The sequence below is a fragment of the Dehalococcoidia bacterium genome, from assembly GCA_028711995.1.
GTDB lineage: Bacteria > Chloroflexota > Dehalococcoidia > SZUA-161 > SpSt-899 > JAQTRE01.
In genome coordinates this window covers 1-56842 of sequence record JAQTRE010000004.1, presented here as the reverse complement: position 1 = coordinate 56842, position 56842 = coordinate 1, and the positions used below count along the sequence as shown (strand labels likewise).

The 56842-nt window shown below is 53.2% G+C and carries 60 protein-coding genes, 1 tRNA gene and 1 riboswitch (1 of these 62 cut by a window edge); of the genes, 30 read left to right on the top strand and 31 right to left on the bottom strand.

Going from position 1 to position 56842, the window contains the following annotated elements:
• A protein-coding gene (locus PHV74_01695) for a hypothetical protein (protein ID MDD5093083.1) crosses the window boundary here: on the bottom strand, window positions 1–1179 show its beginning. The gene continues 1551 nt to the left of window position 1, outside the view; the window shows 1179 of its 2730 coding nt (coding positions 1–1179); the start codon lies at window positions 1177–1179; its stop codon lies off the left edge, out of view.
• A gap of 34 nt (window positions 1180–1213) precedes the next feature.
• The gene (locus PHV74_01690) at window positions 1214–1396 is read right to left on the bottom strand and encodes a helix-turn-helix domain-containing protein (protein MDD5093082.1); all 183 of its coding nucleotides are present in this window, start codon (window positions 1394–1396) and stop codon (window positions 1214–1216) included.
• A gap of 152 nt (window positions 1397–1548) precedes the next feature.
• On the opposite strand from PHV74_01690, the gene PHV74_01685 reads away from it, so the two are divergent.
• The 3 genes from PHV74_01685 (at window position 1549) to PHV74_01675 (ending at window position 3569) form a co-directional block, all read left to right on the top strand.
• Complete coding sequence (locus tag PHV74_01685) at window positions 1549–2208, top strand: hypothetical protein (GenBank protein MDD5093081.1); 660 nt, start codon at window positions 1549–1551, stop codon at window positions 2206–2208.
• 36 nt (window positions 2209–2244) lie between these two features.
• Window positions 2245–3468, top strand: a complete 1224-nt coding sequence (locus tag PHV74_01680) for a tyrosine-type recombinase/integrase (protein ID MDD5093080.1) — start codon at window positions 2245–2247, stop codon at window positions 3466–3468.
• Window positions 3469–3473: 5 nt separating this feature from the next.
• Window positions 3474–3569, top strand: a tRNA-Sec gene (locus PHV74_01675).
• 276 nt (window positions 3570–3845) lie between these two features.
• Here PHV74_01675 and amrA read toward each other — a convergent pair.
• From amrA to PHV74_01615, 12 genes are all read right to left on the bottom strand, one after another.
• Entirely contained in the window at window positions 3846–4391 is a 546-nt protein-coding gene (amrA, locus tag PHV74_01670; protein MDD5093079.1) for an AmmeMemoRadiSam system protein A, read from the bottom strand.
• A gap of 3 nt (window positions 4392–4394) precedes the next feature.
• A complete protein-coding gene (locus PHV74_01665) occupies window positions 4395–5201 on the bottom strand; it encodes an MEMO1 family protein (GenBank protein MDD5093078.1) in 807 nt (268 codons plus the stop codon).
• Between the two features lie 11 nt (window positions 5202–5212).
• Window positions 5213–6229 (bottom strand): AmmeMemoRadiSam system radical SAM enzyme, encoded by a 1017-nt coding sequence (amrS, locus tag PHV74_01660; GenBank protein MDD5093077.1) that lies wholly within the window; start codon window positions 6227–6229, stop codon window positions 5213–5215.
• Between the two features lie 118 nt (window positions 6230–6347).
• Window positions 6348–7490, bottom strand: coding sequence for a GuaB3 family IMP dehydrogenase-related protein (locus tag PHV74_01655; GenBank protein MDD5093076.1), 1143 nt, complete (start codon window positions 7488–7490; stop codon window positions 6348–6350).
• Between the two features lie 63 nt (window positions 7491–7553).
• On the bottom strand, window positions 7554–8897 hold the full coding sequence (gene radA / locus PHV74_01650) for a DNA repair protein RadA (protein MDD5093075.1): 1344 nt from the start codon (window positions 8895–8897) through the stop codon (window positions 7554–7556).
• A gap of 166 nt (window positions 8898–9063) precedes the next feature.
• Complete coding sequence (locus tag PHV74_01645; GenBank protein ID MDD5093074.1) at window positions 9064–11538, bottom strand: ATP-dependent Clp protease ATP-binding subunit; 2475 nt, start codon at window positions 11536–11538, stop codon at window positions 9064–9066.
• Window positions 11539–11861: 323 nt separating this feature from the next.
• Window positions 11862–12620 carry a prepilin peptidase gene (locus tag PHV74_01640; protein MDD5093073.1) on the bottom strand — a complete coding sequence of 253 codons (759 nt, stop codon included), beginning with the start codon at window positions 12618–12620 and terminating at the stop codon, window positions 11862–11864.
• Between the two features lie 522 nt (window positions 12621–13142).
• On the bottom strand, window positions 13143–13415 hold the full coding sequence (locus PHV74_01635) for a hypothetical protein (GenBank protein MDD5093072.1): 273 nt from the start codon (window positions 13413–13415) through the stop codon (window positions 13143–13145).
• Window positions 13412–13720, bottom strand: a complete 309-nt coding sequence (locus tag PHV74_01630; GenBank protein MDD5093071.1) for a BrnT family toxin — start codon at window positions 13718–13720, stop codon at window positions 13412–13414. Before PHV74_01630 ends, PHV74_01635 begins: the two co-directional genes overlap by 4 nt.
• A 327-nt stretch (window positions 13721–14047) precedes the next feature.
• Window positions 14048–14245, bottom strand: coding sequence for a hypothetical protein (locus PHV74_01625; GenBank protein ID MDD5093070.1), 198 nt, complete (start codon window positions 14243–14245; stop codon window positions 14048–14050).
• Between the two features lie 127 nt (window positions 14246–14372).
• Window positions 14373–14660, bottom strand: coding sequence for a HigA family addiction module antitoxin (locus PHV74_01620; GenBank protein MDD5093069.1), 288 nt, complete (start codon window positions 14658–14660; stop codon window positions 14373–14375).
• An 18-nt stretch (window positions 14661–14678) separates the two neighbouring features.
• On the bottom strand, window positions 14679–14969 hold the full coding sequence (locus PHV74_01615) for a type II toxin-antitoxin system RelE/ParE family toxin (GenBank protein ID MDD5093068.1): 291 nt from the start codon (window positions 14967–14969) through the stop codon (window positions 14679–14681).
• 525 nt (window positions 14970–15494) lie between these two features.
• Between PHV74_01615 and PHV74_01610 the strand changes: the two genes are divergently transcribed.
• The 4 genes from PHV74_01610 (at window position 15495) to PHV74_01595 (ending at window position 17678) form a co-directional block, all read left to right on the top strand.
• The gene (locus PHV74_01610; protein ID MDD5093067.1) at window positions 15495–15947 is read left to right on the top strand and encodes a type II secretion system protein; all 453 of its coding nucleotides are present in this window, start codon (window positions 15495–15497) and stop codon (window positions 15945–15947) included.
• A 489-nt stretch (window positions 15948–16436) separates the two neighbouring features.
• Window positions 16437–16634, top strand: coding sequence for a DUF2283 domain-containing protein (locus tag PHV74_01605; protein ID MDD5093066.1), 198 nt, complete (start codon window positions 16437–16439; stop codon window positions 16632–16634).
• 607 nt (window positions 16635–17241) lie between these two features.
• Window positions 17242–17457: a type II toxin-antitoxin system HicB family antitoxin gene (locus PHV74_01600; protein MDD5093065.1), complete on the top strand. Its 216-nt coding sequence runs from the start codon at window positions 17242–17244 to the stop codon at window positions 17455–17457.
• Window positions 17454–17678 (top strand): type II toxin-antitoxin system HicA family toxin, encoded by a 225-nt coding sequence (locus PHV74_01595; GenBank protein ID MDD5093064.1) that lies wholly within the window; start codon window positions 17454–17456, stop codon window positions 17676–17678. Before PHV74_01600 ends, PHV74_01595 begins: the two co-directional genes overlap by 4 nt.
• Window positions 17679–18206: 528 nt before the next feature.
• Here the strand turns inward: PHV74_01595 and PHV74_01590 are convergent.
• The 3 genes from PHV74_01590 to PHV74_01580 all read right to left on the bottom strand — a co-directional run bounded on the left by PHV74_01590 (window position 18207) and on the right by PHV74_01580 (window position 19052).
• Entirely contained in the window at window positions 18207–18401 is a 195-nt protein-coding gene (locus PHV74_01590; protein MDD5093063.1) for a hypothetical protein, read from the bottom strand.
• A 286-nt stretch (window positions 18402–18687) separates the two neighbouring features.
• Complete coding sequence (locus PHV74_01585; protein MDD5093062.1) at window positions 18688–18864, bottom strand: type II toxin-antitoxin system HicA family toxin; 177 nt, start codon at window positions 18862–18864, stop codon at window positions 18688–18690.
• Complete coding sequence (locus PHV74_01580; protein ID MDD5093061.1) at window positions 18861–19052, bottom strand: type II toxin-antitoxin system HicB family antitoxin; 192 nt, start codon at window positions 19050–19052, stop codon at window positions 18861–18863. Before PHV74_01580 ends, PHV74_01585 begins: the two co-directional genes overlap by 4 nt.
• A gap of 396 nt (window positions 19053–19448) precedes the next feature.
• On the opposite strand from PHV74_01580, the gene PHV74_01575 reads away from it, so the two are divergent.
• Together PHV74_01575 and PHV74_01570 are read left to right on the top strand one after the other, a co-directional pair.
• Window positions 19449–19703 carry a type II toxin-antitoxin system HicA family toxin gene (locus PHV74_01575; protein MDD5093060.1) on the top strand — a complete coding sequence of 85 codons (255 nt, stop codon included), beginning with the start codon at window positions 19449–19451 and terminating at the stop codon, window positions 19701–19703.
• Window positions 19703–20035, top strand: a complete 333-nt coding sequence (locus tag PHV74_01570) for a type II toxin-antitoxin system HicB family antitoxin (GenBank protein MDD5093059.1) — start codon at window positions 19703–19705, stop codon at window positions 20033–20035. The genes PHV74_01575 and PHV74_01570 overlap by 1 nt, the downstream gene beginning before the upstream one ends.
• Before the next feature lie 27 nt (window positions 20036–20062).
• Here the strand turns inward: PHV74_01570 and PHV74_01565 are convergent, their stop codons facing one another.
• Together PHV74_01565 and PHV74_01560 are read right to left on the bottom strand one after the other, a co-directional pair.
• A complete protein-coding gene (locus PHV74_01565) occupies window positions 20063–20857 on the bottom strand; it encodes an acyl-CoA dehydratase activase (GenBank protein ID MDD5093058.1) in 795 nt (264 codons plus the stop codon).
• Between the two features lie 132 nt (window positions 20858–20989).
• Window positions 20990–21835 (bottom strand): acyl-CoA dehydratase activase, encoded by an 846-nt coding sequence (locus PHV74_01560; GenBank protein MDD5093057.1) that lies wholly within the window; start codon window positions 21833–21835, stop codon window positions 20990–20992.
• Between the two features lie 284 nt (window positions 21836–22119).
• On the opposite strand from PHV74_01560, the gene PHV74_01555 reads away from it, so the two are divergent.
• From PHV74_01555 to PHV74_01540, 4 genes are read left to right on the top strand one after another with little or no spacing between them, the layout of a single operon-like run.
• Window positions 22120–23052, top strand: a complete 933-nt coding sequence (locus PHV74_01555) for a cobalamin biosynthesis protein (GenBank protein ID MDD5093056.1) — start codon at window positions 22120–22122, stop codon at window positions 23050–23052.
• Window positions 23036–24121, top strand: coding sequence for a histidinol-phosphate transaminase (locus PHV74_01550; protein MDD5093055.1), 1086 nt, complete (start codon window positions 23036–23038; stop codon window positions 24119–24121). The genes PHV74_01555 and PHV74_01550 overlap by 17 nt, the downstream gene beginning before the upstream one ends.
• Window positions 24118–24597, top strand: coding sequence for a hypothetical protein (locus PHV74_01545; GenBank protein ID MDD5093054.1), 480 nt, complete (start codon window positions 24118–24120; stop codon window positions 24595–24597). Before PHV74_01550 ends, PHV74_01545 begins: the two co-directional genes overlap by 4 nt.
• A 29-nt stretch (window positions 24598–24626) precedes the next feature.
• Window positions 24627–24848: a DUF167 domain-containing protein gene (locus tag PHV74_01540; protein MDD5093053.1), complete on the top strand. Its 222-nt coding sequence runs from the start codon at window positions 24627–24629 to the stop codon at window positions 24846–24848.
• A gap of 54 nt (window positions 24849–24902) precedes the next feature.
• Here the strand turns inward: PHV74_01540 and PHV74_01535 are convergent, their stop codons facing one another.
• Entirely contained in the window at window positions 24903–25556 is a 654-nt protein-coding gene (locus tag PHV74_01535) for a CBS domain-containing protein (protein ID MDD5093052.1), read from the bottom strand.
• Window positions 25557–25759: 203 nt separating this feature from the next.
• Window positions 25760–25950, top strand: a riboswitch (cobalamin riboswitch).
• 102 nt (window positions 25951–26052) lie between these two features.
• Here PHV74_01535 and cobT point away from each other — a divergent pair.
• The 11 genes from cobT (at window position 26053) to hemL (ending at window position 37279) form a co-directional block, all read left to right on the top strand.
• Entirely contained in the window at window positions 26053–27111 is a 1059-nt protein-coding gene (gene cobT, locus PHV74_01530; protein ID MDD5093051.1) for a nicotinate-nucleotide--dimethylbenzimidazole phosphoribosyltransferase, read from the top strand.
• 9 nt (window positions 27112–27120) lie between these two features.
• Complete coding sequence (gene cobS / locus PHV74_01525) at window positions 27121–27888, top strand: adenosylcobinamide-GDP ribazoletransferase (protein MDD5093050.1); 768 nt, start codon at window positions 27121–27123, stop codon at window positions 27886–27888.
• Window positions 27867–28487: an alpha-ribazole phosphatase gene (gene cobC, locus PHV74_01520; GenBank protein MDD5093049.1), complete on the top strand. Its 621-nt coding sequence runs from the start codon at window positions 27867–27869 to the stop codon at window positions 28485–28487. The genes cobS and cobC overlap by 22 nt, the downstream gene beginning before the upstream one ends.
• A 140-nt stretch (window positions 28488–28627) precedes the next feature.
• A complete protein-coding gene (locus PHV74_01515) occupies window positions 28628–29341 on the top strand; it encodes a hypothetical protein (GenBank protein ID MDD5093048.1) in 714 nt (237 codons plus the stop codon).
• A gap of 321 nt (window positions 29342–29662) precedes the next feature.
• Entirely contained in the window at window positions 29663–30526 is an 864-nt protein-coding gene (locus tag PHV74_01510) for a fibro-slime domain-containing protein (GenBank protein MDD5093047.1), read from the top strand.
• A gap of 326 nt (window positions 30527–30852) precedes the next feature.
• The gene (locus tag PHV74_01505) at window positions 30853–31635 is read left to right on the top strand and encodes an electron transfer flavoprotein subunit beta/FixA family protein (GenBank protein ID MDD5093046.1); all 783 of its coding nucleotides are present in this window, start codon (window positions 30853–30855) and stop codon (window positions 31633–31635) included.
• Between the two features lie 28 nt (window positions 31636–31663).
• Window positions 31664–32665: an electron transfer flavoprotein subunit alpha/FixB family protein gene (locus tag PHV74_01500; GenBank protein MDD5093045.1), complete on the top strand. Its 1002-nt coding sequence runs from the start codon at window positions 31664–31666 to the stop codon at window positions 32663–32665.
• Between the two features lie 402 nt (window positions 32666–33067).
• Window positions 33068–33697 (top strand): bifunctional precorrin-2 dehydrogenase/sirohydrochlorin ferrochelatase, encoded by a 630-nt coding sequence (locus PHV74_01495; protein ID MDD5093044.1) that lies wholly within the window; start codon window positions 33068–33070, stop codon window positions 33695–33697.
• A gap of 7 nt (window positions 33698–33704) precedes the next feature.
• On the top strand, window positions 33705–34994 hold the full coding sequence (gene hemA / locus PHV74_01490; GenBank protein ID MDD5093043.1) for a glutamyl-tRNA reductase: 1290 nt from the start codon (window positions 33705–33707) through the stop codon (window positions 34992–34994).
• Between the two features lie 2 nt (window positions 34995–34996).
• Window positions 34997–35905: a hydroxymethylbilane synthase gene (gene hemC, locus PHV74_01485; GenBank protein ID MDD5093042.1), complete on the top strand. Its 909-nt coding sequence runs from the start codon at window positions 34997–34999 to the stop codon at window positions 35903–35905.
• Between the two features lie 81 nt (window positions 35906–35986).
• Window positions 35987–37279 (top strand): glutamate-1-semialdehyde 2,1-aminomutase, encoded by a 1293-nt coding sequence (hemL, locus tag PHV74_01480; GenBank protein ID MDD5093041.1) that lies wholly within the window; start codon window positions 35987–35989, stop codon window positions 37277–37279.
• Window positions 37280–37302: 23 nt separating this feature from the next.
• Here hemL and PHV74_01475 read toward each other — a convergent pair whose 3' ends face one another.
• The 5 genes from PHV74_01475 to PHV74_01455 form a co-directional block, all read right to left on the bottom strand.
• Window positions 37303–37728 carry a hypothetical protein gene (locus PHV74_01475; protein MDD5093040.1) on the bottom strand — a complete coding sequence of 142 codons (426 nt, stop codon included), beginning with the start codon at window positions 37726–37728 and terminating at the stop codon, window positions 37303–37305.
• 347 nt (window positions 37729–38075) lie between these two features.
• Window positions 38076–39173 (bottom strand): ABC transporter permease, encoded by a 1098-nt coding sequence (locus PHV74_01470; GenBank protein ID MDD5093039.1) that lies wholly within the window; start codon window positions 39171–39173, stop codon window positions 38076–38078.
• Window positions 39170–40099, bottom strand: a complete 930-nt coding sequence (locus PHV74_01465) for an ABC transporter ATP-binding protein (GenBank protein MDD5093038.1) — start codon at window positions 40097–40099, stop codon at window positions 39170–39172. Before PHV74_01465 ends, PHV74_01470 begins: the two co-directional genes overlap by 4 nt.
• A gap of 234 nt (window positions 40100–40333) precedes the next feature.
• Window positions 40334–40930, bottom strand: coding sequence for a DUF4389 domain-containing protein (locus PHV74_01460; GenBank protein MDD5093037.1), 597 nt, complete (start codon window positions 40928–40930; stop codon window positions 40334–40336).
• A 131-nt stretch (window positions 40931–41061) separates the two neighbouring features.
• Window positions 41062–41541: a peptidylprolyl isomerase gene (locus PHV74_01455; protein MDD5093036.1), complete on the bottom strand. Its 480-nt coding sequence runs from the start codon at window positions 41539–41541 to the stop codon at window positions 41062–41064.
• Between the two features lie 195 nt (window positions 41542–41736).
• Here PHV74_01455 and PHV74_01450 point away from each other — a divergent pair, with 195 nt between their 5' ends.
• On the top strand, window positions 41737–42372 hold the full coding sequence (locus PHV74_01450; GenBank protein ID MDD5093035.1) for a class II aldolase/adducin family protein: 636 nt from the start codon (window positions 41737–41739) through the stop codon (window positions 42370–42372).
• 7 nt (window positions 42373–42379) lie between these two features.
• On the opposite strand, the gene cutA is transcribed toward PHV74_01450, so the two are convergent.
• Window positions 42380–42700 (bottom strand): divalent-cation tolerance protein CutA, encoded by a 321-nt coding sequence (gene cutA, locus PHV74_01445; GenBank protein ID MDD5093034.1) that lies wholly within the window; start codon window positions 42698–42700, stop codon window positions 42380–42382.
• Window positions 42701–42895: 195 nt separating this feature from the next.
• Here cutA and PHV74_01440 point away from each other — a divergent pair, with 195 nt between their 5' ends.
• Together PHV74_01440 and PHV74_01435 are read left to right on the top strand one after the other, a co-directional pair.
• A complete protein-coding gene (locus tag PHV74_01440) occupies window positions 42896–45358 on the top strand; it encodes an ABC transporter substrate-binding protein (protein ID MDD5093033.1) in 2463 nt (820 codons plus the stop codon).
• Between the two features lie 66 nt (window positions 45359–45424).
• On the top strand, window positions 45425–46669 hold the full coding sequence (locus PHV74_01435) for a peptidase MA family metallohydrolase (protein MDD5093032.1): 1245 nt from the start codon (window positions 45425–45427) through the stop codon (window positions 46667–46669).
• 76 nt (window positions 46670–46745) lie between these two features.
• Here the strand turns inward: PHV74_01435 and PHV74_01430 are convergent, their stop codons facing one another.
• The gene (locus tag PHV74_01430) at window positions 46746–47546 is read right to left on the bottom strand and encodes a tetratricopeptide repeat protein (GenBank protein ID MDD5093031.1); all 801 of its coding nucleotides are present in this window, start codon (window positions 47544–47546) and stop codon (window positions 46746–46748) included.
• 346 nt (window positions 47547–47892) lie between these two features.
• Here PHV74_01430 and PHV74_01425 point away from each other — a divergent pair, with 346 nt between their 5' ends.
• Window positions 47893–49452: an amidohydrolase gene (locus tag PHV74_01425; GenBank protein MDD5093030.1), complete on the top strand. Its 1560-nt coding sequence runs from the start codon at window positions 47893–47895 to the stop codon at window positions 49450–49452.
• Between the two features lie 4 nt (window positions 49453–49456).
• Here PHV74_01425 and PHV74_01420 read toward each other — a convergent pair whose 3' ends face one another.
• The 4 genes from PHV74_01420 to PHV74_01405 are packed head-to-tail and all read right to left on the bottom strand — an operon-like array spanning window position 49457 to window position 52784.
• Window positions 49457–49705 (bottom strand): YggT family protein, encoded by a 249-nt coding sequence (locus tag PHV74_01420; protein MDD5093029.1) that lies wholly within the window; start codon window positions 49703–49705, stop codon window positions 49457–49459.
• Window positions 49702–50511, bottom strand: coding sequence for a pyrroline-5-carboxylate reductase (gene proC, locus PHV74_01415; protein MDD5093028.1), 810 nt, complete (start codon window positions 50509–50511; stop codon window positions 49702–49704). Before proC ends, PHV74_01420 begins: the two co-directional genes overlap by 4 nt.
• Window positions 50512–50514: 3 nt before the next feature.
• Window positions 50515–51180, bottom strand: coding sequence for a YggS family pyridoxal phosphate-dependent enzyme (locus PHV74_01410; GenBank protein ID MDD5093027.1), 666 nt, complete (start codon window positions 51178–51180; stop codon window positions 50515–50517).
• Window positions 51181–51182: 2 nt separating this feature from the next.
• A complete protein-coding gene (locus PHV74_01405; GenBank protein MDD5093026.1) occupies window positions 51183–52784 on the bottom strand; it encodes a radical SAM protein in 1602 nt (533 codons plus the stop codon).
• Between the two features lie 408 nt (window positions 52785–53192).
• Here PHV74_01405 and ppdK point away from each other — a divergent pair, with 408 nt between their 5' ends.
• On the top strand, window positions 53193–55898 hold the full coding sequence (gene ppdK / locus PHV74_01400) for a pyruvate, phosphate dikinase (GenBank protein MDD5093025.1): 2706 nt from the start codon (window positions 53193–53195) through the stop codon (window positions 55896–55898).
• Between the two features lie 72 nt (window positions 55899–55970).
• On the top strand, window positions 55971–56842 hold an 872-nt coding region (locus PHV74_01395), incomplete at its 3' end, for a deoxyguanosinetriphosphate triphosphohydrolase (protein ID MDD5093024.1).

The window sequence follows — 56842 nt, the reverse complement described above, 5'->3', positions numbered from 1 at the left end:
CCACAGCTTCCTTGGCCAAGCCCCGGATTGTAGGTCTGCCTCGGATACACGACCCGCGGGCAGATTGGCACCGTCCATGGTGGCCGAGATAATATACTCTCGAACGGTGTTGAGTCCGTCATCACGCATGATTTCCTCTTCGATCTTAGGGTCAAAGGAACATAGCGGTTGCAAATACTCTCCACCATCTCTTGCCTTTCTTACGAGACAAAGCTCGCCCCCAGCAATTTCATATTCCCACGGATTTTTGGCCCGGGATGGTTGTGGTATATTCTTGATCTCCGACGTCTCTTTGGCGTTGGAAGAATGGTTACCTGGAGTGTAGATTTGGCGGCATCCCTCAACGGCCCTGGCAATAGTGAGTTGGCCGTAAGTCGCAGCCCCGCGCTTTTCATCCCACTTGGCCCGCATGAGCCCTGAACTTCTGAACAGCCTATCCATTTGTCCGGGGTCTTTTTGACACCAGAAGGCGAGGTGCGCGCACAAAGCCATATCTGCCGCAGAGTCATCGCCGCCATAGGCGGCGGTGTCGCCATCCATGAGTGCCTTGATCTTGGCCCCACTGGAGCTGGATAGCATTCGCCGAACAATTTCTTGGTCATCCATCGTGATGGTGACTGTGGCGGCGGCCGGAGTAACCTCCCCATGGCCGTTACTCCCCAAATGCTTGGCATGGAAAGCCGCCAGTTCCGGTTGACGGGGCTCAATTGTGACCGGTGTCCCTTCAAGATGTTCGCCGGTGATCACAAAGTAACGTCCTGAATCATAAGCCTCGATATTGCCCTTCCGGCGCGCACCTGGAGGTAACTTCCCTTGGACGATAATGTGAACGCCAGTGCTAGATTGGGAAAGTTCTGCATAGCTGTTGAAGTCTTGGATGATCCGTTCAACCCACGGTTCGATGATTCCGTCACTGACGCAATGGTCCAAATCAATGCCGGTGAAGCCACTGTTGGTGAACACGAATCCAACGCCGTTCAGTCTGTCCTGTTCGGCTCTCTCGTTGGCCCCAGCGAAGGTGCTCCAGGTAGCCGGATCGATGGTGCTGGCCGGCATACCCGTGTTCGGGTTGATGGGAACTTTACGGGGCTTTCCACCTACTTCAGGCGGGGGATCGAATCGCCATGCAACCCAGTTCGGAAGAGGCAAGAGTTCCCTGGGGAGTGTATCTACATACATTCACAACACCTCCTATCCAAGCTCTCCCCTCGGGTTACTGAACAGAACTTGCAGCCTCTGCAAGCATTTTTTCCAAGGCGATACGGTTGACAAAAATTTTCCTTCCGAAGCGAATGATGGGTAGTTTGCCTTCGGCTGCCAGCTCATAGATACGATTTCTGCCCACTGGGATATACTGCTGTCTCGTTTCCTCCAGAGTTAACAGAACTTTATCCATGTTATGAACCTCCCTCAGGTATTGCTAAGTCTTGACAGTTCCAGTCTAAAACAATAATATAGAATTCGTAAACGGCATTTAGATAATTATGATTGCATTACATAGTAATTTATATGGCAAGTAGATAAGTATGTATTAGGATAGGGGTTATCATGACACGGGTTCGCAATGAAGATATCGTCAAGAGGGCATTAGAGCTTCGTAAAACGAAGAAACGTTCGGACGTTCTTGAAATACTAGAGGAGGAATTCGGCGAGAATGCACCGCGTCATGAAAAAACACTCTATCTCTGGGAAAGAGGGGTGCGTGAAGGCACCATCACACTGAAACAAACCGCAGTCCAGCTAACCCACGAAGCCAAGGCCCCGGAACTGCCCAAAACCGGCGGGAAGCCTGGAACGGGATCTACTTGGACGGTGCAGAGTTTGATCAAAAAGGGGGTATCCCCAGAGATAGCGGGGTGGGTGCTGGCCTTTGTTGACATAACGGAGGCAAATGGCAATGCTACTCGTCAGAAGGTGGCTGCTGAGCTGATTGAGATTGCGAGCCGTTGCCCAGAGATTCCGTTCGAAAATGCCAAAGCCTTGGCTGAATTGCGTGTCGGTGGACATGAGCCTTATGTCAGTATGGCCGTGAGGTACGCGCCATGGCAAAGCGAACAGAACCAGAAGGCTTTTCTGTCGGCTTATAAACAGCTCCAGCCGGACGATAAGCTATTTGTTAGCTTTGCGGGGACCGTGATAGAAACATCTGAACCATGTGAAATGCGGGGACCGTTGCCGGTTCCAAAAAGAAAGAAGAAGACAAAGTAACACCAAAGGCCGCAAATTGGATATAATGGGAGTATCATGGCACGCGGACACCTGGTCAAACGCAGCAAAGGATCCTGGAGCCTGGTCATCAACCAGGGTAAGGATGAAACCGGGAAGCGCAAGCAGCAATGGCTCACGGTTCAAGGAACCCGCAAGCAAGCGGAGGCAAAACTCGCCGATGTTCTTCACGAGATGGACACCGGTGCCTATGTCTCGCCTTCAAAGCTGACAACGGGCCAGTTTCTGACGCAATGGATTCAAGACTATAGTGTGAATCTATCTCCCCAAGTGGCCGATCGCTACGCGGAGATCATCCGGCTGCACCTGGTGCCCGAATTTGGGAGAATTCCTCTGTCCGATTTGAAGCCGGCCCGTATCCAAAGCTATTACACTAAGGCCCTGAAGGTCGGGCGGGTTGATGGTAAGGGCGGACTAAGTGCTCAGACCGTGCTGCACTTCCATCACCTCTTGCATGTCGCCTTGGAAACGGCGGTTCGTCAAGGTCTTCTTGCCCGGAATCCGGCTTCAGCCTGCACACCGCCCCAGCCCAAGCATTGCGAAATGGTGACGGTCGAGCATGATCATGTGACCCGGTTCCTGCAGGCGGCCCAGAAATCGCCCTATTACGTGGTATTTTACCTCGACTTATTCACCGGAATGCGGCGATCCGAAATTCTGGCCTTGAAATGGTCTCGGGTTGACTTGGACCTGTGTCACCTATCGGTCGTCGAGAGCCTTCACCGGCTGCGCAACGGTGAATTTATCCTGCGGGAACCCAAGTCAAAGCGGGGCAAACGGCTGATCAGTCTCTCATCGTCTGTGGCGCTTCTGTTGCGCGAACATAAGGCAGCGCAAGAGAACATTCGCCGGGAGCTTGGATTGCCGCTCAGACCGAATGACTTGGTTTTCGCCCGGCCGGACGGAAGTTATATCAAGCCTTATACCATTACCCGCTGCTTCAAGACCATCGCCCGGAACATCGGCCAGCCCGAGTTGAGCTTGAAGAGCCTGCGCCACACACACGCGTCGTTGATGTTACGGGAAGGCGTCCATCCCAAGATTGTGAGTGAAAGGCTAGGTCACAGCACGATAAGCATCACGTTGGACAGGTACAGTCATGTGACCGAAGGCATTCAAGAGGCAGCGGCCTTGCGATTTGAAGAGAGCCTGAAAGACAGCATTGAACAGGTCTCGGTTAGCAAACGGTTAGCAAAATCCTTTCTGGGCCCAATGTGGCGTCGGGAAATTGCTCATGTTTGAATCTAGGGAGCGAATGGTGCCCGGTGGTGCTCGCGGTCTTCAAAACCGTTGGCGGGTATCTCGCGATGCTCGTGGTGGTTCGACTCCCCTCGCTCCCGCCACATCGACCTCTATCTATAAGGAGGCAATAATGGAGACGTCTCTGAGCATTGCCACTGCGGTTCTGGCTTTCCTCACCGCAGCCTGAGGTGTATCAATCCACCGTGGGTGGATCGATCGATCCGTGGTCAAATGGCATGGCACCTTCGCTTTTCTCACCGTTGCTGTGGCGATTGCAGCGGCTGTTGTCGATTGACTGGGGGCAATAGGGGCCTGACGATTTGTCGTGCCCTCTGGTGATTTCCCTGATGAGGGGGACAGGAGTTGATCAGGACTTACTAATCTTCATCTGGATATGGCTTGCCCTCTTCAAAACGGCGGACCTGAAAGCGGTAAATCCTGACCGGTTCAGTGGGCAGGATGCCTCCCTTGGCGCTGGCGATCTCAATCTGCTGGTCTACGCTGTCTACCCCTGGGAGGTCGGGGAGGAGTATTCCCCGCCTGCCTTGGTATTCCACCAGGACCCCATATTTCTTGGGATCGAGCTCATCCTTGTTTTTGACCAGCTCTGGTGCGGTGAGGATATCGACCTTGTAGGTCAGTTCGGGAAGTTCTTCAGGGGTTACCGGACTGAATCGGTAGTCTCCGGTGGCTGAGTTGATGGCGTTGTAGATGACCTCTTCGGCCACATTGCGTCGGGTGGGCTGGAAGGTGCCGATGCATCCGCGAAGCTGTCCGCTTTTGTGGATCGAGATAAATGTTCCCCCCTTTTCCTCCATCTCCGGTGTTAATGCTTTCGGCCGGGGTATCTCTCCATCGCGGACATACATCTCTACCGATTGCCTGGCCAGTTCCACCAGGGGATGCGACTTCTTCACGCTCATTATTCACCCCTTCATGAGTATCCCTGCGTAGCCTACCACGCTTTCATAGTCGCGGCTAACATCACCACTGGTCTGGTACCTGACAAGGGTTGCTTTCGTGGCTCCCAGTTCCTTGGCAGCGGCGATGAGGGCAATCGTCGGGGCATACCCACACATGGTTATATTGAGTTCCTGGATTCTCTTGAGCAGCTCATCCTCGTCCAAATCAAGGATGGCCTCAATGGCCCGGGCATCCTTTTTTTTGGCCGATGCCTGAGGCTCGTAATGGGTCATATCGCTGCTGGCCACGATCACCGCTCCCTTGCCGGAATCCTTGATCGCCTTCGCGATGCCTTTGCCGATATCCTTATAGATGGCCCCCTCGGCAAGGCCGAGCACGATCGGCACAATGTGAACGTCTCTCTTGAAATACTGCAGGAACGGCACCTGAACCTCAATGGAGTGCTCGTAGCGATGTGCCTCGATGTCCTCCTCAAGATAGCTGGAGTTCCTTAGTATCCGACAGCCCAGGTCTGAATCGATCTTCACCTTGCCCAGGGGAGTTTTCCAATGGCCCTCGGACATGATGCTGAAGGGTGCTCCCCTTCCGTAATGATTGGGCCCCATGATAACGAACGTGTCTGTGAATTGGATGCGCGAGAAGGTGGCTCCGGCTACGGGTCCGGAATAGATGTATCCGGCGTGAGGTGAAACCAGGCCGATGACTTCCTCTTTGGGCACATTGTTGTCGATCAAAGTCTCTATCTGAGCTTCGAGTTCAGAGGATGTGCCCGGATAGAACTTACCCGCTGCTATCGGATTCCTTTCCATCGCAACCTCCTCTATCTCCTGAAATTGAGATCCGCGCCGCAGAATTGGCAGGAAGAACCGTCGAGACCGGTGATCCTGGTGTGGTAACCCACTCGCTCCACCACCAGTTTACCGCAGGAGTAGCAGACGGTACTTTCGCCCTGGTGTCCCGGTATGTTGCCGACATAGACAAACCGAAGGCCTGCTTTCTTGCCGATCTCATAAGCGCGCTCGATGGTCGATACCGGCGTTGGGGGAAGATCCAGCATCTGGTATTGCGGATAGAAGCGCGTCACATGCCAGGGGGTGAGTTCTCCCAGTTCGGCTCTGATCCAATTTGCGATCCCTTCAAGCTGCTCATCGTCATCATTCAGCGTGGGGATAATGTTGGTGACCACTTCCACATGCATCTTCCATTTCTCTTGAGCACGCCGGGTTGTTTCCAGAATTTTGCGCCAGTTGACCACCTTGGCCAGCCCTTGGTAGAGAGCGTCGCTGAAGCCTTTGATATCCACCCTCCATGCATCAAGATAAGGCCCCATGGTGTCCAAAGCCTCTTCGGTGAAGAATCCATTGGTCACATAGGCGGTATAGAGGTTTTCCTTTTTGGCCAATTTTGCCGAATCCAGTGTATATTCCAGCCAGATGCAGGGCTCATTGTAAGTCCAGGCGATGCCTTTACATCCATATTGCCTGGTGAGCCGGATTGCTTCCTGGGGGGGGATATTCTGTGAATCGCGGTCTGCTTTATCCTGAGTCTGATGGGATATCTGCCAGTTCTGGCAGTGTTTACAGCGGAAATTACAGCCCCAGCTTCCCAGGGAAAAGACCTTGCTTGTGGGATGGAAGTGAAACAGCGGTTTCTTTTCTATCGGGTCGACGGCTACGGAGGAAACCTCACCATAGTTCAAGACCTCAAGAATGCCGTCGATATTGTGACGCATCCGGCAGAGGCCATATTGATCCGGCTGGATGAGACATCGCCACTGGCAAACGTGGCAACGGACTCTGGAGCCGGGCAGCTTCTCATAGAGGATTGCCTCGCGCATATGACCACCCCGTTGCATGAGGTGGCTAAAGTTTAGCACTCAGCGGGAGAGATGTCTATAACAGGAAAGGGCGACCATTACGGTCGCCCTTTGAATTCAGGCTCTTGAAATCGCCCTGTTATTGAGCTTGGAGTCTTTGGAGCTGCTTCCCCTCGGTCTTGATTGCCGGGGCGATAACGATCTCGGCCTTGTGCATCTCTTTGATGTTTTTGGCCCCGCAGACTCCCATACAAGTACGAAGCGCACCGATCAGGTTCTGGGTTCCGTTGGTAACGGTGGCTGGCCCAAACAAGGTCTTTTGCAGAGTGCTGTTGACGGGCACCTTTACCCGCGTCCCTCTCGGCAGTGCGCCATGAGGGGTTGCCATCCCCCAGTGGCTGCCTCTTCCCGGAGCTTCAGCCGTCTGCACCATGATCGAGCCCAGCATCACGGCATCCGCCCCGCAGGCGAAAGCCTTGCAGAGGTCACCTCCGGCTCTAATGCCGCCATCGGTGATGATGGGGACGTATCGCTTTGTTTCGCGGAAGTAGTCGTCACGGGCAGCGGCGCAGTCCATCGTCGCGGTGACCTGCGGCACGCCGACACCCAATACTTCTCTGGTAGTACATGCTGCCCCGGGTCCTACGCCCACCAAAACAGCACTGATACCTGTTTCCATCAAACCCTTGGCTACATTGTAGCTGACGCAATTCCCCACAATAATCGGTGTCGAGACCCATTTGCGCAGTTCGGAGAAAACAAGGCCCTTTGTACTCTTGGAAATATGCCGGGTGGTAGTAACTGTGGATTGAACCACCAGCACATCCATTCCTGCCTCGCCGCAGATTCCATAGAGTTGCTTGGTCAGGGCCGGAGTTACCGAGACGGCGGCCACTCCGCCTCCCTTCTTGATCTCCTGTATCCGCTCACCGACGAGGTTATTTTTGATCGGTGCGGAATAGACTTTCTGGAGCAGCGCGGTGACCTCCGATTGAGGGGTTACGGCAATTTGCTCCAGGATGGCGTCAGGGTCATCATACCGGGTCTGAATCCCTTCCAGGTTCAGCACGGCGAGGCCTCCGATTTTGGTGAAGGCGATGGCCATTTTCGGATCTACCACCCCATCCATGGCGGCGGCCAGGACGGGAGCGGAAAAGTGCAAACTATCCAAGTCGAACCCGATATCCGTCTGGTCGGGATTAATGGTGATATCACCGGGAATTATGGCGATGTCATCGAATCCATAAGCAAATCGTAATGTTCTGCGTTCTCGTGTTGGCATATTATCCTCTTTAAGTTTGTAAAGAATATATCAGAGCGACCGGTTTAAGTCAATTGGAGAGTGTCAGCCCAGTGCTGCTTTCAGCGCTTCGGTTAGCGTGGCCACCGGACGAAGCTCAATCCCGGCTGGTGGCGAGAAATCCGCAGAAATCGGGGAAGGAAGAAGGCAGGTTTCAAATCCGAACCTGGCTGCTTCGGCGATTCTCCTTCCCATCTGTGTGATGGCTCTCAGCTCACCGCTCAGTCCCACTTCTCCGATAGCCACCAGTCTGGAATCGATTTCTTTGCTTCGGAAGCTGGAGGCAATGGCCAGAGCTATGCCAAGGTCAGCTGCCGGTTCATTGATCTTCATTCCCCCGGCAACGTTGGCGATGATATCCTGATTGGCCAGCGAAATGCGGCTTCGCCTGGAGAGGACGGCAGCGATGAGCAGCAACCGATTAAAGTCAACTCCATTGGCGGTGCGGCGAGGCAATCCAAAACTGGTGGCATTGGTCAATGCTTGGATTTCCACCAGCAGCGGCCTGGTCCCTTCCAGTGTGGGGACAATCACTGATCCGATAGATCCGCTGGTTCGCTGTGAGAGAAGCGCCTGTGACGGGTCGCTCACTTCAACAAGGCCTCGATCTCTCATCTCGAACATGCCGATCTCGTTCGTAGAGCCAAATCGGTTCTTGACGCTGCGAAGGAGCCGATAAGTGCTGAAACGTTCTCCCTCCAGGTAAAGGACAACATCGACAATGTGTTCCAGCACACGCGGTCCGGCGATGGCTCCCTCTTTGGTGACGTGTCCTACCAGGAAAATCGGGACATTGCTCGTTTTGCCCCACTCCATGAGGCGAAGGGTGCACTCTCGAACCTGGGTGATGCTCCCGGCTGCTCCGGCGCCTTCCAGATAGACGGTCTGGATGGAATCGATCACAGCCAGTTGCGGAGAGAGTTTCCGGGCGTGATCCAGAATGTTTTCGATATTGGTCTCGGGAAGAACGAAGAGGTTTTCCCCGGCTACTCCCAGGCGGTCTGCTCTCAGCTTGATCTGGGAAACCGATTCCTCGCCCGATGCGTAGAGGACCTTGCTTTCTCTCTGGGCGATGGCTGAGGCTGTTTGAAGCAGCAGAGTGGATTTCCCGATGCCGGGATCACCGCCGATCAGGATCAGAGAGCCAGGCACAATTCCTCCTCCGAGCACCCGATTGAACTCGGAAAACGGGAGCGTTAAGCGGGGAGAATCCTCGAGCGAGATGTGGGAGAGTTCCTGCGCTGTGGCCGATGGCTTACCGCTGCTGGTGGTGGCAATCGTCTTTTCGACGTAGCTGTTGCGCGCTTCGCATTGAGGGCAATAGCCTATCCATTTGATGCTTTCATGGCCGCAATTCTGACAGAAGAAGACGGTTTTTGTTTTTGCCATGATTAATAGCCCTGAATTCCGGTCACCCTGAGCTACGTCGAAGGGTAATTGGTTGAATCCATTCATGCTTCGACAAACTCAGCACGAACGGATCGTTTCCGATACCAAAGAGGGAAGCTAATTTAGCTTCCCTCTTGCTTACAGCAAATCCGGCTGTATCTTTCATTTAAGCAGGCGAGACCGCCAGCGGAACAGCTGCTGCCCTGAACACAATGCTTTCGCCTTCCCGATCAATGTGCACCGTGTCCCCCACATGGAACTCGCCTCGAAGAATCATATCCGAAAGAGGATCCTCGATCATCGTCTGAATCGTCCTTCTTAAAGGACGAGCCCCGAAAGCGGCATCAAAACCCTTATCTGCCAGCAGTTCCTTGGCCGGGGTGCTTACCTCAAGTCCAATATCCTGTTCCTTAAGTTGTTTTCGCACTTGCGAGAGCATCAGATCGACAATTTGAAGGATGTGCTCTTTGGTGAGAGAGTGGAAGACCACCGCACCATCCAGCCGATTGATGAATTCCGGCCGGAATGTTTTCTTCATCTCCTCAAGCAGCTTATCCCTCATTTTCTCGTATGTAACCTGGGCCACCTTGGTTTCATCCGTGCGGCTCATGAAGCCGATGGCGCTTCCCTTCTTGATTGTCTCCGCACCAATGTTGCTCGTCATGATGATGATCGTATTGCGGAAGTCCACGCGTCTTCCTTTGGCATCGGTGAGATGTCCGTCATCGAATATCTGAAGGAGGATGTTGAACACGTCGGGATGCGCCTTTTCGATTTCGTCAAGAAGGATGGCGGAATACGATTTACGTCTGACCGCCTCGGTGAGTTGCCCTCCTTCCTCATAGCCAATGTACCCCGGAGGCGCGCCTACAAGCCTGGCTACGGCATGCTTCTCCATGAACTCGGACATATCGATCCGGATCAGGGCATCCTCGCTGCCGAACATGAATTCAGCCAATGCCCGGACCAGTTCAGTTTTCCCTACACCCGTTGGTCCCAGAAAAATAAATGTTCCGATGGGCTTCCTGGTATCTTTGAGCCCTGCCCTGGCTCTTCTGACCGACTTGGAGATCAGTTCGATGGCTTCATCCTGTCCGATGATGCGCTTGTGCAAGGCCTCTTCCATCTTGAGCAGACGGCTGGTCTCATCGGCCGCCAGTTTGGTGGCCGGGATACCCGTCCACATCTCGACGACTTTGGCGATATCTTCCTCGAGAACTTCCACTTTCCCGGCGGTTTTGACCTGCTTCCAATCCTTTTGCGCCTTGACTACCTTCTCTTCCAGCTTTAACTCTCGATCTCGAAGCTCGGCGGCAAACTCATATTGTTGCTTGGCAATGGCCTGATCTTTCTCCCGGCGAACGGACTCGAGAGCCTTTTCCAGTTCTGATACCGGAAGCGGAGGCGTTAGGCTGTCAATCCGCACCCTTGAAGCCGCTTCATCGATGAGATCGATTGCCTTGTCCGGGAGGAAGCGGTCCGGTATGTAGCGGGACGCCAGTGAAGCTGCAGCCTTAATAGCTTCATCACTGATTATCAATTCATGGTGGTCTTCATAACGCGACTTTATTCCGCGGAGGATTTCAACCGTTTCTTCCACACTGGGCTCTTCCACCCGAATAGGTTGGAACCGGCGCTCAAGCGCGGTGTCTTTTTCGATGTATTTGCGAAAATCATTAGCCGTGGTGGCCCCGATGCATTGAATCTCTCCTCGCGCCAGTGAGGGCTTGAGCAGGCTGGATGCATCAACGGCGCCTTCTGCAGCTCCCGCACCCACGAGAGTGTGTAATTCATCGATAAACAGCATGCAGTTTCCTGCCGCCTTCAACTCTGCGAGGACCTTTTTGAGGCGCTCCTCGAATTCTCCCCGATACTTGGTCCCGGCAACGAGCGCTCCGATATCGAGTGTCAGCAGCCTCTTCCCTCGCAGGGTTTCGGGGATGGTGCCGTTGGCAATGCGGTGAGCAATCGCTTCGGCAATGGCCGTCTTGCCCACTCCTGCCTCTCCGATGAGAACGGGGTTGTTTTTTCTGCGTCGGCTGAGTATCTGGATTACCCTTTGCTGTTCCTTCTCTCGACCCACAACGGGGTCGAGCTTTCCAGCGGCAGCGGCAGCAGTTAGATCTATCCCTAACTGATCGAGCGTGGGGGTTTTGGAAGCAGTTTTAGCTCCGGTCCCGGCGCGATGCTGCGGCACGCTTTCACTGAGGAAGCGCGTAACCTCTGCCCGGGCTTTCTCAAGAGTGACGCCAAGGCTTTCCAGCACCCCTGCGGCTACCCCTTCATCTTCGCGCAACAAACCCAGAAGCAGATGCTCTGTGCCGATGTAGTTGTGGTTCAGGTGTCTGGCTTCATCGACGGCAAGTTCGATCACCTTCTTTGCCCGCGGAGTCAGCCCCACCTCTCCCTGGCCTTTGCTTTCGCCCCGGCCAATGATGAACTCGACTGCCGTCCTGATTTTCGGTAGTTCCACGCCAAGATTGGCCAGAACCTTTGTGCCTACGCCGGTTCCCTCACTCACTATACCCAGCAAGATATGCTCGGTACTAATGTAATTATGGTTGAAGCGCTGCGCTTCTTCCTGGGCAAGGGCCAGGACTTTTCGGGCTCTCTCGGTGAATTTATCAAATCGACTTGACATCTTTTACCCCTAGTTCTTAAACCTATCTGGATTATACGCTCCAAGTGTGAAAAGGTCAAAGTTGTGAAGCGTTTCGACTCTGAGCTACTATCCGCTAACTTGGCACGGCCTGCCTTTCCGAGAAGGATTGCCGGAAAAGCTCTTCCCTCCAAAGCTGGTACTTGCTTGCAAATATGCGCTATACCATGCGTTCATACTTCGAGAGCCTGATGGTTCGACAGGCTCACCACGAACGGAACACCTTTTCTTCCCCGTTCGCCCTGAGCTTGTCGAAGGGGATCGGGGAAGAAAAGGCCCATAACGCAGACCAATCTGAGCAAGTACTAGTTGAACGGATGGGTATACCAATCCCAGATATCACTCCCCCATAGCAAGGCGGTCATGGCTCCGATGGCCAGAAACGGGCCAAAGGGAATGGCATCCTTTCGTCCTCTCAGTTTCAACAATACTAATGCGATAGCCACCAGCCCCCCGGTGACGATGCCCACAAACAGGGCCACGAATATCCCCGCAACTCCGTTTGCCAGCCCCATCAGGAGGGCCATTTTGACATCTCCCAATCCCATGGCTTCACGGCCAATCATCATCGGCACAACCCAGACCACCAGGCCAAGGAGGACTAGGCCGCTGACGCCGCCGATCAGCGATTCGGTGATGGTGATATCGTCGCGAAGGGGGATGGTAGCCAGCGCAAAGACGCTCGCTGGAAACACTACTTTGTCCAGAATCAGGCAGTGATCCAGGTCGATGACGAAGATCACCAGGAAGATACAACTGTAAACAGCCATGATCGCGAATTCAGCTTCAGAGCCGTAATGCCACCACAAAAGGGCGAAGATAATCCCCGTTGCTAGTTCTATGCAGAAAAGCCGCCATGGGATGTGAGCCTGGCAGTATCGGCAGCGACCTCTCAACCGGAGATAGCTAATCAGTGGGATCAGGTCCTTTCTCGCCAGACGATTTCCACAGTTGGGGCAATGGGAAGGAGGCCGCACCAGAGATTGGCCTTCCGGCAGGCGGTCGATGACCACATTCAGGAAGCTGCCGATCGCAATCCCGATCAGGAACATTACGAATATCAAATTACCATCCGCTCCCAGGGTGTTCGTATGGGCTCTTCGGACATGTCATTCTGAGTTGCCGATTCCGCCCGCGCGGAATGCGCTTGACAAGAAACTCCGTACGACAAGGCAATCACACGCCATTCGTCTTTCCGGCGAAGGCCGGAATCCAGTCGCTCTTGGACCCCGGTTTTCACCGGGGAGACGGATCAAGGCTTCTCCCCCTGTAATCCAGGGGGGCTGAACAGTGCAGCGAAGAATCTCTGTTTGCCCAGAATTTGCTCTTTTCCGGCAAACAGCCGATCAGCCCATGCGTTCAGTGATTCCTGATTATACACCAATGCCTGTCCGGAGGAATGAGGGTGGACCCCAATTATCGGAAGGGGGAAACCTCAGGTGTCATTGCGAGTCCCGATGAAATCGGGGCGCGGCAATCTCTGCTTGCGCCTGCCTTGAGATTGCTTCGTCTCCCGGTAGCTCCTCGCAAAGACTTTTGACGTGTCATGCTAACGGAGGATGCCCTTGCGGTCTGAATTGACAGGGTTATCCGGTTTTCGAGGTCAGGTCGCCTTCAATGTATCGATGAATTATTCCGGAGATCAGCGTCTGATAGGGGATGCCCATTTCCAGAGCTTTCTTCTGGATGCCGCGATAATCATGCTCATAAAGCCGGATAGTGATCCGTTTGTCTTTTACCAGCGTCTTCCGTGCCGTGGCTTTAATGGCTGCGATTTCCGCTTCAGACGGAGTCGAGAGTTTCATACTGCCGGTTTCGTAAGCATTAATGATGGTCTTTTCTTCTTTGTCGTGTTTCATATTTCAGCCTCCTTATCCTTCTTGTACTCTCTGGTTGTCTTTCTGCTGGGAATGATCGTCTTCAAGAAAATGTAATCCCTTTCAACAACATGAGGCACAAGATAAACATAACCCTCCACAATGACGAAATATATCTTCTGCTCTGGATAATTCTCCTGGTCGGGATGATCGGCAATCTTCCAGACGTCGCCTTGAGACAGATGAAACACTATTTTCTCGAAAGAGATGCCCCGTTCTTCCTTCAGCCGCTCGTTCTTCTGCGGGTCCCACTCGTATCTCATAGCCTGATTGTACATCTTTTGCATGTACAACTCAACCTCATGTCAGATCAATCACCTGCCGTTCCTACTCAGAAACTCGTGATGCTCATACGCCGTTCCAGCGGGTCAACCCCCTTGATCCCCCAATCATGGGGGAAAGTGTTTGTTGTTGCAGGGAGTTGCGCCAAGCGCAACTCCCTGCAACAACCCTTCTCCTGGGGTGGGGTAGACAAAGGCCCAAGTGACAGTTTCTATTTGGGTGTATGCCGCCGCCGGCGGTATCCGTTTCTCGCAAAGACATTTGCCATGTCATTATTGGGGTCTTTGAGGCTAAGAAAACTCATGCGCTGGGGGAGGCTGTTGTGCCGTGGATCAGAGGCCAATAGCTAAAGACTCTCTTTTATCGAGTTCCAGAAATAGGTCTTCCGCATTCAAAACGAGATATTCATCTGCTAGAGGTGACAGGTCAAGCTTCACCGTGCGGCGCATTATTTCAGCTGCCATTTCCCGCTTGTCCGCATCAGGCAAACGATCGAAAGTATCGAGAAGTTGCTTCACAGATGTAGACATAACTTAATCTCCTGAACGATGATGAAACGATCCCATCCGATCCTTAGCTTGCCATAAACCAGCCCATCCGTCAAATAGGGGGATTGCCCCACCTTTCATCAGACCATCACCTCAACCTGGATACAGTTTATGCAGCCTTCGCCAAACGTTCCACTGACCGTTGCGGTCGCTTGCTGGTCAGATCATAGGCGTTTTGCAGGTTCATCCAGAACTGAGGAGTTGTTCCCAGGGCTTGTGAAAACAGCCACGCTGTTTCGGGTGTGACCCCTCGCTTACCCCGTATCACTTCATTCACCCGCTGTAGCGGTACCCCAATGTGTTGTGCAAACGCCATCTGCGTTATCCCCATCGGATCCAGGAACTCCGCTTTCAGTATCTCTCCAGGGTGCGTGGTTACTCTATTTTCCGGCAACATCTCTCTTCCCTCTTTTGCTCAGTGATAGTCCGTCAACGATACCGCATAGGCGTTGTTGTTTTCCCACTGGAAAATAATCCTCCATTGATCATTGACGCGGATACTATGATAACCCAGCAAGTCGCCTCTTAAGGTCTCCAAACGATTGCCGGGCGGTTCACGCAGGTCTTCCAAACGATGGGCCGCATTGAGAATATCCAGTTTACGAACAGCCATGATTCTTATCTCCGGCGGGAAACGACGCACTCGATTCGTGCTGCGTCCGTGGTACAGGTCTTCTGTTGCGCCGTTACCAAAGGATTCAATCACGTTGCCCTCACAAGTGAAATTATATCTGATTCACGCTTTCCGTGCAATTGTGTAGTTCGGTGTGATTAATCGAGCATTCTGCAAGCTCTCTCCGCCTGCCCTGAGATTGCTTCGTCGCCGGTGGCTCCCTCGCAAAGACATTTGGCCTGTCATGGCGAGCCCTTCGTCAGGCCTGTCCTGAGCGTGTCGAAGGGCTCAGGATAAACTCCGCGCGGCAATCTCGAAACTCCCCCTCTGGTCCCCCTCTTTCGCAAAGAGGGGGAAGCGGCAAAGCTGCAGGGGGCGTTGAATAAAGACAGTTGCGCCCCCTAGTACGATATACCCACTCCGTCTACCCCTTTTGGGCTATTTACCCTGATGGGCTCACGGAATAACATTTAATCACCTGTTAATGTTTACGGATTATTTACCAACTAGGCATCAGGAGGTGGAGAATTGTAGATAGCGGGAACAACAGCAATCATGAACCCGATGTCATTTAGGCAGGGCAACCCAAGTTGCCCAAAATAAAGGAGGAAACAAGATATGACAACACCTGTAAAAAAACCCGTGAAGAAGACCAGCCGCAAGGAAAAAGGCTTTACCCTGATTGAACTATTGGTGGTGGTGGCCATCCTGGGCGTGCTGGCAGCCGTAGTGGTTCCCAATGTGAGTAAGTTTATCGGGAGTGGTGATGAAGCGGCTGCCGATACGGAGTTGGATAACATTCAGTTGGCGGTAACCGCAGCCATGGCTGATCTTGGCATAGGGGCTGTGTCGAACTGCACTACTACTACTCCGCCGGTCTGTACTCCAATAACAACTGCATTAGATTTTGGTGATGATGATGAGGATGGCACCACTCCCAGCATCGATGTTGACTTAAATGGCGATGGTACTGATGACCTGACTACTTTAATCGGTGGTGGGGCAACCGCCATTCAGGGACACTACACAGTAGATGCAAACGGACAAGTTGTTCAAGAATGGTATCCGTAAAGACTCGGATGGTTGACGTAGAAGTTAGATAAAGAGGGAACAGGTACCCAGTGAGGTGCCTGTTCCCTTTTGTCTCACCTTCATTTATGCGAGGACAAATACGTGTATTTGCTTGTCTTCTCTTTCTCAACCGGAGGGCTTTCTTTTCCTGCACCCTATCCCAGGCAATGAGCGCAGCCCCCAGGGCAGCGTAACGGGAAATCCCCCTCGCAGTCCCCCTTTCAAAAAAGGGGGACGCTTGCTCCTCCCTTTCAGAAAGGGAGGCCGGGAGGGATTCACTTGCCGGGCTCCTTTCCACCCGGACCCGCTCTACCATGGTGGCCCTATTGAGGAATCCCGATTCACAAAACAATCTTTTCATCTTGACAAACCCTATCGATGGAAATATAGTTGGAGTACAAAAGAGGGCGCAAGGCATGAGGTTCACCCAATATTTCCTTTACACACGTCAGCGAGAGGATCGGAAAGATATCCAACTGAGGTGGATACATGAAAGTTAAATATTTCCCTGATACCGATACCTTGCTCCTGACTTTCAGCGATAAAAGAATAGCCGATACCCATGACCTGAACGAGACTATCCTGGTTGAATTGGATAAGGAGGGTCAACTGGTGAGTATGACGGTTGAACATGCCAAACACCAGACGGATATCAGTGAATTCTCTTACCAGCAAATAGCAGGATGAAGCGGGTCACAGTCTCTCAATCAGAGATTCTCTTCTCCCTCACCCCATCCCGGGCAATGAGCGCAGCCCCCCGGGCGGCGTAACGGGAAATCCTCCTCGCAGTCCCCCTTTCAAAAGAGGGGGACTTTTGCTCCTCCCTTTCGTAAAGGGAGGCCGGGAGGGATTCACTTGCCCGTCTCCTTTCCATACGGACCCGCTCCACCGTGTGGCCACCTTTGACGGCAATGGCGTTGGTCTAAATTTCACCGCAGAGAACGCAGAAAAGAAAAATGTCTTTGCGAGGAGCCGTCGGCGACGAAGTAATCCCAGGGCGGGAAAAAGGAGATTGCCACATTTCATTCGCAATGACAGTTCAAGTGTCTTTGCGAGGAGCCACCGGCGACGAAGCAATCTCAGGGGGAGAGAGGCTGAATACTGAGATGATATTACGGAGATTGCCGCGCCCCTGCGGGGCTCGCAATGACATCCTCTGGGCTTTCCTCTGTTGCATTTGGTTCCGGCTATGCCGGATCAGAAGCCATCAGCCTTTGAGCATTTTGGTGACCTCCATGACGAATCAGATACAATGCGGTATAATCAAAGCCTAACGAAAATCTGGAAGTGTCCGATGAAAAAGGAATTCAACGTCATCATTGAGCGTGACTCCGAGGGCTACTATGTTGCATCTGTGCCTTCCCTGCGTGCCTGTCATACCCAGGCCAAGTCTCTCGATGAGGTCATGGAACGAATCCAAGAAGCCATTGAACTGTGTCTTGAGGTAGAGGGCGAAGATATTGAGGCTCTCGACTTTATTGGGGTGCAGAAGGTTGTTCTGGCACAATGACAAGGCCTCTCAGAATCACCGGTAAGGAAACTATCGTTGCGTTGCACAGGGCAGGCTTTGAGCTTGTCAGAGTCAGAGGTAGTCACCACTTCATGCGTCATTCGGATGGTCGCACCACAGTCGTTCCCATGCATAGCGGCGAAATAATCGGCCCTGGTCTTATGGCTAAGATCCTCCATGATTGCGAGATGACCCGGGATGAGTTCCGGTCCCTTTTGTAGGTTGGGGAGGGATTCACTTGCCGGACTCCTTTCCATCCGGACCCGCTCTACCAGGGTGGCTATCTTGACGGCCATGGTATTGGTCAAAATTTCACCGCAGAGAACGCAGAAAAGAAAAATGTCTTTGCGAGGAGCCATCGGCGACGAAGTAATCCCAGGGCGGGAAAAAGGAGATTGCCACATTTCATTCGCAATGACAGTTCAAGTGTCTTTGCGAGGAGCCACCGGCGACGAAGCAATCTCAGGGCAGGCACAAGAGAGATTGCCACACTTCATTCGCAATGACAGTTCAAGTGTCGTTGCGAGGAGCCGTCGGCGACGAAGCAATCTCAGGGCAGGCACAAGAGAGATTGCCACACTTCATTCGCAATGACAGTTCAAGTGTCGTTGCGAGGAGCCGTCGGCGACGAAGCAATCTCAGAGAGAGCGAGAGGCTGAATACTGAGATGATATTACGGAGATTGCCGCGCCCCTGCGGGGCTCGCAATGACATTCCTATTCTCAGCGACTAAGCGTGGATTTACCTTCTCAACCGGAGGCTTTCTTTTCCTGCACCCTATCCCAGACAATGAGTGCGGCCCCCAGGGCAGCGGTGAGATGAGGCTCCGGCGGCACCAATAGGCTGCAACCCGTGTTCTCCTCCACGCTCTTGACCATCCCGATATCCTTGGCGCCTCCGCCGGTGATGACGCAGTCTTTTTCCATTCGGACCTTCTCCACCATGGTGGCTACCTTGACTGCAATGGCGTTGGTGGACTCCGGCCAGGATATATTGAAACACTTTTTTGTAAGGCTCAGCCAGACAAATTACTTGCGCAATATCAAACGCCCCCAGCGCATTCGCGCTTCCCCCTCTTTCGAAAAGAGGGGGTTAGGGGGAGTTCATGGCCACGAAGCCTCCGGCGCTATAAAATGGTATCCATGTTGCGGCGTGCTGCTATGAAAATTGATTAGCAGCACAAGGGTTACCAGTGAACCAATAGGGGGAAAGAGAGGGAATCAGGAGCCATCAGTTTTTGAGCATTTTGATGATGTGTCGGGCCAGGAATTCTTTTATCTCATTGTGTCTTGGAACCGGCTGCGATATTTTGGAGGACGGGTTTTGGTACCAATCATGCTTCGAACCGTGTCGAATCAGAATACACCCCATCTTTTCCAGTTCCCGAATCAAGTCTCGTCTTTTCATACTATTTCAAGTTCGGCGACTCTACGAACACACGGGATTTCGCCGCTCAGCAAATCTGAGATGATGTCCTTCAAATTATCCTTGAGTTCGGTCAGAGTTTCGCCTTGAGACATGTAGTCCGGGTATTCTTCCAGATAACCCAACCACATCTCTCCATCTTGCCAGTATACATATCGTTTCTTTTCCATAATGGTTCTCCTCAGAAACCAGCGATACTTCATTTTACCCGCTTATACTGGAATGTTCCACCTTACCTGAATTTCACCGCAGAGAGCGCCGGGGATCGCTGAGAAATGAAAATAGAAATGTCTTTGCGAGGAGCTACTGGCGACGAAGCAATCTCAGGGGGGAGAGGGGGAATACAGAGCTGCGCTCTTGGAGGTTGCCGCGCCCCTGCGGAGCTCGCAATGACATTCTCTGGGCTTTCCGCGGTTGCATTTGTTCCCGGATACGCCGGGTCAGGAGCCATCAGCTTTTGAGCATTTTGATGGCTGGATTAAAGCAAACTCAACAACTGGCACTGAGAGCCTCACAAGATCACAAGCGTTATTGACAATGGTGGCATATTATGACACCATACATCTGTGAACAAGCGGCATCAGAAGACGCTCGACGCTATTTTCGAGAGTCCCGTTCGGTCAGACATCCTATGGAAAGACATCGAGGCACTATTCATAGCGGTAGGAGCTGACTTGTCTGAAGGCCGAGGATCCCGAGTCAGGGTTGCACTGCAAGGTGTAAGGGCTGTTTTTCACAGGCCGCATCCACAAAAAACGACGGATAAAGGTGCCGTCAAATCCGTGCAAAGGTTCTTGAAAGAAGCGGGGGTTGAACCATAATGGAATACAAAGGATACATCGGAAAGGTTGAATTGGATGAGGAAGCCGGTATCCTTCACGGCGAGGTAATTAATACAAGAGATGTCATCACCTTTCAAGGTCAAACCGTTGCAGAGATAACTCAGTCGTTTCGGGATTCGATTGATGATTATCTAGACTTCTGTAAGACACGCGGAGAGAAACCGGAGAAACCATACTCGGGCAAATTTACGCTGAGACTTGAGCCCGATCTCCACCGCAAAATCCATATTAAAGCCAATCTGGAAAATACGAGCGTGAACACCTGGGTTACAGAAGTGCTTGAATCCGCAGTCTCTGTTGCCGAAAAATAGAAGTAATCTTCTCGTGGATTAGCCTGCTCAACCGGAGGCTTTCTTCTCTTGCACCCTATCCCAGGCGATGAGCGCAGCCCCCAGCGCAGCGGTCAACTGAGGCTCCGGAGGCACCAGTAATTGGCAATTCGTGTTCTCCTCTATGCTCTTCACCAGCCCAGTGTCTTTAGCGCCTCCGCCGGTGATGACGCAGTCTTTTTCCATCCGGACCCGCTCCACCATAGTGGCTACCTTGACGGCAATAGCGTGGTGAACTCCGGCCAGGATATCCTCTTTCTTCTCGCCTTCAGCCACCCGTGAGACGGCTTCAGACTCGGTGAACACAGCGCAACTGGTGGTGAATTTGACTACCTTCGTAGCCTTGAGGGAAAGCGGGCCGATCTCCTCCAGAGGTACTCCTAGAACCCGGGCTATCACCTGCAAAAAACGGCCGCTGCCGGCAGCGCACTTCTCATTGACTGTGAAGTCGGCTGGGCGGCCTTTCCCATCCAGTTTGATGATCTTAGTAGATTGCCCGCCGATGTCAATCACCGTCCGGGCCGAGGGAAACAGATGGCTGATAGCCCGCGCCTGGCAGGATATCTCGGTCATCTGCTCCTTTTCAAAAGGTACGTTGGCGGCCCCGTATCCGGTGGAAACGATCAGAGCGATTTCCGGAAACTTGATCCCCGCCTTGTCCAGAGCGATTTGGAATACTTCTCGAGCGGTCTCACGGTAGTTCTTCCCGGAGAGCATCACATGGTGAGAAACCATAATCCCATCGCCGAGGATCACTGCTTTCGCGTAGGCCGCACCGCTATCAATTCCGGCTACATAAATCATTCTTCATGTCCTCAATAGAGTGTCTGTCATTGCGAACCCTTCGGTAAACTCAGGATAAACTCCGTGCGGCAATCTCTTTGCTCGCCTTGAGATTGCTTCGTCGCCTGGCGGCTCCTCGCAAAGACACTTTGCTCAGCCGAAAAAGGTGGCTTCCTCCAGCCGACGCTTTTTGCCTCCCAATTCCTCGCCTCTCTCCAGCGCTTTGAGGGCCAATTCACGGCCCAGCAAGGCAGCCCCGATGGCTCCGGTGATCAGTGGCTCCTCGGGCACCAGAGGGCGGAAACCGAGCCTGTTTTCAAATGCCTTGACTAAACCGATATTCTTGGCTCCCCCGCCGGTGAGCACCACATCCCTTTCTATCTTGAGTCTATCGGCCATGCCGCAGACCCGGCTGGCGATGGATTCGAACAATCCGGCCGCCACATTTTCTATTGCTGCTCCCTCAGACAAGCGGGAGACGATTTCCTGCTCGGCAAATACGGTACAGGTGCTGCTGACATTCTCCTTCTTAGTGGCCGTCAGAGAGAGTTGAGCCATCTCATCAAGGCCCAGCCCAAGGGCTTCAGCGATCACTTCCAGAAAGCGGCCGGTACCTGCAGCGCACTTGTCATTCATAACGAAGTTGGACACCTTGCCATCGACCAGCTTGATGGCCTTGCTGTCCTGGCCGCCGATATCGATGACAGTGCGAACGGTGGGGAAAAGGCTGTAAACGCCGCGGGCATGGCAGGTGATCTCCGTGATTTGTTTATCGGCGAAGGGAACGTTGATGCGCCCATAGCCGGTAGCTACGACATAGGCGACTTGTTCAAAGGGGAGTTGCGCTTTCTCCAGGGCCTGCTGCATCACTTTGTTGGCCAGCCGCCGATGCTCAGCCCCGGTGGGGCCGATCACCGAAGCCCTGATATTCGCATCCATCAGGACTACTTTGGTCATCGTCGAGCCGATATCTACACCGGCGGTAATAAGTTGCATCATATCCCCTTGGTATGTTCGATCATGCAATCCGGGCCGATGATAGCATTGCTCGCTGTGGCTGTCAACCTCTCAAAGGGGGTGATGCTGGCTCGGCAGGATCCCTCGTTCGAACGTAAGGAATCGGCTCATTGAGGCCCTCTCAGAAGGGTATTGACAGCGGGGATATCTTCTGTTCTACTCTATGATCGAGGTACGAGGATATACTTTTCCCGGAAATCAGACCTGAAATACGGATTCAACACTCTGTTTAAGTCTTACGGTTTTCGCTTTGTGTTCAGGTGCTCATGGATGGAATAATTATACTGGCGCTTGCGCTGACGATTGATCTGGTCGTGGGAGACCCGCCGACGTTGTTGCATCCCGTCGGATGGATGGGCAAACTGATTTCCCTTGCCGAGAGACTCGCTCCGAAGGGCCGCCCCAATGCGCAGTTCTTCTATGGGATCGGGATGGTTCTTGTGGGCATCATCTCATTCGTTGTCCCGATCTATTTCTTGCTGGTATATGTGAGCGAGGGCAGCAGGATTATCTATGTGATCGTCGGGGCGTTGATATTGAAATCGACCTTTTCGATAAGGGGCCTGCGCTCTGCTGCAGTGAAGGTGAGAGATCGACTGAATGATAATCAACTGGCAGACGCACGCGCTGGGATGGGGGCTTTGGTCAGTCGAAACCCTGAGGATCTGGATGAGGCTCTCGTCATAGCAGCCACTGTAGAGTCGGTGGCGGAAAACACCTCCGATAGTATTGTGGCCCCGCTCTTCTGGTTCCTGATCCTCGGCATACCGGGAGCAGTGGGCTATCGGGTGGTCAACACCTTCGATTCCATGATCGGTTATCACGGCAAGTACGAATATCTGGGCAAATTCGCCGCTCGCCTGGACGATGTGCTCAACTTCATTCCGGCCAGGCTCACCGCTCTGATGATGGTGGCGGCTGCTTTCATAGCTCGAAAAGAAGGCCGGGCTGCTTGGAACATCATGTTGCGCGATCACAGCAAAACCGAAAGCCCCAATGCCGGTTGGCCGATGAGTGCAGCTGCCGGAGCTTTGGAGATAGAGCTGGAGAAGGTGGGACACTACAAGCTGGGTGAGGCAAAAAGCACGCTCACCCTGGAGAAAATCAACTCGGTGCTGCTTTTGATGTGCCTTGTGGCCTTGATTTGCGCAGTGCTGTGCTTTAGCATGAAAGGGATAATCTATGGTGTTGCGTCCTAGACCGGAAATAGAAGCGCTCGAAATCTGTCCTCATGGAGGCCCCGATTATGCCGAACTCGGACGGCTGGGGATAAAGCCGGAAGAGGTGCTGGATTTCAGCGTCAGCGCCAATCCTTTCGGGCCTTCGCCGGGAATTGCACAAGCTCTGACTTCAGTAGCCATCGATCGCTATCCGGATTCGGAATCGGCCGAACTCAAGAGTGCGCTGGCCGAGAGCATTGGCATAAGTGCGAAGAATATCATTATCGGCAGCGGATCGATGGAATTGATCCGGCTCATCGCCCTGGCCTATTTCGGCAGTGACGATGATGTGCTGATCATCGAGCCTACCTTTGGGGAATATGAGGTTGCCTGTCGCATCGCCGGATCGAAGGTCATCAAACACCGTTCGTCAGCGGAAGAGGATTTCAGGCTGAATTTAAACGAAGTCGCGGAGCTGCTTCGATCCCATCGTCCCAAAGGCCTGTTCCTGTGCAATCCGAACAATCCTACGGGCTTGTACCTTACCAGGCCCGAGGTTGAAGAGATTTGCTCGGCTTGCGAAAACACCCTCTTGATTCTAGATGAGGCTTACATCGCTTTTGCTGAAAATCCATGGAGATCGCAGGAGTTGATTGGTCGGGGCAATGTGATCATCCTGCGCTCGATGACCAAGGACTACGCTCTGGCCGGTCTCCGCTTGGGATATGCGATTGCCAGCGCTGAGATTATCCGAGCCCTGAGAAAAGTGTGTCTTCCTTGGAATGTCAACGCGATGGCCCAGTCTGCCGGGATAATGGCCTTGAGAGACTCAGTCCACCTGCAGAGTTCTCTGGAAGAGACTCGGCTGATTCACGCATTTCTAAGAGAAGAGCTGTCCCAACTGGGTCTTTCCCCTCTTCCCTCCGGCGCGCACTTTTTCTTGGTCAGGGTAGGCGATGCAAAGCAATTCAGGGAAAGGCTTCTCCGGTATGGAATCATGGTTCGCGATTGTGCTTCATTCGGCTTGCCGGAATATGTCCGCATCTCTCCCCGGCCTTTGCCGGACTGCCGGCGATTGATCGCCGCAATCGGAGAGATGTGGAAATGAATCGGTTGATTATATCCATATCCATTCTGGTTCTTATCCTGTTGGGTGTATGCAATGGCTGCTCTGGTGGCGGGGGTGCAGATTCGCTCAAGCCTTCAGTGAGGGTGGTGGGGATATTTCTCGGCGATACTTCCAGTGCCACGCTTACGGTTGATACCACGATTGAGATCGATAACCCCAATCCAATCGGGGCCACGCTGGAAAAGATCGAGTGCCACGTGCGGTTTGGGCACAAGGAGAAGTGGTATCTGCTGGGCAACGGCGAGAGAGGAACGCTCGATATCAGCGCCAGTTCTACGACCAATCTGGTGGTTCAAGTTGTGGAAGACAAAGAGAGATCGAGCTTGCTCATGGAGTCGCTATTCGGCACCGATCCCTCCCGTCTGAAAGTGGAGGGAGATGCATGGCTGAAGGTCGGTGCCGATTCCTACAAGGTGAGTTTTGAGAAGATGGTCACCAATCCGCTGAAGACGTAAAAAGCCGGATGGGACTATTTGAGCCAAAGATGAGCGTACTGAACGTCAGAGTAATCCCCAACGCAAAGCAAAACAAGGTTGTGAGCGAACAGGGGCAACTGAAGGCTTACGTAACCGCTCCGCCCGATAAGGGCCGGGCCAATAAGGCCATGATTGAACTCCTGGCCGATCATTTCAATGTCAAAAAGAGCAGCATCCGCATTATCAGGGGAGAAACGTCACGCAACAAGGTGGTGGAGATCACCGTCTGACAAAGCAGGGCAGATGAGCCAAAATCATCTGCCCTGCTCAAACCGCCGCCCTTGTTAGACGGGTTCTCTCACGTCGGATCGGATGCCCATCTTTCCCAGCCGTTCATTGATCGTGGTGACTTTCTTCATATCCTCGGTATCCAGATGGAGAAACAGATCCTTTTCGGCTGCGTCTTCTGTTCCAGAAGTGTATATGGCCTTTACCGCGACCCCTTCCTCCTGCAATATCTGCATGGTCTTGCAGATGCGATCCGGGGTTCCGCCTTCGCGTACGACGATGCGCTGGCCACTTACATTGATGCCCAGCAGCGGATTGAGTATCTTATAGAAGTAGTCATTTGTTGTGAGGATGCCTACCAGTTTGTCGTTTTCCACCACTGGCAGCGAACCTACACCGTGGTTCTGAGCAAGGGTTGCTGCTGCCTCTACACTTGCATCGGGGGAAACTGTGATCACCGATTTTCTCATCGCTTCCCGGACCGTCATCTTGGCTAGAAGGTAGTTGATTTCCCATACGCTCAGCGAGGTGGCGGCGGAAGGAGCAGCCCGCTGCAGTACATTCTTGGTTACGATGCCTACCAGTTTGCCCTTGTCCACTACCGGAAGACGCTCAAATTTGTGAGCTTCCATGATCTTCCTGGCGTCCATGATCGGAGTACTGCTGGGGATAGTCACTACGTTGGTTGTCATAATGTCTCTCACTAACATGGGCATCCTCCTTCTTGTTTTGGTTTCTCAGTTCATGCCTGGGGAACCTTTGTACCCTGGCAGAGGGGACTTCACTCGATATTCGTAGTGGATGAAGTCCTGATCCAAGTTTTCTCTCACTATACCATATCTCCGACTTTGAGAGAAGACCCCATAGTACGTTTTGACAACCAAAAATCAATTCGCTATAGTAAGGCTGCAACTGAATACGGGTGTTTGTTGGTGCTTTCAAAGCTTAAAAAGGGAAGACTGTGAAAATCAGTCGCGGTCCCGCCGCTGTGATTGGAGACGAAACTCGAGAAACTGCCACTGTTCTGTGTTAACGGAATGGGAAGGCCTCCAGGAGTAGGAAGACCCAGGAGTCAGAAGACCTGCCAGCAAATCCCCTCAAAGCCTTCAAGGCGGAGTGCGTGGGAGATGGTAAATCCCTAAGCCAGATAAGTGGTTTAGGGATTTTTTGTTTTGTAGCCGGCCAAAAACAATAAGGAGCAAGCTAATGGCAGAATCTTTAGAACAGACCGTAAGGTCCATCAAGCCGTTGGATCGATCATCCATTGATGCGGCCCGAATGCGGCAGGACCAGCTTACCAAACCTCAGGGGAGCTTGGGGAAGCTTGAGGAGCTTTCCATCAGACTGGCGGGCATAACCGCCAATCCCCGGCCGAAGATTCAGCGGAAGGCTATCATCGTTATGGCTGCCGATCACGGCGTAGCCGCTGCAGGCGTCAGCCTCTATCCGCAGGAGGTCACCCGGCAGATGGTGCTCAACTTTGTGAATGGAGGAGCGGCCATTAACGTGTTGGCCCGGCATATGGGAGCGCGGGTTGTAGTGGTCGACATGGGGGTCATCGGTGGATTTGAGCCCAACCCCAAACTCATTTGCGAGATGATTGATTTCGGGACCCGTGACATGACCAAAGGCCCAGCGATGAGCCGAAGGCAAGCGCTGGATGCCATAGAGGCCGGGATAAGAGTGGTCGAGTCCGAGATTGCCAGGGGGCTGGATATCGTAGGGACGGGCGATATGGGCATCGGCAACACCACAGCCTCAAGCGCTATTTGTGCTTGCATGACGGGAATGCCGGTGGAAAGGGTCACCGGACGGGGCACGGGTCTGGGTGATGATCAACTGGCGCAGAAGATCAAAATGATTGAGAAGGCGTTGCAAATCAACCGGCCCAACCCGCAAGATGCGCTTGATGTGCTGGCAAAAGTGGGAGGATTTGAGATCGGGGGGCTTGCCGGGGTGATGCTGGGTGCGGCGGCAAACCGTGTTCCGGTGGTGATCGATGGCTTTATCTCAGGCGCGGCGGCGCTCATTGCGGCGGGGCTGGCCCCTGTTACAAAGGATTACTTCATCGCCGCCCATCTCTCGGTGGAATCCGGGCATAGAGTGCTGTTGGATCATATGGGGTTGAAGCCGGTGTTGGATTTCGATATGCGGCTCGGTGAGGGTACCGGAGCAGCGTTAGCGATGAACATCGTTGAAGCATCTGCCCGAATTCTTGATGAGATGGCCACCTTCGATGAGGCCGGAGTATCAGAAGCGACGTAGGGGAGAAAAATGGGATTCTGGACAGCCTGGCGATTTTTGACCATATTCCCCTCACCGAAGGACGCGGGAATCGATCAAAAAGGGATCGGTTCCTCAGCGGCTTATTTCCCGCTGGTTGGGTTCATACTCGGGTCTTTTCTGCTGGGCTTTGATCAGCTGTTCGATCTGTTCATGCCGCCGATTCTGGTCAGCGCTTGGCTTGTTGTGGCGCTTATCATCTTCACCGGAGCGCTTCATCTTGACGGACTGATGGACACCTTCGATGGATTCGCGGTGAGAAAGTCTGCTGCCGAGCGCCTCAAAATCATGGACGACAGCCATGTAGGAGGATTCGGGGTAGTGGCTGCCGGCTCGCTCATCCTGCTCAAATATGTTTCACTAATATCGTTGCCCGTGGAACTCATACCCGCTGCACTCTTGTTGATGCCGACGCTGGGCCGGTGGAGCGCGGCCTATGCCTTATTCGCTTTTCCCTCAGCCAAAAGGGAAGGATTGGGACAGGCGTATAAGGAGAAGATGAGCTTGTTCACTTTTGCCAGTGCCACGCTGATCACCCTGGTGATAGCCTCGGCTTTCATGACTTATCTGGGGCCGGCAATCCTGGCGGGAATCTGGTTGGTCACCTTTTCAGTGGCCAGGCTTTTTGCCTCCCGGCTCGGGGGGCTCACCGGCGATACCTACGGGGCGATGATCGAAATCACTGAGGTGTGTGTTTTGGTGTCACTTGCTATAATAGGAGAGGCAGGAGGGACTAGTTGGCTAGGTTCATACTTGTAAGGCACGGCGAGACGGAGTGGAATCGGCAACTCCGGTATCAGGGTCAGAGCGATATCGATCTGAATGAAACCGGCATCCGGCAGGCCCAGGAGCTTGGGAAACGGCTGGCGGCGGAGAAGATCGACTTCATTTACGCCAGCGATATGAAACGGGCTGTAAAAACGGCTGAGATCATCGCCTCAAGGCACAATGGAGCAGGATCAATTCAGGAAACGGCCCTGCTGAGGGAGATGGATTTCGGCGATTTTGAGGGCTTGGACTGGGAAGAGATGAAACAGCGGTTTCCGGACCGCCTGACCGAACGGATGGCTTGGAGGAATCGGGCGGCTGATGTGTGCGCGCCAAATGGTGAAAGCCTCTCTCACGTGGCCGAGAGGGTCAAAGAGTTTATCAAGGTGCTGGAAGCGCATGGCGAGGATGATTCCATCTTGATCGTCGCCCATGGCGGACCCCTGCAGGTGCTGTTGTGTGAGCTTCTCGGTATTGGACTGGACCATTGGTGGCAACTGCGGCTGAGCAATGCCGCTCTAGCGATACTGGACACTCACGAGTGGGGAACATCTCTCACTCTGTTTAACGACGTCAGCCATCTGGGATAGCCGAGTTAGGGCTCCTGGTAATGGCTGATCAATGAAGCTACCGAATATTTACCAATTCTTAACCTTTCATGTACTGACTTCCCCCTAGTTTTCGTGTAATGTCATCAATTGTGAATGCACATTCGTTCAAGGAGAAAAGAATGAAGAAACTGCTGTTTCTGGTACCCGTGATCATCCTGGTTGCAATGCTGGTCATGCCCGGGATAGCCATGGCAACCAAACCACCGCCACCGCCGCCACCAACATGTGGGCCATGCGATCAGCCGAAGTGCGGCACAGCAATTGTCGATGGGGACAAAGGTGAATGGGTGCTGGATGAATCGGCTGCCGACACGGATTTCTTTGCCAACATGTTTAATGCTGGTGAACCCGACCCTACTAAACCCAATTATGCCCTTCTGTCCAAACTCTATGTGAAATATGACTGCGATGATGGAGTGTTGTATGTCTTGGTTCTGGCCGAGCCAGGGGTGCTCATACTCGCCGGAACGGCATTGGAGGAAGAATCCTTTGTGAAGCTGGGAAACGACACCAAGCTCGTTGATGGTACCTATGGGAATGATGGAACACCTCCCGACTTCCAGTGGATCAACCAGCGAGACAATGCTGATGGCCGTTCCATCGCTGACGGATGGGAAGCATCCATGAGACTATCCCCTAATCAGTGTTATGACCTAAATGTCCATACCCAGGTATGGGTGGATGGCGAGTCTAAGACATCGGCTGTAGCCAATAGAGGAATACCTCTCGCTCCTACGCCTGAAGTTTCAACCGTGATTCTGCTGACGCTGGGCGTTCTGGCTCTTGGTGGCTTTGTCTGGATGGCACGCCGCAAACACGCAGAAGCTGTGTAGATTCCTCCTTCAATTACGATAGTCGAAAACCAAAAGATCGAGCCTCCCGAAGGAGGCTCGATCTTTTGGTTTTCTGTTGGCGTCTGCTTGTGCTTGCAGCCTATCTCCAACCTAAAGTGGCGCATCAACTGGCGGTAGGCCAAACCTCATGGCCGCTTATTCGAAACCTTCCCCAATGTTACCGAATCTTCACTCAATCTCCACCGAACGTCTACAGAAATTTACCGTCCTCTTACTGGCGTATTGACCTGGAGTTGCTAATCTTGAACCAAGTAGGCCTATATATGCAGAAATGATCGAGGAACAAAAAAAGGAGGGAAAATGAGAAAACTGGTTCTTGGTGCTCTAATGTTAATCTTGATGGCGGTTCTGGCCATTCCAACAGTGGCTGCCGCGTGTGAAGGTGAAGATTGCACGCCTGCACCGACGGGCAACGACACCATCACCCTGACGGGGACGATCCGCGATTTCCAATACTCAGGCAACAACAATAACGGAGTCACGGGACATTCTGACTTCGGAGTTCAGCCAGCCAATGGATATGGAGTGAGGACGGGATTGGTCATGAATACGCTTGGAGTGGACGGTACACCTGATCTCAATCCGAGCTATTCTAACCACTGGGCCGATGCGGCAATAATGAGTGAGACTTCTCTCAAGCAGTGGTATTCCGACAATTCCTTCAATCAGAGCATGCCATACAGCATGACATTTACGGAAAAGTCTCCGGGATCAGAATTATACGTGTTCTCGGACACTACTTTCTTCCCTATCGACGATATACTACTGGGAAATGAGGGGTTCAGCCACAACTATCACTTCACATTGCAGCTACACACGGATTTCACCTACCAGCAGATGCAAGGCCGAACGCTGCAATTCTTCAGTGACGACGATCTATGGGTGTTCATCGATGGCAACCTGGTGGTCGATCTGGGCGGTGTTCACGATGCGGCATCGGCCTCCAGTGCACTCCACTCCGTCAACTTTGATGAATTGGGCCTTAGTGAGACAGGGTCTCACACATTCGATCTGTTCTTTGCTGAGCGCCACACGGTCGATTCGCAGTTGTGCGCCACCGCGCCGACGCCGGAACTCTCGACAATTATCCTCATAGCCTTTGGCATTTTTGCCTTGGGAGGCCTTGTCTGGGTGGCACGCCGCAAGCATGCAGAAGTAGTATAAGTTTTTCTGCCAACAGTTGAGCTTGTTGAAAGTAAAATAGCTAGCCTCCCACGGGAGGCTAGCTATTGCTTTTCTGGGATCATCCTGGCTTCAAATCGCGGAAGGCTCAACTTTTTACCTCACCTTCTTTTGTTTTCTCTATCGGCATGACTGTTGTGGGCTCCTTTAATCCAATGGCGAAAGGCGACTGCCGTGAATCGTTGTTTTCAGGGAGAATTTTTCTTGACACCAACTCTGGCTCTATGATAAATTCAACACGGGGTTCCCAGAGGCATTGGTCCAGAGTTGGCGCCAATGCTTCTTATATGTATGAAGGAGGATTCAAAATGAACCTGATCGTTTGCGTTAAGCAGGTGTTTGATCCGGAAACGCCCGCGGCTTCTTTCAAGATCGACCCTGAGAAGAAACGAGCGATCCCACCCAAGGAAAAACCGATGGTCATCAGTCCCTATGACGAGAGCGCGGTCGAGGCTGCGCTGAAGGTCAAGGATGCCAATGCGGGCACCAAGGTGACCGTGCTATCAATGGGCGGAGACTCGGCCAAGGAAGTCATAAAACACGGGTTGGCGATGGGTGGAGACGAAGGTGTGCAGCTTACTGACCCGGCGTTCGATGATTCCGATAGTTTTGCCACGGCTTCTATTCTGGCTGAGGCCATCAAGAAGATAGGCCCGTGCGACATTATCTTTTGCGGCAGACAGGAAGCGGACTGGGATGCGGGTCAGGTTGGATCAGGCATCGCCGAGCTGTTAGGAATTCCGAGCGTGACGGCGATCAAGAAGATCCAGGTAAAGGATGGCACGGCAGTGGTGGAGCGCATTCTGCCGGATGGTTATGAAGTGGTTGAGGTTCCTCTGCCGGTGTTGGTCACGGTGAGCAATGAGATCGGTGAACCGCGATATGCTACCCTTAAGGGCATTATGGCGGCAGCCAAGAAAAAGGTCACCAACTGGAGTTCCAAGGACGTGCCGGCAGTGGCGGCCAAGAACAAGATGCTTAAGCTCTTTATTCCGGTTCGCGAAGCTAAGTGCGAATTCATCACCGGCGAGACCCCCGAAGAAGCTGGTGCCAAATTGGCAGTCAGGCTCAGAGAAGCCAAGCTGTTCTAGGGTTTGCCAAAATTGATAGGAGGAAGAAATGTCGGAGAATAAAGGCGTTTTGATTGTAGGCGAGCTTCTGGAAGGGAAGCTTGCTTCGATTACAGGAGAGCTTCTGGGGATCGGTCGCAAACTCGCCGATAGCCTGGGTCAAAATCTCTCTGCAGTGTTGATCGGCAGTGGCGTAGGCGATCTGGCTAATGAGGCCGTCGCTCTCGGCGCCGACAAGGTCTATGTCATCGATAACCCCATGTTCAAAGACTATCTAACCGATGCCTACGTGGGAGCCTTGGAGAAGCTGGTCAAAGAGACTAATCCGGAGATCGTGCTGCTGGGGCAGACTGCAACGGGGCGTGATCTGGGGCCAAGGTTGGGGTTCAGGCTCGGGACGGGCGTCACGCTCGACTGCGTTGCGCTGGCTATCGATCCGGAAACCAAGTTGATGCAGAAGACAAAACCGGTCTACGGCGGCAATGCGTTGGCGATGTATGTGGGCGAGGATCGTCCTCAGATGGCGACCATCCGGGTGAAATCGATGGAACCGTTGCCCAAGGATGCCTCACGTAAAGGCGAAGTGAAAGCCTTCGATCCGGCTCTGGACGCATCCAAAGTCAGAGGCAAAATGGTCAATAGGGTCAAAGAGGAAGTGGCTGGAATCAAGCTCGAGGATGCCGCAGTGGTGATTTGCGGCGGCCGCGGCATGGGCGGTCCGGATCCCTTCAAGACCGTACTGGCTGACCTGGCCAAGATGCTCAATGGCGCCGTTGGTGCCACAAGGCCTCCGTGCGACTCCGGATGGGTTCCCACCATCAACCAGATTGGGCTCACCGGCAAGATCGTCGCACCCACCCTCTATATCGGCATAGCGCTTTCCGGTTCCAGCCAGCATCTGGCGGGAATGACCGGTTCAAAGAACATCGTCGCCATTAATAAGGATGGCGAGGCCAATATCTTTGGTGTTTCTCACTTTGGCGTCGTCGGCGACTACAAGAAGGTGCTGCCGGCGTTTGTGGCCAAGTGCAAGGAATTGGTGGCCAAATAGGATAGCCTAGCCCATTTATCGATATCCGATTATAGCGATTGAAACTTCACCCCCGCCATTGGCGGGGGTGAAGTTTTTTATTGGTGGCATGGCGCTTCATCCAGCACAAAGGATCAAATACCGTTCGTGGTGAGCCTGTCGAACCATGAGCGGCCCTTCGACAAGCCTGTCCTGATCTAAGCCGAAGGGCTCAGGGTAGACGGCTAAAAACTGTTTTCTAAGCAACGACAAAACTCCCAATGCTTGACGGCCCAGGGAAAGGGCTTATTTGAGCACCGCTCATAGAAACAAGCGATTCTCGTATCAAGGGCAGTTCTCGGAAGATTGAACCTGACTTATCGCCGTGGTATCCTATTATAGATTCTTATAGATTTTCCCAGTCTCTCGGGGCGTGGAACGATCATGGCATACTATCCCGTTTTCCTGAATATTAGCGACAAGAGATGCATCGTTATCGGTGGTGGGCTGGTGGGTCTGCGCAAGGTGAATATGCTTCTGGAATATGGTGCAAAAGTAGACGTGATCAGCCCTGAGATCTGTTCACAGATCGAGGAAATGGCTGCCAAGGGCGAGGTGAAATTGGCTCGGCGGGAATATGAATCGGTAGACCTCGAAGGCGCCTGGGTGGTCATTGCTGCCACCAATAATAGCCGAACCAATGAACGAGTGGCTAAAGAAGCCCACCGGCGGGGGATATTGATAAATGTGGTGGATGTCCCCAGAATCTCGGATTTCATTGTCCCTTCATATCTGCGACGCGGCGATTTGACGGTGGCTGTTTCCACCAATGGAAAGAGTCCGGCTCTGGCACGCAAGATCAGAACGGAGTTGGAAGAGCGTTTTAGCGATGAGTATGCTCAACTGGTTTCGCTGGTCGATGAAGTTCGATCTGATTTGAAAGCGCGCAAAATTGTCATTCGGGAAGATGTCTGGCAGCGAGCACTGGATATTCCTTCCCTTCTCGAACTCTTACGCGCGGGAAAATTCACACAGGCCAAAGAAGAGCTGTTAGCCAATCTGGTAAAAGGATAGGTTCAAGGTGGTAGAGGATCGCAAGCTGAAAGGGCCGCGTTTCTGCACGGTTGGCGTCAATTACAGCACCACCCCGCTGGTGATTCGGGAAAAGCTGGTCATTCCCAAAACACAGCTTCAGGAGGCTCTGGTTTCTCTGCGCACTTATGTTCCCAGAGGAATCATCTTGTCCACCTGCAATCGAACCGAAGTCTATGCCCTGAGCGATGATAGCCGCTTCACCGAGCGCGCCCTCAAGCAATTCCTTCTGGATTGGTCTCATCTTTCCGCTGAAGAGCTAACGCCTTATCTCTATCTCCACCGCGATTACCGCGCCATGAGAAGGCTCTGCAAGATAACATCGGGGCTTTACTCCATGATTCTCGGCGAATACGAAATCCTGGGGCAGACGGCTGACGCCCTGGAAGAAGCGGAGAAGGCCAAAATGGTCGATCCTGCCCTCCGCCAGCTTTTCCGCCATGCTATTGCCATTGGCAGAAAAGTCAGGGCGGAAACTGGTATCAGCCGGAATGCCCTCTCGGTCAGTTCGGTGGCGGTTGACTTGGCCACTAAGGCTGTCTCTGCCGATGTTCGGTCCTGCCGGGTCCTCCTGGTGGGGGCCGGAGAAGCGGGAACATTGGCCACCAAGGCTTTTGTGAAACGAGGCGCATCGGCGATTTATGTGGCCAGCCGGTCTGTGGAAAGGGCTCAAGGCCTGGCATCCAGCCTCGGAGCCATGGCGATCGATATCCGCGAAATAGAAAACGAGATGGCGACTGCCGATATTGTCATCAGTTGTACCGGATCACCTCATTTTGTGATCCATCGAGAGGTGGTTCAGAGGTCAATGGAAAGGCGTTCGGAAAAACCCCTGGCGATTGTGGATATCGCTGTTCCCCGTGATGTAGAACCCGATGTCTCGCAGATCGAGAATGTCTTTCTTTACGATATCGACGACCTGAATCGGATGGTGGGGACCAACAAAGGGGAGCGAGAGAAGGAAGTTCAGAAGGCCCTGGCGATCATCACCGCAGAGCTGGAGCATCTACTGGAGTGGTGGCAGACTCTGGAGGCCAAACCGACGATAGGCGCACTGATGCAGATGGCTGAGGATATTCGTCAGCGCCAGTTGAGCATGACCCTCAAGAAGCTGCCGACGCTCACTGAGGAGCAGCAGGAAAGCCTGGATTCCATGACCCGCGCGATCGTCAATAAGATCCTTGATCATCCCGTCCGGTACGTCAAGCAGCACGGACATCAAAATGAGGAAGCCGTTCGGCTGTTACGGGAGATGTTCGCCCTGGACGAAGTGAAGTAGAAATGAAACGCCACATCCGGATTGGTTCACGAGGCAGCAAGCTGGCGCAGGTTCAAGCTCGAGTTGTTCTGGAGAAATTGAGCCGACTTCATCCCGAAATCCAGTTTGAGATCATCACCGTCAGCACCACCGGAGATCAGAACAAAGAGATTTCTCTCGAACAACTCGGAGGCGAAGGGGTGTTCGTCAAGGAGCTTGAAGAGGCCCTTCTGGATGGAAGGATCGATATGGCGGTGCATAGCCTCAAGGATATGCCCACTCTGATTCCGGAAGTCCTCAGCCTTGCCTCAGTAACCGAGCGGATTGACCCGCGGGATGTGCTTGTCTCACCATTAGGTAAACTATCCGAATTTCCTCAGGGGGCCAAGATAGGAACCGGGAGTCCCCGTCGGGCAGTTCAGCTTCTGGCGCAACGCCCGGACCTGCATATCGCCGGCCTGAGGGGCAATATCGATACGCGCCTCCGAAAGGTCTCAGCCGGAGATTATGATGGCATTATCATGGCCGCCGCAGCGTTGATCCGGCTGGATTTGGAAGATCGAATTGCCGAGTATTTTTCACCGGAAATCTTTATTCCGGCGGTGGGCCAAGGGGCGATAGGGATTGAGATTCGGGCCAACGATGCTTCCACAGCAGAGATGGTGTCTCTTATGAATAATGAATCTGCTTGGCAGGAGGTGACCGCCGAGCGTGCATTCATGGCGTCGATGGGCGGAGGATGCCGCGCCCCGATCGCGGCGCTTGGCAGAGCCAGATGCGGAATGATTCAGCTCCTGGGAATGGTGGCTGCGCCTCAAGGCGGTCAGATGCTGCGTGCGGAAGTCATGGGCAGCGCTTCGGATCCGGTTGAGGTTGGGGAGCGCTTGGCTGGTGAAATGGCCAGGCTGGGGGCGAGTCGGCTGCTCACGTGAAGTGACTGTCGAAAAAGCGGTGAAGAGTGTTTCTCAGTCTTTGATTTCTTCCCCATAGATTTGGGGAATGGAGGGGGATGAGTGAAAAGAAGCCGCTCAAAAGAATTGTTCGATGAGGCCAAAAAATACCTGCCGGGAGGTGTTGATAGTCCGGTGCGCGCCTTTAAGGCGGTCGGCGGCGATCCAATTTTCATTCGTCGAGGGCGGGGTTGCCGAATCGTCGATGAAGACGATAACGAGTACATCGACTATGTCGGCTCGTGGGGGCCGCTGATACTGGGTCACGCTCACCTCAAAGTGGTGGAGGCGGTCAAGAGAATCGCCGACTCGGGAATGACCTTCGGGGCTCCAAGCCAACTGGAGACCACGCTGGCCAAGATCGTTTGCGATGCTATGCCTTCTATTGAGATGGTCCGTTTTGTCAGTTCCGGCACCGAAGCCACGATGAGCGCCTTGAGGCTGTCTCGCGCTTTCACCAATCGAGACAAGATCATCAAATTCTCCGGCGGCTATCACGGCCATGCTGATGGACTTCTGGCCAAAGCCGGTTCGGGGGCCACCACACTGGGCGTGCCCGATAGCCCCGGCATCCCGAGAGGATACGCCGAGAACACTCTCATCGCTCCTTACAATGATGTGAAGGCTGTCGGTGATCTCTTCACCCGCTACAACGACATCGCGGCGGTGATCGTCGAGCCGGTGGCAGCCAATATGGGAGTGATCTTGCCTCAGCCTGGATTCCTGGAAGGCCTGCGCGAGATCACTTGTGCAGCGGGTGCTCTCCTGATTTTCGATGAGGTGATCACCGGCTTCCGGCTGGCCTACGGCGGAGCCCAGGAGATTTACGGGATCGCGCCGGACTTAACCTGCCTGGGGAAGATCATCGGCGGGGGATTGCCGGTAGGAGCCTATGGCGGTCGCAGGGATATCATGCAGAGGGTGGCTCCATCGGGGCCGGTATATCAGGCGGGAACGCTTTCCGGTAATCCGCTGGCAATGACGTCCGGGATCCAGACGCTTCGATTGCTCAACCAGCCCGGAGTTTATTCTATTCTGGAGCAGAGGGCATCGTCTCTGGAAGCGGGGATTCTGGCCGCAGCCGAGAAGGCCGGCGTGGACTTGCAGGTTCATCGAATCGGATCCATCCTGACGGCCTTTTTCACCCCTGAATCGGTTTTCGACTATGAATCGGCCAAAAAGGCGGACACTCAGTTGTTCGGCAGGTTCTTCCGGTATTTGCTGGAAGAAGGCATCTACTGGCCCCCCTCACAATTTGAAGCAGCATTTATCTCCCTGGCTCATGATGATGAGGATATCGACCGTACACTGGAAGCGATTGATGGGGCGTTGGCTGCTGTTGCTAAGGCAGGGTAATAGATTTGCCAAAGAACGGCAGTCTATTGAGCATCGGGATCGGTTGGAGGTGGATCGGCAGGGGGTATTTCTGGTGGCAGGGTTTCTGGTAGACAGGCAGGCTGGATCGATGTGGGAGTGGTGAGGAGGAATGCGCCGGACACCAGAAGCGGCACTCCAACTACCAGTACAGCCTGTAATCGAAACAACCATCCGCCATGCATTTCTGCTAGATAGATGATGGAAAGGATGATGCCTACGGCAACGAGGATACGTCCCGTAAGAAAGGGGCGGTTCTTCACCAGCAAGATGAGGCTGCCCGTTAGAATCGCCGGGATTAGATGGATCACCCCGACGGTGTCTTTGGAGATGAGCTCAAAAATACCGATGAGCAGCCAAAAGACGGCATAAACCGTCATGATGATAACGGCGTCGGATCGAAACCGGGATGTGCCCTTCCTGTGGGCCACATTGTGGTCAGGGCTTTGAGAAAGGATTTCCATCGTCATCATTAGGCTGCCTATCGCGATGAGAAAAGACAGTGCTGCGATTATTCCCAGACCTGGCACTTGCTCACAAAAAAAGGCATTATACCATGCCGTTCATGGTTCGACAAGCTCACCACGAACGGAACACTTTTTTCTCCGTTCGCCCTGAGCTTGTCGAAGGGGAGCGGGGAAAAAGAAGTCCCATAGCACTGAAAAACCAAGCAAGTGCTAGCGTTCCTTTGGACCAGACCCCATTATCTGGCGCCGTTTTTACCGATCCATTATAACACAATCCTGTAACGGAACCTCTACAGAATCATCCACTTAATCTAATCCCACCGGAAGAAGCGGATCGTGATCGCCAGGGAAACAACTGTCCATACCAGCATTACTCCGATATCGGTTGTCATCGAGTAAAGGGGAGAGCCGTCTACCATGATCTGCCTCAGGGCATCGCTGAGATAGGTCAACGGCAACATCTTGACCACCGGCTCGATATAAGAGGGCATATTGTTCACCTCGAAGAACGTGCCGGAGAGGAACATCATCGGAAAGGTGATGATATTGAGGAGAGGATTGGCTGCTTCCTCTGTCTTCACAAAGGCGGCCACCAGATATCCCAAACAGGTAAATACCAGCGTTCCCAGAATCACCATTCCGCAAAGGACCAGCCAGTTGCCTACCATCTGTACGTCAAAGACAAGCCGACCCACCAGAATGATCAACACCGCAGTCAACAGAACAAGGATCATGCGGAAGACCAATTCGCCAAAGACCAGCGTCGATCTGCGCAAAGGCGTGCCTCCCAGCCGCTTGATGATATGAGCTTGCCTTTGCTGAATGATGGGCAGACCGCCGAAGATGCCGGTGAACATCAGTTGCATCCCCAGTATCCCGGGGAGCAGATAGTCGATATACCGCAGGTCGTGCGACTGAATGCTTTGCTCCTCCATGCTGATGAATCGGACATTTCCCGGCAGGCTCAGATTTATCCCATCGATCACCTGGTGCAGAATGGGAACCAATATTTGTTGATTGACGGTCGTGCTGGGGTCATAGTAGAGTTGAAGGTCTGCCGGTTGATTCAGGTTAAGGGAGCTATCCATAGACTCGGGTATGACGATTACGGCATCAAGATCCCCATCCCGGAGCAACTGTAATTGATTGGCCAGCTCGCCTGTCTTTATTTTGAACGATTTCTCCCCTTTAACGACGACGCTATCGAGTCCCTGAGTGATGAACCCGGCGCTATGGGGTGAGCCCTGATCGACGATCCCTATTTTGAAGATCTCCGTCCCCGGATTGCGGAAGACCCACCCGAATATCAGAATGAACATGATCGGGAAGATGAAGGTGAAAAACAGGGCGGCTCTGTCCCGCATGAACTGCCGGTAATGCGCCATGAACACCTGAGTGAAAGCTTTCAATCCCTTATCCTTTTCCCGGTCAGTTTGAGGAAGACATCCTCAAGTGTTGCCTGCCGAATGAACAGCTCTGAGAGCGCGGATGATTGAGAGGAAACCAGCGTCAGCAGAGCGGCTATCGTGGGGGGGATGTCCTCTGTGTAAAGGAGTATCTCATCCTCTTCTTTGACCGCTTTGGTCACGCCCGGAAGCCTGGCCAGAGGCTCCATACCGGGATAGTTGGTCATCTTGAACTGGATGGCGCTTTCCCTGATGTGTTCCTCAATCAACCGTTTGGGACTTTCCATGGCAATGATCTGTCCGTGGTCCATGATGGCAACGCGGTCGCAGAGGCGCTCCGCCTCTTCCATGTAATGGGTAGTGAGGAAGATCGTTTTTCCTGTCTTTCGGTATGTCTCGATTACGTCCCACATGGCGCGGCGTGCCTGCGGGTCCAGTCCCGTGGTCGGTTCGTCAAGAAAGACGATCTCCGGGTCGTTGACAAAGGCCAAGCCTACCGAAAGGCGCTGCTGTTGGCCTCCGGAAAGGTGGCTGACAAGGACATTCCGGCTTTCCTGAAGGGAAACCATCTCGATGATTTGAGCCGAAGGGATGGTTTTCTGGTACAGGCCTCGGAAGAAGCGGATGATTTCTTGAACGGTCAACGTTGGGAAAAGCGCCGGGTGCTGAGGCTGTATTCCTATGCGTTCCTTTACAGCGCGAACGTCCTGGGAAACATCCATACCCAGCACTCTCACCGTGCCGCCATCAGCGGCGCGCAGCCCTTCGATGATCTCAACCGTTGTGGTCTTTCCCGCACCATTGGGGCCTAACATGCCGAAGACCTCTCCCCTGGCGACGTCAAGGCTGATTCCATTCACCGCCTTGACGTTTCCGTAGCTCTTGAAGAGATCGGTGACCTCAATTACCGCTTTGGCTTGGACTGTCATTCTTGATCATGAGGGATATCGGTCTTGGAATCCCAAGGTCGCAACCGTAGAAAGGTTTCCTTGCGACAGTATAGCACATTCAGAAACCTCTGATTAAGTAGCACAGGGATAATTGGGATCAGAATTCGGGAAGGCTGTCCCAAATCCCCCTCCTCTTCCCCCATGATTGGGGGTTAGGGGGTTGATTAGAACTTGATCAGAGCCTGTTTGAGATTGGTTGTCGGCTGGAAAAGACTATGCCTCGCCAAGCTTGAATGGCGGATAGCGGTCTGTCATCAGGCCTGCATAGCCATACACTCTCGCAGACCAGCGGTTCATCTCCATCACGAAGTCGAAGATGTCCTTGTGATAGGTTCCTTTGAATAACAGGATCACACCCGCGTAGAGGACGAGAAGGGTGGTCAACCCGCCGCAACGAGGTCCTATGCCTCCCTGGAAAAAGGCGACGACCAGGTAGTGCGGGATGGCCAGAAGCCACCACTTGACCAGTACCAGTCTTCGGGAGAGCTTCTCTGACGGGTATTCCACTTGCAGATCGGCGGGGTAGTCCACGGATTTAAGGGTGAAAGGAGGGTATTTATCCGTTCCCAGTGCCAGATAGCTGTAGAACCCGACCCTCCATGTCCAGCGCAGAACACCCACATTGAAGTCGAATAGGCCGCGGGGATACTTGCCGGTGAACAGGATGGCAAAGAAGGCGATCCAGAGAAACACCAGGATGAAGACATGAGGGATGAGCAGGAACCACTTGACCAGCCACAACCAGCGGGATAGGGGTTCTTCCAGGTTGCCCTTGATGGAAACAGGGTACGGCTGCGAGTCTATTACCACGATCCACCTCCTCTGAAAAAGAAGAGCAAGCCATTAGATGATCGAATATCGACTCTATTTTGAGACAGCATCTGACCGAGCAATGGCCAACACAATGGCGCTCAGTGTTGGCCATTGCTCGATATGAATCCTTAAGTGACCGTTACTTTCAACATCCGATCTCCCTGGCAAATGGTGTCCACTACATTCTGGCCCTTGATGACCTTGCCGAACACTGTATGATGTCCGTTCAAGTGAGGCTGGGGAGAATGGGTAATGAAGAATTGACTCCCATTGGTGTTCGGCCCGGCATTGGCCATCGAGATCACCCCTTTTTCGTGCTTGAGGGGATTCCCCTTCAATTCATCTTCAAATTTGTATCCCGGTCCGCCTCTTCCGGTGCCGGTAGGGTCTCCCCCCTGAATCATGAAGTTGTTGATCACGCGATGGAACAAAACTCCGTCATAGAAACCTTCTCCTGCCAGAAAAGCGAAGTTGTTGACGGTTTTTGGCGCATGGGCAGGGTAGAGCTCCAGTTCAATGGTGCCCTTGTCGGTTTCGATGGTGGCCTGGTAAGTCTTCTTGACGTCGATCTGCATCTGGGGTGCGGTGGTCCATGTCTTTGCGGTCATCGGGTCGAATCTCCTTTTGATAGTAACGCTGGGATGCCGTAGCCTGAGAAATCGGCTACAACTTGATCATATCACAATATGCGGATCGATACCCCGATCTGCCCGTTTGTTATGGAAAAGAAAGCCGTTTATCTTGACTGCGGCGATGGCCTGGGGTTAGGATAAGTCAAAACAGTTCATGGAGAGAACCCCCGAATGGAATCACGAGAGGATTTGATCGCCTGTGGCCGCAATCTGGCTGATCGGAAACTGATCTGGGGACATAGCGGCAATATCAGTATGAGAACGCAATCGGACAGCTTCCTCATTTCTGCCGGTGGCTCTGATCTGAACTGCTTGCGCCAGGAAGACCTCGTCCTCTGCCGGATCAAATCCGATTCATGGGAAGGTACCAGGCGGCCGTCGATGGAGACCGGAATGCATCGGGGGATATACCATAACTGTGAGGATGCAAAGGCCGTGATTCACTCCCAGCCTTTTTATTCCACCTTGATTGCGTGCTCTGATGTGGATATCAGACCCGACTGTTTGCCGGAGGCGATGGCCTATTTGGGCCAGGTGGTGCGAGTGCCCTATTATCATGCCGGAAGTCAAGCGCTGGCCGAAGCTGTGGCTGTTGCCGCGCAGTCCGGCCGGGTCTTGCTGTTGAACAACCACGGCGTGGTTTGCTTTGGCTCTTCGCTGGATGAGTGTTTGCTGGCGACCGAAACGCTGGAATTTGTCTCTCGATTGTTGGTCATCTCTCACAGTGCCGGTGCTGGTCTGAATTACCTGGGCAAAGATGTGATGGAGGGTTTTCTCCGGCACCTCAAAAGCATCGGCCGCCTGTAGGGGCGATTCATGAATTGCCTTGTACGGTTTCCGCGCCAATCCACGCCGCGTAGTCTTCGTTGGCCTCAACTTCAATTTTGATAATGCAGGGCACTTCGTAGGGATGAATCCTCTTCACCTCGGATTTTACGCTCTCCCAGTTCTCTCTTCTTGTCTTGACGATAGAGACCACCTCATCCTCGTTCTCAATTTTTCCCTGCCACCGGTAGGAGCTTTGGATGGGGAAGATATTGGCGCAGGCGATGAGCCTCTTCTCCAGCAGATGAGCGGTGATCTTTGATGCCTCTTCCCGGTTCTTATGAGTGATGTAGATGATGATGAATTTCATAAGCGACCTCTTAATTCCTTCAGTGGATGATATTATACTCGCCAACATTGCTTCCGAGGAAGTGCGGGTCTAAAAACACTTGAACCGGGAAATCCACGGACAAAACCGAAGCGGATTGTCCTTGCCACTGAGACCAGGGGGATAGTATACTTCAGTCAGTGTTTTAGATCAGACACGGCAAGCAACAGGAGCGAAATGGCAAGAGACTATTATAAGATACTTCAGGTTGACTCTGAAGCTGATCCAGAGGTTATTAAGAGTGCTTATAAGCGCTTGGCGCAAAAGTATCACCCAGACATCGATAAGAGCGCCAACGCTGAAGCCCGGATGAAAGAAATCAATGAGGCATATGAAGTCCTCGGTGACCCGCAAAAGCGCGCTGAGTATGATAGGGTCAAGGGAGTCTTTGGCAAGCCTCGCGGTAGTTCATCTTATGGTGGTGAATATTCATCGAAGAATACAACACAGAATGAAACTTCGTACCCACCACCGCAAAAACCCAAAGATACTCGCGTCCAACCATCTAAAAAACCCTCGATCTCGCGCGGCGCCACCTCAGGTTGGCATGGTCGACAGTTGATTTTGGCTTTGGTTAGCGTGGTGATCCTTGTGGCTATAGTTGCTGCAGTATGGAGCAACGTATCGAAATCGAATCCTTCCAATGGGCCAAGTGATGCAGCAACACCACAACTCACTGAAGTGGACCAAGCTGGCTTCTACAGAAACGCCACCTATGGTTTTTCCCTGAGTTATCCTACAGATTGGGAGAAGCAGGATTCTCCGCAAGGCGGTGCTTTACTGCTCGTTCTCTCTCCTGATAGGACCGGCATGGTGCAGGTGTGGGTCCAGTATTTGTCTGCGAAAATGACGCCTCAGGAATTTGCTGCCGAAAACATTAAGGGTCTTGAGCAGGGGCTGAGCGACTTTGCCCTGCTATCTGAAGGAGAGGTCAAGGTGGATGCGGAATCCGGCTATGAACAGGTGTTCACCGGAGCCGAATCAGGCCTGCCGCTGAAAGTGAAGGTGATCAGCATGGTGCGCGGCAGCCGGGCCTTTGCCGCTCTGGCTTTGAGCCCCGAATCTGACTTCGCTTCTCAGGCGGATACTTTTGACGAAATCCTTTACAGCTTGCGGTTGGAGGAACCGAGCCTCTCCGGCGTCCCTCGGAATGAGTCTCTGATCTTGACAGACATTGGGCCGACGACTATGGACCCGGCGCTTTCGCGCGATAGCACCTCTGCTTCGTACGTGATGGAGCTGTTCTCCGGGCTGGTGACGCTTGATAAGGGCCTGAAAGTAGTTCCGGAAATCGCTCAAAAGTGGGAGGTTTCCGATGACGGCAAAACATACACTTTTCATTTGCGGCAGGACGTGAAGTTCCAGGACGGAAAGAAAGTGACTGCCGATGATTTCAAGTATTCACTGGAGCGTGCCTGTAATCCCGCCACAGGGTCTAAGACGGCGGCCAATTATCTCGGAGACATTGTCGGTGTCAATGACAGACTCGCCGGAACAGCCAGGGAAATCAGTGGTGTGAAGGTTATGGATAAATATACCCTCCGAATCACTATCGATGCGCCCAAGGCATACTTTCTGGCCAAGCTCACTCATCCGGTAGCTTTTGTGGTGGATCAGGCCAATGTGGAGTCGGGCGGGGAATGGTGGCGCGAGCCCAACGGCACCGGCCCCTTCAAACTGAAGGAATGGAAGGTGGACGAGATCATCACTCTGGAACGCAATGACGGCTATTATGGGGAAATGCCCAAGGTCAAAAACGTGGTCTTTCGGTTGTATGCCGGAATCCCGATGATGATGTACGAAACAGGGGAGATCGATATCAACTATGTGTCTACGCAAGATATCGAGCGAGTTCTTGATCCGGCCAATGCGCTGAACAAGGAACTGATCACTATCCCCGAGTTCAGCCTGTGGTATATTGGTTTCAATGTGACCAAGCCTCCCTTTGATGACCCCAGGGTGCGTCAGGCGTTTTGTTACGCGGTGGATAAGGATAAAATCATCAAGCTGGTGATTAAGGATATGGCCAAACGAGCCGACGGTATTTTGCCGCCGGGGATGCCCGGCTATAGCGAAGGACTCAAAGGACTGGAATTCGATCCCGCCAAAGCCAAGGAACTGATCGGAGAGTCAACATACGGGAGCGTTTCGAATCTTCCTCCCATTACCTTTACCACTGCCGGACTCGGCGATATCTCGCCGATCAATCAGGCGCTCATCGATATGTGGAAGCAGAATCTGGGGGTGGATGTGGCTGTCAGACAGATCGATCCCGACGATTACTTCGATGTTCTCAAGGAAGACAAAGACGAGCTTTTCGATTCGGGCTGGATTGCCGACTACCCCGATCCGCAGAATTTCCTGGATATGTTGTTCTATAGCCAGAGCGAGGATAACGCAGGGGAGTACAGCAACCCTGAAGTGGATGTATTGCTCCAAACGGCACGCGGAGAAATGGATACTGATGCTCGCCTGAAGATGTACCAGGATATCGAGCGGATGATCGTTGAGGATGCGGCCTGCTTGCCGATGTTTTTCAACGTCAACTATATCCTGGTTAAACCCTATGTGAAGGACTTTGTGGCGGCTCCCATGCCGATTGCCTGGCTGAAGTATATCATTGTTGAATCGCACGATTAGCCGGCTTCAGGCCAAACCGCGAGATATGGACATAGAATACAACAGTCGGTGTTTATGGAGCGCAGCATGGTAGGCAGAAGAGAGTTTGTTTGTGTCTTGGCTCTGATGATGCTCCTGGCGAGCTTTGTGAGCGGCTGTAATTCAGGTGGAGATACCCCCTCTCCGAAAGAACCCACCTCAAGTTCCACTGTTGTGCCGATCATATCTCAGGGCGATATCACTGTGCTCTCCAGGAGTACCAAGACCGATTTCCCCAAATCCCTCACCTTCAATCTGGAAGTCGAAAGCGATGGCCAGATCACCGGAGTTGAGTTGCGGTACAAAATCGCCAAGGTTACTTCACCTTCGGTGATTGCCACCATCAAACCGGATTTCACTCCGGGCTATCGGGTGAAGACGAGCTGGGTTTGGGACATGAAGAAGGCCAGCTTGCCGCCAGGGGCAGAGGTTGAATATCACTGGGTTATCAAGAATGCATCGGGAGTGGTTTCTACCCTGACTGCGGAGAAACTCAGCTTCGATGACACCCGCTATGACTGGCGGGAGCTATTGGAAAATAATGTCCGGTTATTCTGGCATCAGGGCGATAAGTCATTCGGTCAGGCATTGATGAATGCGGCCCAGGGTGCGCTGGATAAACTGGCCGAAGATACGGGGGCGCTGCTGGAGAAGGAAGTTAAAATCTATATCTACGCCAGCGCAGATGAGTTACAGAACGCCTTGGTATATTCTCAGGATTGGACGGGAGGAATTGCCTTTACCGACTACGGTATCATAGCCATCGGCGTTTCTCCCGGTAATTTAGACTGGGGGAAAGGAACAGTGGCTCATGAGTTGGCCCATCTGGTCATAAGCCAGGTCACTTTCAATCCTTATGCCGGCTTGCCGACCTGGCTTAGTGAAGGCCTGGCAATGTATGCCGAGGGCGAATTGACGGAAAACTTCGAAGAACTATTCACGGGTGCCGTATTCAATTCTGCACTCATTTCGGTGCAGAGTTTGAGCAGCAGTTTTCCTGCCGATGCCGGAGAAGCACTTCTGGCCTATGCTGAGAGCTATCAACTCGTAAAATTTATCATCGATAGCTATGGCGCTGACAAGATGCTGGATCTGCTCCACGTGTTCAGGAATGGCAGCAGCCCAGATGATGCCTTATTGGCGGTGTATGGCTTTGACACCAACGGACTGGATAGCGTGTGGCGTCTCAGTCTCGGGATTGGGGCACCTTTAGCCAGCGGATTTCGGCGTGGATTGCCCGGTATGGCGCTTTGTTTCACCTTCAGTCATTTACCAACGCCAGCGAGCCTCTGATCACGTGGGGGCTAGTGGGCTGTTCAAGACTCAGTCAGAGTCCCCTTAGATAACTTTACATAAAACACGGGCCGTTTTACACGATAGCGTCTGCATCCTCACTGGAGAGAATGGATACGTCCTCTTCAGATTGGGTGTCATCGTCCCAAAGAGGGTCTGGTTCTCCCTCCAGGTCGCCGCCTTCATCTGCTTCTGAGGCGAAATCTTCCTCGGCATCGTATTTGGCCAGGCTACTCTTGAAATAGGGCTTCATTTCCTCGACTACCCTTGGAGGGAATGAAAGATGCCCTATCTGGCTGGGATGCTGGAATGTCTCCCGGATGATTACTTTGATCCTGTCATCTCTGAGGCTGGTGATCGCTGCCTGATATTTGTTTCCCCCTTCCATTAACTCAATCAGACGGGATGTCAGCTTGGGTTCGACCTCACCTAGGTAATCACCGGCATCATTGATTATGACCAGGCTCTGATCCCGGATTTGAAGATGGGCGGGGTCGCCGGGAGACATTTTGATCAAGGCCTCTCTTGGGGCTATTTTTTGCAGGCTCACGATTCTGGCCTTGCCGGTCTCTTCGATGAAAAACTTGGAATTGAACTTGGGGCTCTCTTTTGGCGGACGGTCTTCGCTCTTCAGAAGGGATAATCGCTGGATATTCCTTTTGGCGATGGCATTGGTCGGGTCCAGTTCAAGTACGCGTTCGTATGACTGCTTCGATTCGGCATAGCGGCCTAATTCTGTCAGTGCCTTCCCCAAACGATTGCGAGCATCGATATCATCTGGTGAAGTCTCAATAATTCTCCGGTTAAGTGCCACCGCCTCTTCCCACCGCCCCTGCATTGCCAGGCTGATGGCATCATCGGTATTGCTGAGCTTCATATACTTTGTCCTCCTAAACTCAAATCCAGGTGAAAATCACTTTTGGGATGACGCCGATCTGCTTTTCGAGATGACCTTTCTGTACGATTTTCCCCGGCACAAGATAATCAACTGCATATCTAATTTCGAAATGTTCGTGAAACGGTGTGCATTCTAACATTTTTTTTGCTACAACACAATAGGTCAAAGCCCTCAGATAAGAAAAAGATGTCTATGGGCCTCCCAAACCGAATGGGTTGTGTCTCTTGCTGAAAAGGACAAATCGTTCCGTTGATTATATCCATGCCAGGTGGTAATCTGACCTTGGAGAGACGCCTGAGTCGAGATTGTTTTATGTGTGAGAAAGATGACTACTGCAAATAGCGCTGACCTCATCCTGTTCAACGCAAATGTGCTTACCATGGAGGGTCTGAAACCTCGAGTGGAGCTTGTAGCCATCAAGGGGGATCGAATAATTGCGGTTGGCAGCAACAGCGATTGTCGAGCTTTCACTGGAGACCGGACCACTCTCATCGATTGCCATGGCAAAACCGTCATCCCGGGCTTTCATGATTCCCACCTGCACATCTTTTCGCTGCTTTCCAGTTTGTTGAGCCTCGATTGCAGTCCCTCGGCCGTCTCTTCGATAGCCGATATCCAGCGACTGATTGCATTGAGAGCAGCAGAGACTCCGAAAGGGTCCTGGGTAAAAGCCTCAGATTATAACGAGTTTTATCTGAAGGAGAAACGCCATCCGAATCGCCGGGATCTGGATCAGGTGGCGACTGACCATCCTGTCAGGCTGACCCATCGCACCCGACACGCCTCTGTGCTCAACAGCCTGGCACTCTCTATGGCAGGAATAAGCAGCCAGACTCCTGATCCTGACGGCGGACTCATCGATAGAGATGCTGAAACGGGAGAACCCACCGGAGTCCTTTTTGGAATGGAGTCCTACCTCAGCAAGAAGGTTATCCCGCCTCTATCCGCAGAGGATGTGGATGAAGGGTTGAGGCGGACCAACGAACTCCTGCTGGCATCAGGCCTTACTTCACTGGCGGATGCGACATCGCACAATGGGGTTGACCAGTGGGAACAGTTTCAAACTCTCAAGGCTGAAGGTAAGTTGGTATCTCGAATCACTATGATGTTTGATTCTGAGGCATTGGATCGAATTCTGGAGCGATCACTGGGCGCCGGAGCGGGCGATGACCACCTTCGATTGGGCATGGTGAAAATCCAGGTCGATGAGATCAGAGGGCCCCTTAATCCGCCTCAACCGGTGCTCAATGAGATGGTGTTTGAGGCGCATAGAGCTGGTTTCCAGGTAGCTCTCCATGCCGTTGAAGAGAACACGGTTGAAGCGGCGATAAGCGCCATCGAGTATGCTCAGCGGCGGATGCCAAAGGCCGATCATCGCCACCGGATCGAACATTGCTCTGAGTGTCCGCCTCATTTGTTTGAGAGAGTCAAGAAAGTGGAAGCCATCGTTGTTACTCAGCCTGCTTTTCTCTACTTCGGCGGCGAGAGATATCTGCAAACGGTTGATCGCCGAATTCTGCCGTGGCTCTATCGAGTCGGGGCGTTTCACGAAAGGCAAATCCCCCTTGCTTTCAGCTCCGATGCACCCATCATACCTCTGAACCCGCTTATCGGGATCTACGCCGCTGTAACTCGCAAATCTGAGGCTGGACAGGTCCTTTCTTCCACAGAAGCGATTTCACCTCATCAGGCGCTCCGGATGTACACAATGGGAGGAGCTTATGCCTGCTTTCAAGAGAATATCGGGGGCAGCATAGCGCCGGGGAAGCTCGGCGATCTGGTGGTGTTGAACGCTGATCCCACCGGAGTGCCGATGGAAGCGATCAAAGGGATTACCGTAGAAAAGACCATCATCGGCGGGAAAGTGATGTGGGAAAAGAGATGAATTCTTACAGCCCGGCGATGACGCCTGCAGTCATTTGCAGTACGAAGAAAACGATCATCGGGGTTAGATCGAACATGCCAAGCCGCGGGATGATCCGCCGCATGGTCGCCAGTATGGGCTCGGTGATTTGATAGAGGAAAGCGACTAACTGGTTGCCGGGATTCACCGGAAACCATGAGAGTATGGCCCGGGCAAAGATGGCAATTGAAAGCACCTGGCAAAGGAAGTATGCAAATAATTGGGGAAAACTCATTTCTGTTCCTTACTCCGGTTTTTGGCTTTTTCGTATGCGGCAATCACCGCCTGTGTAATAATGGCTCGCAGGCCGCCATTTTCAAGCTGTAGCAGTCCTTCGGTAGACGTCCCTCCCGGAGAGGTGACCATGTTGCGAAGTTCTGCAACGTGTTTTCCGCTGATCTGGGCGAGGTGGGTGGAACCCAGCATCGTTTGCAGCACTAGCTCTGATGCCATATCGCGTGACATCCCGATATGCACTGCCGCATCGATCAACGCTTCGATGAAGAGAAAGATATAAGCTGGGCCGCTCCCGCTTACTGCTGTGGCCATGGCGAGGTACTTCTCATCGGCAACATAATACTCTTTGCCCAGGGCAGCTAGGATGGATCGGGTCATTTCTCTCTGCCTGGGGCTCACCGCTTCGGTGGCTGTCCAGACGCTCATTCCTTCCCCGATCTGCGCCGGGGTATTGGGCATGACCAAAACGATACAGTTGTGATCAATCTGCTGGCGCAGGGTTTCGATATTGGCTCCGGCAACAATCGAAATCACCATCTGGTCGGGTTTGAAAGCCCCTTTCAGCTCTTGTGTGACGGCGGGGAGAACCTGAGGCTTGATTGCCAGGACCACGATCTCCTTGCCCTTGGCTGCCTTTCGATTGTCCGTGGTGAATTTGATTCCATAGAGTTCCTCTAAAGCCTTGAGGCGGGCTGGATTGACATCGCTGGCCGTAATCGCCTCCGCCTTTATGGAACCACTTCTGACGAGACCGGATATCATGGCTTCTGCCATCGCCCCCGCGCCGATAAAAGCGATCCTCATCGTTTAAGCCCTCCGTTCTCCAAATATTCCCCGGCCCACCCGTATCATGGTAGCGCCCTCTTCAATGGCCACCTCGAAGTCATCGCTCATTCCCATGGAAAGCTCTTTGAGTCCCAGCGCGTTGCCCAATTCCCATAGTCGGCGAAACACCGGCCTGACTTCTTCCGGGTCGCTGACCAGAGGCGCGACGGTCATCAATCCTTCCACCTTCAGGGCAGGCATTTCTTGCAGACTCTTCAGCGTTGAGGATATCTCCACCGGCGAGAAGCCTCCTTTACTGGCCTCTCCGCCCGCATTGACCTCAAGCAATACAGGAATCGGGTGCTCGATATGACGGCTGATAAATTCTGCCAATCTCAGGGAATCGACACTCTGGATTATATCAAAAAGCTCTACTGCTGTCTTTGCCTTGTTGGTCTGGAGATGTCCCACCAGGTGCCAGGTGGACTGTGATCTCACATCCTGCAGCTGGGGAAATTTTGATTGTGCTTCCTGGATTCTGTTCTCACCAAAGTGCCGGATGCCTGCCTGAAAGGCAGCGCGGATGGCTGCCGGGTCAACGGTTTTGGTGATGGCGATCAGGGTAATTTCGTCCGATGACCGCCCAGCCCGCTCGCACGCCCGGGCGATGCGGCTTTTTATTGCCTGGATATTATGCTCGATGTCCATGGTTACCTCGTGCAAGAGTTGGATTCACCGTAACTTCCGAGCGCCTTTTCCATTTCGGCCCGGAGATGCGCTGGCTTTATCCCTGAGTCTATTATCGACCACGAGAGGGGCTCATCTTGAGGTATCTCGCGATGGATTCGTCCGGGATCAATGCCGGCTTTCTCCATGGCCTTTTGCCATTCCGAGAGCGAACCCCGGGGCAAATTGGAGATAACCTCTCCCATCCGCCAATCCCCTCGCGAAAGCATGCCCTGGATCAGAGACCATTCGATGCTATCCGCTTTGACCTCCAGTCCTTTATGATTCAAACCTTTCTTAAGCATAGAAAGCCGGTGCTTGAGCACATCGGCAGTGGCCATCGGGAGCCACTGAAAGGGCGTTCCCGGCTTGGGCACGAATGGCGTTATATTCAGGGTCAGTTGGGTTCCCGATCGATGCTTCCCGGCGATGTCCCTGGCGGCAAGCGCCAGTTTGATGATATCCGATATATCGTCATCAGTTTCCGTTGGTAACCCGACCATGAAATAGAGCTTAAGTTGCCTCAGTCCGATCCCGGCAATCCGATCCGCGGCTTTCAGAATATCGTCCTCTGTTATGCCTTTCTTGATGACCTGTCGCAATCTCTCGGAGCCGGCTTCAGGGGCCAGCGTTACGGTCTTTGTGCCGCTATCGGCCAGGCCGTGGAGAAGGACGTCGGAAAGGGGTTTTATCCTTATCGAGCTCACTGAGAACTCAATTCCCCGCTTCCTGAGTCCGACCACAAGCTCGTCGATCTGGGGATGGTCGGAGATGGCGGCGCTCACCAATCCCATGCGTTTTCGATATTTCGATCCCTGTATGGCCTGTTCCAGGATCTTCTCCACCGGGCGATATCGCACGGGACGGAAGTGAAATCCGGCCAGGCAGAACCGGCACCCCCATGAACAACCCCGCGCAATTTCCATCAGATACAAATCGCCCAACTCAGTATCCGGCGTCAGCACGATCGAGGTTGTGGCCGTTTCCGACAGGTTGGCCACCGATTGGCGAACTATGGGTGGATTGGGGATGCTGGGAACGTAGATTCCCGGCACCCGGGCCAATTCTATGAGCAGCTCTTTTCGGGGAGAGTCGACACCGTCCAGAATGATCTGGGTCATCCTCGGTAAAATCTCCTCGCCCTCGCCGATGGCAAAACAGTCGATCATCGATGACAACGGCCCCGGATTGGCGGTTACCGCCGCCCCACCGGCGATGATCAAAGGGTGTTGTTCGCCGCGCTCGGAGGCGAAGAGTGGAATGGAGCTCGATTTCAGAACCCGGGCGGCGTTGAGATAATCGAGTTCATAAGAAAAAGAGAAGGCCAGAACGTCGAAGTCTCCCAACGGCCTTTGTGATTCCAGAGAGACGGTCTCATCTCCCTCCCAGAAAACCCTTTCGCAGACGATGCAATCGTTCCTGTTGAGGAGCTCGTAGAGGGTTTGAAATCCCAGATTGGACATGCCCAGAAAGTAGGAATTGGGGTAGATGAGAGCAATGCTGGTTTTGCCGCCCCAATCCTTGAGCAGAGTCCCCTGTTCTCTGGCAAGTCTTTCCCGTGCTTTCTGAAGCGTTTTCCAGTTCATCTTCTCGAATGTAACAGCATCGTTTCCCGGTGAGCCATATTATATCGTTTCTCAGTCAGGATAGCGACAAGGTAGTCTGAGGAAGCTCTGATCAAGAGATACAGGATTCCTCCTGCCTGAGGTCTGGGGTATTCCAAATCCAGTTATCAGTGATCAGTTTTCAAGAGGGCGAAGGGACACTTCCCTTCCGGGGGGTTGGGGGTGTCCCCCAGATTCTCTTTCTTCCCCCAAGATTGGGGGCGAGGGGGTTGATCAGGACTTATAGTAGGAGTTTTCCTAGCACAAAACAGCGCGGGGTATTGAATTTGACGGCTTACAACCATTATTATATCCTTGGCGTGAATGACTCTACCATCGAGAAGGGATTTTGCATCGATGAAGGATAGATTGAATAAAAGGAGGCCGTAGATGACAGCTTCGCGCACGACAAAGTGGGTGTACAATTTTTCAGAAGGGAATGCCAGCATGGTCAATCTCTTGGGGGGCAAGGGTGCCAATCTGGCAGAGATGTCAACCCTGGGGTTGCCGGTGCCCCCGGGTTTCGTGATCACTACAGAGACCAGTGCCGCCTATTTCCAGGCAGGAAGCAAACTCCCTGATGACGTTATGGACCAGGTCCGCAAGTCGATGAAAAAGGTGGAGAAGGAAATGGGCCGCCGCTTTGGCGATGCGGAAAATCCTCTTCTGGTTTCGGTGCGCAGCGGGGCGCGCAAATCCATGCCCGGCATGATGGAGACCGTGCTCAATGTGGGGCTTTGTGAACTTACCATCCCCGGCATGATCACGCAATCCAAGGACGAGCGCTTTGTGTATGATGCGTATCGTCGATTGATCACCATGTACTCGGATGTGGTGATGGAGAAGTCGTCCGGGATCGAACCGGAGAATGAGGGAATGGCCGTCCGTCCTCAGTTGGAAAAGCTGATGGACGCCCTCAAGAAGAAGCGGGGATGCAAGCTGGATACCGATCTGACCGCCCAAGACCTTAAGTCTCTCTGCGAGCAGTACAAGGCGAAAGTCAAAGAGGTGTTGGGTAAGGAATTTCCGGATGATCCGTGGGCGCAACTCTGGGGTGCTATCGGTGCGGTGTTCCAGTCATGGTATGGCAAGAGAGCGGTATCCTATCGAAGGGTGGAAGGAATTCCAGCGGAATGGGGGACCGCGGTCAATGTTCAGACGATGGTTTTCGGGAATATGGGAGAAGGCAGCGCCACGGGCGTGGCGTTTACTCGCGATCCGGCCACGGGAGATTCCCATTTCTACGGCGAGTGGCTGGTGAATGCCCAGGGTGAGGACGTGGTGGCCGGCATCCGCACACCGAATGCATTGAACAAGTATTGCAAGCAGCCTGGGCAGAACGATAAGCTTCCTTCTCTGGAAGAAGCCATGCCTGATATTTACCGACAGCTGGTGGATATTCGTAATACGCTTGAAAAGCACTATACGGATATGCAGGACCTCGAGTTTACCATCGAGCATGGGCGGCTCTGGATGTTGCAGACTCGCTCCGGCAAACGCAATGGTACGGCGGCAGTTCGCATGGCGGTGGATATGCTGGATGAAGGGCTGATCGATGCGAAAACGGCACTTAGGCGCGTCAAGCCGGAGCAGTTGGATGAACTCCTGCATCCGATGCTCGATCCTGATGGCGAAAAGACGGCTGTCAAATTGGCCAAAGGTCTCCCGGCCGGTCCCGGCGGCGCTATAGGCAAGATTGTGCTTAATAGCGAGCGCGCCCATGAATTAGGCAAAAAGGGCGATAAGCTGATTCTGGTTCGCACTGAAACCAGCCCGGAAGACGTGGAAGGCATGCATGTGGCTGAAGGTATCCTGACGGCTCGTGGCGGCATGACCAGTCACGCTGCTCTGGTGGCTCGCGGATGGGGCAAGTGCTGCATCGTGGGCTGTGGCGAACTGGATGTCGATTACCAGGCACGCACCGTTAAAGTCGCTGGTAAGACTCTCAAAGAAGGCGACTGGATCAGCCTGAATGGCTCTAAAGGAATTGTGTACTTGGGCAAGGTTCCGGTTGTTCCCGCAGAACCGGAAAAGAATCCCTGGTACAAGAAATTGATGGAGCTTGCCGATAGCACCCGAAGGCTGGGCGTACGCACTAACGCCGATAGGCCGATCGATGCGGAAATCGCCGTCAAGTTCGGCGCAGAGGGAATCGGTCTGACCCGAACCGAGCACATGTTCTTTGAAGGTGATCGCATCGTTTCCATGCGAAAGATGATCCTGGCTGATGACCTGGCAGGCCGAGAGAAGGCCCTGGAAGAGTTGTTGCCGCTGCAGCGAGAGGACTTCATCGGTATCTTCAAGGCGCTGAAGGGGCGTCCGGCAACCATCCGGTTCCTCGATCCACCCTTGCATGAGTTTGTTCCTCATGATGAGGCAGGGCAGAAAGAGATGGCCAAGGCAATGGGTATCAGCGCTGAAAAGGTCAGGGAGAAGGTGGACGCACTCTTTGAGTTCAATCCGATGTTGGGGCATCGGGGTTGCCGGCTAGGCATTACCTATCCGGAGATCACCGCGATGCAGGCCAGGGCCATTATCGAAGCAGCGTATGAAGTCAAGGGAGCCAAGGCTGAGATCATGATCCCGCTGGTGGGCCATGTGAAAGAATTTATCCACCAGAAGAAGATTGTGCTGGATGTTTTTGAACAGGTCAAGGCGGAGAAGAAGCGTCAGAAGGCTCCCGAGATCAAGATCGGGACGATGATCGAAGTGCCGCGTGGGGCAGTAACGGCTGATGAGATTGCCAAAGAGGCGGAGTTCTTCAGTTTCGGCACCAACGATTTGACCCAGATGGGTTGCGGCTTCAGCCGAGATGATGCCGGCAAGTTCCTTAAGCCATATGTAGAACTGGGCATATTTGAGCGGGACCCCTTCCAGACTCTGGATGCCAGCGGCGTCGGTGAGCTGGTGCGAATCGCAGTGGAGAAAGGCCGGAAGGCTCGCCCTGGTATCAAGCTGGGCGTCTGCGGTGAGCACGGTGGTGATCCGAAGTCGATCGAGTTCTTCCATCGTGTGGGGCTGGATTACGTCAGCTGCTCGCCGTTCCGGGTGCCGATTGCCAGGCTGGCCGCAGCTCACGCCGCGTTGGACGATTAGTTTTGATTCCGGTAGGGGCACGGCAGGCCATGCCGTGCCCCTATTCCCTGCAATGCGATATAATAGAGTTTGATGTCTGGTCGCAATATTCGCCAGTGGCTTGAGGAACGGGAAGAAGGCCTTTCGCCTTATGCTGCCCAAAGCAGGCTGGCAAAACGGGATAAACCGGAAGAACCATCTCCTATCCGTACTGAGTTCCAGCGCGACCGGGATCGCATCATCCACACCAAAGCCTTCCGTCGCCTCAAGCACAAAACACAGGTATTCATTGCTCCAATGGGTGACCACTACGTTACCCGGTTGACCCATACCCTTGAGGTTTCTCAAATCGCCCGCACAATCGCACGAGCATTGCGTCTGAACGAAGACCTTGCGGAAGCCATATCTCTGGGACATGATCTGGGCCACACGCCCTTTGGTCATGTGGGGGAAGATGTCCTCAATCAGATTTTGCCGGGCGGTTTTCGCCACAACGAACAGAGCCTCAGAGTGGTTGAAGTGCTGGAGAGGGGGGGGGAAGGGCTCAACTTGACAACCGATGTCAGAGAGGGTATACTGAAACACTCCAAGCCTAGGGAAGGCCTGATGGGAGAATGTTGGGATGCTCCCGCTACCTTTGAAGGACAGATTTGCAAGATAGCGGACTCCATCGCGTATATCAATCACGACATCGACGATGCTCTGAGGGCTGGCCTGATCACCCTAGATGACCTACCTCGTTTAGTCACTTCCACACTGGGGGATTCTCACTCCAAAAGGATCAATACCTTGGTCAGCGATGTGGTTGATTATTCGTGGGCAGTGACTGGTCTGGTAGAGGAGGAGAGCCCACCAGCGATTCTCCTGAGTCCTGCAATTCTGGAAGCCATGAACACCTTGAGGGAATTCCTTTTCGAGCGCGTCTATGATGCGGATGCGATGACCGATGAGGCAGAGAGAGCCAG

Coding starts and splice junctions, on each gene's coding strand:
- PHV74_01690 (MDD5093082.1), bottom strand. CDS start 1,396: ATGGATAAAGTTCTGTTAACTCTGGAGGAAACGAGACAGCAGTATATC.
- PHV74_01685 (MDD5093081.1), top strand. CDS start 1,549: ATGACACGGGTTCGCAATGAAGATATCGTCAAGAGGGCATTAGAGCTT.
- PHV74_01680 (MDD5093080.1), top strand. CDS start 2,245: ATGGCACGCGGACACCTGGTCAAACGCAGCAAAGGATCCTGGAGCCTG.
- amrA (MDD5093079.1), bottom strand. CDS start 4,391: ATGAGCGTGAAGAAGTCGCATCCCCTGGTGGAACTGGCCAGGCAATCG.
- PHV74_01665 (MDD5093078.1), bottom strand. CDS start 5,201: ATGGAAAGGAATCCGATAGCAGCGGGTAAGTTCTATCCGGGCACATCC.
- amrS (MDD5093077.1), bottom strand. CDS start 6,229: ATGCGCGAGGCAATCCTCTATGAGAAGCTGCCCGGCTCCAGAGTCCGT.
- PHV74_01655 (MDD5093076.1), bottom strand. CDS start 7,490: ATGCCAACACGAGAACGCAGAACATTACGATTTGCTTATGGATTCGAT.
- radA (MDD5093075.1), bottom strand. CDS start 8,897: ATGGCAAAAACAAAAACCGTCTTCTTCTGTCAGAATTGCGGCCATGAA.
- PHV74_01645 (MDD5093074.1), bottom strand. CDS start 11,538: ATGTCAAGTCGATTTGATAAATTCACCGAGAGAGCCCGAAAAGTCCTG.
- PHV74_01635 (MDD5093072.1), bottom strand. CDS start 13,415: ATGAAACACGACAAAGAAGAAAAGACCATCATTAATGCTTACGAAACC.
- PHV74_01630 (MDD5093071.1), bottom strand. CDS start 13,720: ATGCAAAAGATGTACAATCAGGCTATGAGATACGAGTGGGACCCGCAG.
- PHV74_01625 (MDD5093070.1), bottom strand. CDS start 14,245: ATGTCTACATCTGTGAAGCAACTTCTCGATACTTTCGATCGTTTGCCT.
- PHV74_01620 (MDD5093069.1), bottom strand. CDS start 14,660: ATGTTGCCGGAAAATAGAGTAACCACGCACCCTGGAGAGATACTGAAA.
- PHV74_01610 (MDD5093067.1), top strand. CDS start 15,495: ATGACAACACCTGTAAAAAAACCCGTGAAGAAGACCAGCCGCAAGGAA.
- PHV74_01605 (MDD5093066.1), top strand. CDS start 16,437: ATGAAAGTTAAATATTTCCCTGATACCGATACCTTGCTCCTGACTTTC.
- PHV74_01600 (MDD5093065.1), top strand. CDS start 17,242: ATGAAAAAGGAATTCAACGTCATCATTGAGCGTGACTCCGAGGGCTAC.
- PHV74_01595 (MDD5093064.1), top strand. CDS start 17,454: ATGACAAGGCCTCTCAGAATCACCGGTAAGGAAACTATCGTTGCGTTG.
- PHV74_01590 (MDD5093063.1), bottom strand. CDS start 18,401: ATGGTGGAGAAGGTCCGAATGGAAAAAGACTGCGTCATCACCGGCGGA.
- PHV74_01585 (MDD5093062.1), bottom strand. CDS start 18,864: ATGAAAAGACGAGACTTGATTCGGGAACTGGAAAAGATGGGGTGTATT.
- PHV74_01580 (MDD5093061.1), bottom strand. CDS start 19,052: ATGGAAAAGAAACGATATGTATACTGGCAAGATGGAGAGATGTGGTTG.
- PHV74_01570 (MDD5093059.1), top strand. CDS start 19,703: ATGGAATACAAAGGATACATCGGAAAGGTTGAATTGGATGAGGAAGCC.
- PHV74_01565 (MDD5093058.1), bottom strand. CDS start 20,857: ATGATTTATGTAGCCGGAATTGATAGCGGTGCGGCCTACGCGAAAGCA.
- PHV74_01560 (MDD5093057.1), bottom strand. CDS start 21,835: ATGATGCAACTTATTACCGCCGGTGTAGATATCGGCTCGACGATGACC.
- PHV74_01555 (MDD5093056.1), top strand. CDS start 22,120: ATGGATGGAATAATTATACTGGCGCTTGCGCTGACGATTGATCTGGTC.
- PHV74_01550 (MDD5093055.1), top strand. CDS start 23,036: ATGGTGTTGCGTCCTAGACCGGAAATAGAAGCGCTCGAAATCTGTCCT.
- PHV74_01545 (MDD5093054.1), top strand. CDS start 24,118: ATGAATCGGTTGATTATATCCATATCCATTCTGGTTCTTATCCTGTTG.
- PHV74_01540 (MDD5093053.1), top strand. CDS start 24,627: ATGAGCGTACTGAACGTCAGAGTAATCCCCAACGCAAAGCAAAACAAG.
- PHV74_01535 (MDD5093052.1), bottom strand. CDS start 25,556: ATGTTAGTGAGAGACATTATGACAACCAACGTAGTGACTATCCCCAGC.
- cobT (MDD5093051.1), top strand. CDS start 26,053: ATGGCAGAATCTTTAGAACAGACCGTAAGGTCCATCAAGCCGTTGGAT.
- cobS (MDD5093050.1), top strand. CDS start 27,121: ATGGGATTCTGGACAGCCTGGCGATTTTTGACCATATTCCCCTCACCG.
- PHV74_01515 (MDD5093048.1), top strand. CDS start 28,628: ATGAAGAAACTGCTGTTTCTGGTACCCGTGATCATCCTGGTTGCAATG.
- PHV74_01510 (MDD5093047.1), top strand. CDS start 29,663: ATGAGAAAACTGGTTCTTGGTGCTCTAATGTTAATCTTGATGGCGGTT.
- PHV74_01505 (MDD5093046.1), top strand. CDS start 30,853: ATGAACCTGATCGTTTGCGTTAAGCAGGTGTTTGATCCGGAAACGCCC.
- PHV74_01500 (MDD5093045.1), top strand. CDS start 31,664: ATGTCGGAGAATAAAGGCGTTTTGATTGTAGGCGAGCTTCTGGAAGGG.
- PHV74_01495 (MDD5093044.1), top strand. CDS start 33,068: ATGGCATACTATCCCGTTTTCCTGAATATTAGCGACAAGAGATGCATC.
- hemC (MDD5093042.1), top strand. CDS start 34,997: ATGAAACGCCACATCCGGATTGGTTCACGAGGCAGCAAGCTGGCGCAG.
- PHV74_01465 (MDD5093038.1), bottom strand. CDS start 40,099: ATGACAGTCCAAGCCAAAGCGGTAATTGAGGTCACCGATCTCTTCAAG.
- PHV74_01455 (MDD5093036.1), bottom strand. CDS start 41,541: ATGACCGCAAAGACATGGACCACCGCACCCCAGATGCAGATCGACGTC.
- PHV74_01450 (MDD5093035.1), top strand. CDS start 41,737: ATGGAATCACGAGAGGATTTGATCGCCTGTGGCCGCAATCTGGCTGAT.
- cutA (MDD5093034.1), bottom strand. CDS start 42,700: ATGAAATTCATCATCATCTACATCACTCATAAGAACCGGGAAGAGGCA.
- PHV74_01440 (MDD5093033.1), top strand. CDS start 42,896: ATGGCAAGAGACTATTATAAGATACTTCAGGTTGACTCTGAAGCTGAT.
- PHV74_01435 (MDD5093032.1), top strand. CDS start 45,425: ATGGTAGGCAGAAGAGAGTTTGTTTGTGTCTTGGCTCTGATGATGCTC.
- PHV74_01430 (MDD5093031.1), bottom strand. CDS start 47,546: ATGAAGCTCAGCAATACCGATGATGCCATCAGCCTGGCAATGCAGGGG.
- PHV74_01425 (MDD5093030.1), top strand. CDS start 47,893: ATGACTACTGCAAATAGCGCTGACCTCATCCTGTTCAACGCAAATGTG.
- PHV74_01420 (MDD5093029.1), bottom strand. CDS start 49,705: ATGAGTTTTCCCCAATTATTTGCATACTTCCTTTGCCAGGTGCTTTCA.
- proC (MDD5093028.1), bottom strand. CDS start 50,511: ATGAGGATCGCTTTTATCGGCGCGGGGGCGATGGCAGAAGCCATGATA.
- PHV74_01410 (MDD5093027.1), bottom strand. CDS start 51,180: ATGGACATCGAGCATAATATCCAGGCAATAAAAAGCCGCATCGCCCGG.
- PHV74_01405 (MDD5093026.1), bottom strand. CDS start 52,784: ATGAACTGGAAAACGCTTCAGAAAGCACGGGAAAGACTTGCCAGAGAA.
- ppdK (MDD5093025.1), top strand. CDS start 53,193: ATGACAGCTTCGCGCACGACAAAGTGGGTGTACAATTTTTCAGAAGGG.